Origin of the sequence: Providencia sp. PROV116, assembly GCF_028482485.1 — a bacterium.
In the GTDB taxonomy this organism is placed as follows: Bacteria; Pseudomonadota; Gammaproteobacteria; order Enterobacterales; family Enterobacteriaceae; genus Providencia; species Providencia rettgeri.
On record NZ_JAMPQO010000019.1, the window covers coordinates 173015 to 227941 of the forward strand.

The following is a 54927-nucleotide window of genomic DNA, read 5'->3' on the forward strand; positions in this document are numbered from 1 at the left end:
TGAGTGACAAACCGTTAGAGCGCGAACAATTACAGGAGCTACCGAGTGAAGGGACTTGCATTGGGGCTATTCAAGTGCCAGCAAATGGCCAGCCCGTTTTGTTTCTCAACGACCACCCTTTAACTGGCGGTTATCCCGTTATTGGCGCGGTATGTGAATACCATTTGGATTTAGCAGGACAAATCCCGGTGAATGCCAAAATACGTTTTAATCCACTCGGTGAATTTAAAGCATTGTAAGGGAGCCATTGTGCTTATGAACATGAATAATAACAAAAACCATAAAGTATTGATTGCTAATCGAGGCGAAATCGCAGTTCGTATTATCCGTGCATGTCGTGATTACGGTTTTCAGTCTGTTGCTGTTTATGCGGATAGCGATATTGATGCACTCCACGTCAAAATAGCCGATGAAGCCTACGGGCTTGGAGGAAATTCCCCTACAGAGAGTTATTTGAATATTGAAAAGCTGATTAGTCTCGCTCAGCAATCGGGTTCGACGATGGTACATCCAGGATATGGTTTTTTATCTGAACGGGCTGAGTTTGCGCGTGCAGTTGAAGCCGCAGGGTTAATCTGGATTGGGCCTAGCGCAAACAGTATTGATATATTAGGAGATAAGGTTCAGGCTCGTCATATTGCAATGCAGGTCGGCGCGCCGCTAGTGGTTGGCACAAAAGACCCGGTGAATAACGCACAAGAAGTCCTCGAATTTGCCCATCAACATGGTTTGCCTATTGCCATTAAGGCTGCGTTTGGTGGTGGAGGTAGAGGGCTCAAAGTCGCTTGGCAACTCCATGAAGTTGAAGAACTTTATCATTCGGCTGTACGTGAAGCGACCGCGGCATTTGGTCGTGGTGAATGCTTTATTGAACAGTTTTTGCATAACCCTCGGCACATTGAAGCACAAGTTATTGCGGATACGCATGGCAACGTGCTGGTGGTGGGAACCCGTGACTGTTCACTGCAGCGTCGTAATCAGAAACTGGTTGAAGAGTCGCCAGCACCTTTTTTATCCGAAAGTCAACAACAACAAATTATTCAAGCCTCTACCGATATTTGCCGTAAAGCAGGTTATGTTGGAGCAGGAACCGTTGAATTTTTGTTAAGCCAAGATGGAACGCTGTCATTTCTAGAAGTGAATACGCGCTTACAAGTTGAGCACCCAGTCACAGAGGAAACCGCAGGTATTGACTTAGTGATTGAGCAGTTACGAATTGCAGAAGGCTTACCTTTAAGTATTAAGAAGATGCCGATCCCACGAGGGCATGCTTTTGAATTTCGTATTAATGCTGAAGATGCTGGAAACGGGTTTTTACCGACCCCTGGCACCATTACCGTTTTTGATGCACCATCGGGGCCTGGAGTGCGTGTTGACAGTGGCGTAATGGCTGGAACAACAATACCGGGCACCTTCGATTCGTTAATGGCGAAATTAATTGTGGTGGGTCGTACTCGAGAGCAAGCCATTTCGCGTGCACGCCGTGCATTGGCTGAATTTACTATTGAAGGTGTTGCATCAGTTTTACCATTCCACCGTGCAGTAATAGAACAAGCTGATTTTTGTGATAATTTTAGTGTACATACGCGTTGGATAGAGACTGAATTTAATGTGGAAATTCCACCGGCAAAACGGCAAATTCCATTATCGGATCCTGAGATAACACGGACTTTCATTGAAATCGATGGAAAGCGTTGCGAGTTAGGTTTACCCACTCAATTGTTTTCTAGTTTTTCAGGTAATAACTCCGTAGCAGCCCATTCTGCGTCTCAGAAGGTCCACAATCCTGATGCGGTCAATGCCCCCATCTCTGGGATATTGTTTAATTGGCTGATCCCTCAGGGAAATAATGTTTCAAAAGGGGATGTAATCGGTGTAATGGAAGCAATGAAAATGGAAGTGCAGATTGTTGCACACCGAGCCGGAACATTGAAACACTGGGCTATTAAAGGGGATTTTGTTGAAGCGGAGAGCCCAATAGCTGAAATTATTTAATTTGGTGCCTGTTTAGTTTGAGCTAAAGGAGTTAGCTCAAACTAACGGGAAAGCCGTTCTGGCAATGTTCTGAGAGGGAGATGCGGTGCGGGTATGGTATGTTTCTCTTCAGCGGTCATTTCATTGCTATCACGATAGACCTCGCCACAGAGAAAATAGAGGTTCGGTCGCTTAGATTCTAGGTAATTTTTTCGGCTAATACATTGTTCTTGTGTAAAAATAGTTTCAGTCACCGGTAACGCATCACATGAATCTGTGCCACAAGGGCTAACCCATAACGCCCAACCAATGAGTACCATATGTCCTGCCATTTACATTGCCTTCCTTAATAAGAACCAATATGAACCGCTGAAAGTAATGACTGTAAGTAACTATCTAATTCACATACGCATTATAGGTTAAATTCTAACATTGAGTTAACCAAATGTATGTATTTAGGCATGATGAATTCTCTCATGCACACTAAAAAGCAAATCTTTATAAATTAAAAAGTTGCGAATTATTATAAATAGAAAATAAATGATTTAATAATAAATAACGCGGAATATTGTTAAAATTACCTTGTTGATAATGAGTGTTTTTTTGTGTTAGATCGCAAAAAACAAAATAATTATCTGCAATTAACCGATATTAGAGCTCAAGCCTGTCAATTAAGGCTCTTTTTAACTAGGATTATGACAACCACTAATAAGAAAATAGATAGGAATAAATCATGAATGCCATGGAAGAAGTGCTTTCATTTTGGTTTGAGGAATCGACACCAAAACAATGGTTTGAAAAAAGCGCTAAATTTGATTTGACGATAGCACAACGGTTTGCGCATATTTGCGAACGTGCAGCTAAGGGAGAATTAGCTTATTGGCGGGCATCTATTCGTGGGCGCTTAGCAGAAATTATTGTTCTAGACCAGTTTTCACGTAATTTATGGCGTGATACGCCAAGGTCTTTTGCTCAAGACGCAATGGCTTTAGCATTAGCGCAAGAGGCGATTAAGCAACATGATTATAATCTCCTGACACTATCACAGCGCAAGTTTGTTCTAATGCCATTTATGCACTCTGAATCGAGTTTTATTCATTTACAGGCAGTTGAGCTATTTCGCATGCTGGGTGACGACGGCACATTAGATTTTGAAATGCGACATAAAGCGATTATTGATAAATTTGGCCGCTATCCGCACCGTAATGAAATTTTAGGCCGTGCATCAACACAAGAAGAAATTACATTTTTACAAGAGCCAAACTCTTCTTTTTAGGTTGAAACCAAATGAGCCCATGTTTTGTTTAATAAGCTCATTTGGTTTAGTATTTTATTTAGCGGAATAATTCAGTATTGACTGGAGATAACGCTAATTCCAATTGTAGTGATTTAAGATAAATCTCAGTGAATTGTGCAAGGGTAGGGTAAAAAGCAGTCTCTGTTTTGCTTTGCTGCACTAACTCTAAATAGCGATATGCCCAAGGTAATAAATATTGCTCAAATAAAGTAATAATGGCGCTGTCGTCCTGTTGTTCCGCTAAAGCAGAAACGGCCATCATCATTAAGCCAAATTGGTCTTCTGGTTCTCGTAGCCCTGTATCAGTGACTAGACCTTTCGTTTGCAAGAAGTCGCGATAAGCCGTTGTTGACTCTCCCATAACCGTATTATCATGTTCTAAATACACTGAGCCCCAAGGCGGAGCAGGCATACTGCCTTGTCCTTCGAATAAAATTGAATAATCATACGCAATATCATCAGGTTGTATTTGTGACAACAAAGTACAAATAGCCTGAATTTGCTCAGGGTTTTCCCAAGAATGTAATTGTGGTATTTCACCTAAGACAGGGTAGACGTTGCGTAAAGTATCCGATTGCGGAGGGTAGTAGAAAAACGCACCAAGGATGCGGATCATTGTCGTGTCAATCATATTATTTTATCCGTCTTATTTTGTGCTAAGCATGACATCATTATCTAATTTCCTGCAGTTATATTGATGCAGGATGGTGTTGGATTTCTAAACAAAGAACCCCAAAAGGAGTTCTTTGATAGGTCATCTTAACACAGCAACAACAAAGGGTTACATGGTGATTTGCCACAGATTATAGAATGCGATACGGCCAGCAAGTTCAGCTAATAATACTGCAGCAGCACAAGTCGCTAATGTCGCTTTTGGCGCGCGGTGCTTTAACGCCATACCAACGAATGCAGCTAAAGCAATGGCTAAGACAACGACTTGGAAGCCCCAGAAGCCAGTTTGCTCGTTGCTAAGAGCTGGACCAGTTTCGGTTAAAAAAGCTTGGTAACCAGCACGGCTAGCAAAAATAGCGAAAGTACCGATTAAGAACGAAGCAATACCTAAGCCACGAGCACCGATTGCAATGGCGAGAGCGCCACCTCCGACTAACATCGTCATCCACATTTGCAGTGTCGTGTAACCGGTATTCCAGTTAGCAATAGTGGCGATGTTGTATACCTGAGGTATTGACCAAACAAATGCAAGTCCTGACACTACCGCGGCAATATTAGCTAGCTCGCGTAATAACGTATGTTTGAAAAACAAAGTAAAAAATAACGTTGCAGCAGCGCATCCAACAAATACGCCACTTAAGAACGCTTCATTACTCATTGGCGAACGGCCTACACCCAATAGCATATTAAAGAAGCGTAGTGGTTGGCCAACGTGTAACCCACCGACACCTAAACCTATTATCATAATAATAAAGGCCACGATATTGGCAGTTTTTAACTGTTTATCGTCAATAGAACCCATTCTACGGCTGATATAAGCGAGTAAGAAAAGTCCAGCAGCTGACTGTCCTAAGACGGTGAAAAAAACGAGTGGTAATTCATGCATCTTATACCTCCGCAGGGTTCTTTAATTCGCCACTTTTATCGCCAAATGGCTTCGCATCTTTATGTGGTTTGATAACAATATTCGGGTTCGTCAGGCTTGGGTCTGGCATTGGCGCAATACCACACTCCGTGCCGTGTAATTCACGAAGAACATTAATATCATCAAAATCTAAAGCACGCTGCGGGCAAGATTCAACACAAACAGGTTTCATCCCTTTTGCGACACGCTCATAACAGCCGTCGCATTTACTCATCAGTTTTTTCTTCTCATCAAATTGTGGTGCGCCATACGGGCAGCGCAACTCACAATAACGACAACCAACACAAATAGATTGGTCAACCACGACTAAACCATCTTCTTCACGTTTATGCATTGCACCGGTAGGGCAACCCGCGACACAAGTCGGGTTTGAGCAATGGTTACATGAAATAGAAAGATAGTAATTAAAGACGTTTTGTTGCCAGATACCATCTTGCTTTTGCCAACTACCGCCTCCAAATTCGTAGACACGACGGAATTTTGGACCTAAATCTAAATCTTTTTCATCCTTACAACTGACTTGACACGTTTTACAGCCAGTGCATTTTGTGGAGTCAAAGTAAAAGCCATATTGTTTCATCATTCAACTCCTTAAGCGCGTTTAACTTCAACAAGGTTAGTATGTTGTGGGGTACCTTTAGCCAATGGCGAAGGGACATGTGAGGTTAGTGTATTGATACAACCACCGACATCTAGCCCATCATTATTGAGAGTACGCCATGCACCTTGTGGAACGGCGATAACACCGGGTAATACACGCTCTGTTACTTTCACTTTAATTTGAATACGACCACGATCATTAAATATTTCAGCCATATCACCATTGTTCAAGCCGCGTTGTTGAGCATCGATTGGGTTGAGCCAAAACTGATGTGGAATGGCTTCACGGAGCATCGCAACATTATAATATGATGAATGCACATGGCCTTTATCATGAAAGCCCGTCATTAATAGCGGATGCTTTTGCTGGCTTGCTTGGGCTTCAACGCCTTCTTTATTGACGCAATACTCAGGAATTGCAGGAATACGCTGGCCTTCGGGTAACTCCCAATTTTTGACACGCTCAGCCAGTTGTTCTGAATAGATTTCCACTTTACCTGACGGCGTCTTTAATGGGTTATTGATTGGGTCATCACGGAATTTCTTCAATGCAATATTTTCTGAGCTGTTCAGGAACTTACGATCGATAATACCCGCTCCGTCGGTTTCGCTGAACTCAGGTAAATGAGGCATTTTTTCACGTGTTTTGTTATAACAGAACTCAATCCATTCAGCGTAGGTACGGCCTTCGGTAAATTGCTCTTTTACACCCATTTTTTCAGCAATTTCGGCTAAAACATCATAGTTAGGGCGGTTTTCCCACAGTGGCTCAATCGCATTTTGTAGGCGAACTAAATAGTGATACGCACCACTTGCATAGGAGTTATTGATTAAATCGTTGGTTTCAACCGTTGTGACATCCGGTAACAATAAATCTGCATATTTTGCGGATGGGGTATCATGGTTATCCCACACTAAAATAAATTCACATTTTGATTCATCCGCAAGTATTTCATGCGTTTTATTTAAATCGCCATGTTGATTACCAATGACATTACTGGAGTAACACCACATAAACTTGATGTCGTTGTTTAGTTTATCAACACCTTTAATGCCACCATTTTCTGCGGTTAATTCTTTTCCGCGAACAATCGCTTCTGACCACATATAAGTCGGAATTAATGCTTTGACTGGGTTAGGTAAAGCAAAACCTGCAACAGGGTAAGCATAGCTATTCCCCCACAGCCCAGTATTTGTTCCAGCACGACCAATGTTGCCGGACATCAGAGGTAACATCATAATGGAGCGACAGGCTTGCTCGCCATTTTCTGTGCGTTGTAAACCCCAGCCTTGTGAGATCCATGCTCTATTTGCATTGCCGATTTCACGTGCAAGTTGTTTAATACGTGCAACTGAGATACCCGTTAATTTGCTTGCCCACTCCGGTGTTTTAGCGATACCATCAGGGCCATTTCCTAAAATATAATCTTTATATGATGCATTGCGCGGTGCAGAAGCAGGTAAGGTCGATTCATCCCAGCCGACACAATAATTTTTCAGAAATTCTTCATCAGTCAGCTGTTCTTCGATCATGACATAGCCGAGAGCCGCAACTAATGCCGCATCAGTGCCTGGATAAATTGGGATCCATTCTGCACCAAGGGTTGTGACGCTATCGGTGCGGCGCGGGTCAATGATAATAACTTTTGCTTTGCTTTTATCTAACGCATTGAGAGTTTCGTAAAATTGACCGCCACCAGACATACGTGTTTCAGCAAGGTTGTGGCCAAACATGACAACTAAGTCAGAATTTTGGATTTCAGATAAATAGGATTCTTCTACGCTACCATATACGTAAGGCGTGATTTCCATTAATTGAGCATATGAATATGTGCCATAATCACCCAAGAAACCACCGGTTAAGCTTAATAAACGTTTACAAGCGGCACGGCCGTGTAAGTTTGCGCCTGTTGAACCCGAGCCATATTGGTAATAAATGGCATCATTTCCATATTTATCAATAGTATACTTCAGTTTTTCGGCGATAATGGTTGTCGCCTCATCCCATGAAATCTTTTTAAATTTACCTTCACCACGTTTACCAACGCGAACCATTGGGTATTTTAAACGATCTGGGTTGTAGGTTTTCCAACGCACTGAACGACCACGTAAACATGGACGGATTTGGTGTTCACCTAATGTTGAGTCGTCATACATCGTTTCATTGGAAATACGGCTGATAACACCATCTTTCACATGAACTTTTAACGGACAACGGCTACCACAGTTTACTAAGCATGCGCTATAGCTAATTTTTTCACTGACTTCGTCAGGCATGATTGCTGGTGTTTTTGCTTGAACAGCAAAAGGAAGAGTGATTGAGCCAGCAACAGCAGCGACACCCGCAACGGTTGCAGAGGTTTGTATAAACTCCCTCCTGCTCAGTTCTCCAAATTGAGTATTTATTTTATTTTTATGCATTGACATTGCCTATATGTAAATAACAACATTACTTTCTTGTTTTATATGTTAAAAAAAGTTTCTGTTGAGTTACATGACTTACATCAATGTTATCTCTGATAAGGTGAATGTATTTATTTAATTTATAAGGGTTTTTTATTCATCAGAACATAAATTAGTTTTATTTTTATTAACTATCGAAATATTAATTTTTATATAGCGATGGGGCAAGAACTAAGGAAAAAGAGGGATATATCCCTCTTTTAAATACCACTTTAGATGTAGATGAATAAGAAAATTTAACTAATCACTTAGTATTAATTATTTTTCTGGGGAATTGCCTATCATTCTAACATCATTTCCGGTAGGTGATTGATGTACCATCAGATTAAATTGCGGAAGGATGGAAAAGATATGGTCAAAAATGTCTGACTGTATCCTTTCATATTCCACCCATACAGTTGTATTGGTAAATGCATATATTTCGATTGGGATACCATTTGTGTCAGATTCTAGCTGCCTGACCATGATCGTCATATTTTTGTGAATATTAGGGTGTGATTTTAAATAAGCTTCAATATAAGCTCGGAAAGTCCCTATATTCGTCAAACGGCGTTGATTTAAAGGAACCGCTTTATCATCAGGTAGACTAGAATTAAAGACTTGAATCTCCGATATTTTTTGTTCGATATAGGGTTCAAGTAAATTTGCTTTAATGCATTGCTCTATTTCTTCAGGTGTTAAAAAATGTACACTGCTGGCATCTAAGCGGACACTACGCTTAATTCTGCGGCCACCTGATTCAGTCATTCCTTTCCAATTTTTGAAGGAATCAGAAATAAGGGCATAAGTAGGAATGGTTGTAACTGTGTTATCCCAGTTACGCACTTTTACTGTGGTTAAACCAATATCTACAACAGCGCCATCAGCGCCGTATTTAGGCATTTCTAACCAATCACCAATATTAACCATGTTATTGGCTGAAAGTTGAATTCCTGCAACTAAGCCCATAATGGGATCTTTAAACACTAACATCATGACGGCGGTCATTGCGCCAAGACCGCTGAGAATAATCAGTGGGGATTTACCAATTAATAGCGCAATTATCATAATGCCAATTAAAATTGTAGCAATCAGCTTAAGGCTTTGGAATATTCCTCTAAGCGGTAAATGCGCAGTTTTGGCGGCACGCTGGAGCACACCGAGTATAATATCAAGAACAGAATAGAGGGTGAGTAAGCCAAATAATAGGCACCATGCCTGTGAACCGACCTTTAGAACGGCTTGTGCTGTCGAACCTGAATGCAACCATAGCGTTGCTTGGATATTGACAACAACACCTTGAATCACAAAAGCAAAGCGATTAAAAAGATTATGTTGAGTGATTAAATGAATCCAAGTTCCTGCACTTTTTTGCCCGCGCTTTTCGAGTTGCGGAAGTAATATTTTATGTAGAATTAAATGTAATGCGCAGGCGACGATCAGAATTAAACCGAGTACCATCAGTAAAGAGGCTAGGTTAGCATAATCTTGGTTGAACTGACGTACCCAGTCTAGCAGTTGCTGCTGCATGGTTTCTCCTTCTTTAGGGGTTAGGAACGATTACTTATAAAAATATTAGATAGTCAAACGACCTTATCATATTAGTAATGAAAATTCATGGCGAACAATATTAAACTCCGTCCTAATTCTTATTGTTAGTTCTAAGTATTGCTTAGTATATGAAAACAATACTAATGATAATAAAGGTTATTATAAAGGAGGACATTCGTTAATTTGATGGGTTAAATAACATTTACATAACATTACGTGTGATAAGTATTTTCTGATTGTGAGTCTCTATAACTAAGCATAATGTTCTTAAAAATACTCCTAATATTATATTAACTTTGCAGGAATTTATTATGAACATATTTAAAAAACCGATTTGTTCAGTTCTTTTGCAGTATATCTTATTGCCTGTTATTGCTTGTACGCCATTATTTGCAAATTCATCTTCTAATGGCAATCAAGGTCAAGAAAATGGTAAAGGGAATCAAAAAATTCATGGAAATAAAGGAAATCAGAACAAAGATAAACCAAATAAAGAGAATGGCAATCAACAGCTAAAACATGCCAAATCGAACAAGTATTACGATAAACAACGGGGTTCGAATGTGAGTTTTAATGTGAGTTTTGGTCATGTAAGGCCTTTGGCCATTGAATATGGTTTGACGGGATATCGAGGCTTGCCGCCAGGTATTGCAAAGCAAGTGAGTAGGGGAAAACCGCTTCCTCCAGGTATTGCAAAAAAAACGTTACCTTCACCATTTTTGGCACAATTACCTGTTTATGTCGGCTATGAATGGAAAGTAAGTGGTCAGGATCTTATTTTAGTTGCGATAGGGACAGCGATTGTAGCTGAAATTATTGAAAATGTTTTTGAATAAAAAAAACGACCTTGATTGCAAGGTCGTTGTGCAAAATAAATGCAATTAACGCTAATGATTAGGTAACTAAAAGGTTTGATTGACTACAAAATGATTAACTTGCTTACATAAAACGTTTAGAGAGTAATTCAACAACTTCTTGCACACTGCTGATAAATTCTTTGATGCTGTTCATCGGTAACTCCAAATTAAAATGTGATCCAGATCACGTGAGAGCATTTTAGCCATTAGCATGTTAATGTCAAGTTAATATTAAAAATAATTTTAAATATTAAACTATATTTTAATCTCTTTGCTGGAATTCGTTTTGGTTGAAAGATACTCCGATAAGACGGATGAAAATCTATAAATGACTACAAAAATGTGAAGAATTGAAAGGTAATTTTTATAATATGGTGTATGGTTAATTAGAGGTTAGGTAATGATTTGATTGATAAAGGAATACAGCGCATGATTGCTTATGTGAATGGCCAGTTTTTACCTGCAGAAGAAGCGTCAGTATCTGTTTTTGACCGTGGGTTTTTATTTGCTGATGCAGTATATGAAGTGACAGCAATAATTAACGGTAAGCTAGTTGACTTTGAACATCATATGGCCCGTTTGCAGCGTTCTTGTGCTGAATTACAGCTATCATTACCTTACGATTTAGCAGAATTAAAGCAAATTCATCTTCAACTAGTTCTACAAAATAATATAGAGGAAGGGCTTGTATATTTACAATTGACTCGTGGTAATGCAAAACAACGCAATTTTTTATATCCTGATAATAAAACGAAGCCAACATTGGTCTTATTTACACAAAAGACGAAGATTGTTGAAAATGAAAAGTCTAAATATGGAATAAAAGTCATCACTGTCGATGATATTCGTTGGCAACGTTGTGATATTAAAACAGTCGCCTTATTAGCGGCTTCTATGGCGAAAGAATACGCTAAGCAACAAGGTGCAGATGACGCTATTTTTGTTAAAAATGGCTATGTTACGGAAGGAAGTTCCAGTAATTGTTTTATTATTAACCCTCAGAACCAAATACAAACACGAGGGCTAAGTAATAAGATATTGCCAGGTATTACTCGCCAAGCAATTTTACAGCTTGCTCGGGAGCAAGAAATAGACATTGTTGAAAAGTCATTTAGCATTGATGAAATGTTAGAAGCAAAAGAAGTTTTTATTACTTCTGCAACGACATTAGTTTGGTCAGTTATTATGGTGAATAACCAATTAATTGGGGAAGGTAAGCCGGGGAAACTTGCTACCCGGCTACGGGAGATATACTTGCAAAAATTAAAATAATCTCATGAGATACCTAAGTGTTATTTTAATTGCATAAATTCTTTAACGGAAGAAACCGTTACCATTCCATCCAATGCCTGAATACTTTGCTGGTGGAGTTCTGGCGTTGGAGCGGCACATAAATCTTCAAGTACAGTGACATAATACCCTAAGTCATGAGCCTGCCGAGCCGTACTTTCAATGGCTTTTACGGTACTAACTCCGCCAATAAACAATTCTGTAATGCCATTTTCGGTAAGCCATTTATGGAAATGGTTTCCTGCAAATGCAGAAACCCCTTTTTTAATCATAACAGGGTCACGAAATGCCACTTCAAGGTCATGAGCCCAATTACACCCATTACCACTTAATTTTAAGGCACCAAGGCTTTTGGCTTGCTGAAACATTGGGGAGCCAGCAGGAACATCGTGGTAATTGTCTGAAAACCCAACTTTAACCCAAATAACTGGGATATGATGGCTTCTTGCATATTGTGCTGCTTGATTGGCTTTTTCAACGATTTTGCGAGAGCAAGTCTGTTGATAGCTTGAATTAGATAAGCCATTTTTACCAATTATCTCTTCAATGAGATCAATAATAACTAATGCCTTGGACATTATTGCCTCTTTTAAGTGTACGTATATTAACTTATAAAAGGTGTATTCTAGCTAGAAAAAATAGTGAATGCTGTTAACTCAATAACATAATTAGATTTAGGGTAAGTCAATAATAAAACCAATGCCTCGATTGTCTAATCCATCAGTAACTCTAATTACAGCACCGATTTTATGGGCTAAATTTTGGGCGATAGATAAACCTAAACCGCTTCCGGTTTCCATTGTTCCAGGTACTCGATAAAAACGAGAAAATATAAGCTGGCGACTATCTTCTGGAATTCCTCGGCCATTATCTTGAACGGAAATAGTTCCACCAAATGGAGTCAGGTCTTTTAAAATAACTTTTATTTTCCCTTTTTCTGGGCAGTATTTAATCGCGTTTTCAATCAAATTGGTAAAAATATTACTCAGTGCAAGTTTATCAGTGAGGATATAAAAAGATTTTGGGCTTTGTAGTTCGACATCAATGTCTTTGTTAATGGCGTAAGGTATATGTGAGGATATTAAGTGACTGATTAATACAGGAAGGTCAATTTGCTCTTTATTTAATAAAAAATCTTCAGTTTCTAAGCGTGCTAAGTCAATTAATTGATGTGATAGAGAAGCTGCTCGATTTAAAGTCTCTTGCATATCATTAATAATTTCTTCTTTTTCTTTGGGATTATCAATTTGCATTAATAAATGTAATTGAGCTATGACAGCTGCAATCGGTGTTCGTAATTCATGTGCGGCATCTGCCATGAAGCGCTTTTCGCGTTGGTTCGCAGCATCAACACGAGACATAAGGTTATTGATTGCCGCAATGATAGGCCTAATTTCTTTATATTGTTCTTTCGTTTCTATTGGCGTTAAATTACCCGGCTGGCGGCTAGAAATTAGTTTTGCAGATTGCCTTAAAGGCCGTAGGCTAAAGTAAGCAGTAATTAAAATCGCTAACAGCATAATAGCCAAAATAAAAGCGAGGGGGATGGCGGTGCCTTCGGCTGGGCTACCTAATAAAGATTTACGGTCACTATAAGATTCGGCAATCACAACTTCAAAGGTATTTTTGTCATTCCATGCAGACGTAAAGTGCCAGTCTTTATGTAATACAGCGAGCTCAGAGACGGATTTCAGCGATGGAACGTGTAGCTTGTCACTGTTTCGATAATAGACATTTCCTTCTTTATCTCTAACAATCATAAACGGTCGATAACTAATATCGTCGCCACTTTCCATCGCCGTAGAATAAAGTTCTTGTAGGTTATCAGCAATTTTATTGAAATATTCTGGCTTATCAGCAACCACATCAAGTGTTTTAGCAAACCCTTGAGTGATGACGTTCTGTTGTTCATTTAATTCATCATGAATTGAAGGCCAATAAAAAAATTGTAGCCAACCAACTAATAACAGCCAAAGGAAAATAACTGAACTGACTTGTAGCCCGAATGTATAAATAAAAAATGATTTAACTTTCACTTAGCGGTGCTTCTTTTTTTAATAAATAACCAATACCCCGGATAGTAATTATACGCTCTTTACCTATCTTTCGGCGTAAATTATGAATATGAACCTCTAAAGAGTTACTTTCCACATCATCTAATCCGAATAGACGCTGTTCTAAATCTGTTTTTCTGACAACATTATCCGCATTTCTTATTAATTCATAGAGTAATAAATATTCTTTCCCGGAGAGCAATAGCAATTGTTCATTAAGGGTCACTTGGTGATTAAGAGGATTTAATTGCAGGTTACCTAGTTGCCATATTTCAGATGAAAACCCAGCCATACGGCGGCTAACTGCTTTTACTCGAGAAATAAGCTCAGGCATAGCGAATGGCTTTGTTAAAAAGTCATCTGCACCTGAGTCTAAACTAGAGACTAGGTTATCCATTTGGTTTCTTGCTGTAAGAATAATTATTGGGATAGTTTCCCCCATATTACGCCAAGTAATGAGTTCTTCATGGCCATCGCCATCAGGCAAGCCTAAATCTAAGAGCATTAAGTCAAAATTACGGGATGCAAGTTGTAATTTTGCGTCTGCAAGTAGCCTTACCCAACAAGGACTAAAGCCTGCCAATTCCAGCCCTCGACATAGTGCCTTTCCCAACTGAAGATCATCTTCGACTAATAGGATATTCATATTATCACCTCTACGAACAAGTATAAGCAGGCAGTGAGTGTCAGACAATATGCATAGTTCAAGTTTGAATCAGATTTAAGCATATCTTAAGGTTGGTTTAACTCATTTTTAAGGTACAAAGAAATAGATTGTTTATTATCATTTCATCACTCAAACAATAAGAGCATTGATAATGAAACAAGTATTTTATGAGGTGCCATTATTTATAGTAGCAATCGTATTTGCTTTAATCTTTATGGGGAAAGATTTCAATAATTCACCCTCAGTTAGTTTATCAACTCTAACGCTAAATGAAGTTTCTACTTGCGTGAATGTTGATAGCTGTATTTCACAAGTTAGAATAACTCGTGAAGGAAATAAAAAATTAAATCCAGTGAAAGAAATTAAAGCATTTCTTAGGCATAAAATCTATTAATTAACAACGAGTAAAATTTAGATATGAGAAATTATTAAATAAGTAGTTTCTTTAATAATCAACGTATTGTCTTGCTTTTATTCTCCTGCAAGTAGAAGTGTCTTTGTTGATGAGGCTGGGTTTAATTACGACTTTTAGTAAAAGAAAAAGGAATGTTACACAATGGGTAAACATTCCTTTAAGTATTAGGTTAATCCACCGTTGTTTCTTCTGGGATCCAACCATCATCCATCCATATTTCTTCCAGTATCTCTTCAATACGAATTTTATCTTCCGTTATTTTAGTTCCAGAGATGTTAACGCGTTGTTGTGAGCTAAACCCAACCCGCGTTATCATATCTGGATATTGGTTTTGAAGTTTGCGTAAAATCTCAGTTTCAAGTGCTTGCAAAACAATTGAACTCGGTTTTTGTGGAGCGTTCTTATCAAATAATACTTCGATACGTAACATGATAGCCTCTAGTAAAGACTGTATTAATATACAGTATTTTTAGAACTATTAGGTAAAAAAGTCAATATAGTGCTACAAATATTTTTATCAGCGAATGGAGTGAAAAAATAATAGCAAGATAAAACAACAGGTTAATATTATGAGTGCACGATAAATAATTGTCAGAAAATTTAAAATAGGTATGCTAGAAAATATTTTTTATAAGGTGAGTTTTGATTAAATGTTACATGCTTTAAGAGTTTCAAGTGAAGATAGCGAAGCGATAGCAATGATTAACCAGTTGTATGACACAGCTTTTCCATTATATGAACAAAGAAGCTACCAAGGAAGAGAGGCAATATTAAATCATAGCGATTATTATTTGCTCAATTTCAAAGAGAATGACACTTTTATTGGTTTCATTGGTTGTTGGAAAATCGAAGATTATTATTACATTGAGCATCTTGCTATTTCCCCCATATTAAGAGGGCAAGGTTATGGGCAAAAGGTATTAAAACTGTTTTGTCATGATGTTGGTAAAGTGATTCTAGAAATAGACCCCATTATTGATGAAGTTAGCCAAAAACGTTGGTCTTTTTATCAACATTGCGGTTTTCAACAAACTGAATACGCTCACGCACATCCAAGTTATTACCCAGAAAATAAGCCGCATGAGCTTAGGGTATTAAGCTATCCAGAAGTGATAGCTCAAGAGGTGTATCAGCAATTTAATCACACCTTGCAAACGGTTGTGATGAATAAAGCGCTATTATAGTTCACCATGTAGATGGTTTTAATCAGATATATAGCAATAGATAAGTTCGGGATCATTATCATCTAAATTTTCAATGTATCCACTAGGAATAAAGCCAGCTTTTATTAAGAGTTGTTGAGTGGCTGTATTCGATTGGTTTGTAGATGTAAAAATTTTTGGGGTTTTACTCTGCATTTTTAGTTTATTAATTAAGGTGAGTCCAAGGCCTTGCCGACGATGGTTTTTATTTACCATTAATAACTCTATAAAAGCATGGGAATAGAAATAATAATGTAGAACACCATACGCCAATATTTCGTTGTTGGCTTCCAGTACATAACATATTTCTTGTTCGAGCCATTGGGTAATGTCTTCATAGCGTTCTGTCGTCGCAATGGTATCTATGGAAAATATAGCATTTATATCAATTAGTGTTGCGACTCTAAAGTTAGTTTTCATTATCAATCAGTTGCTTATCAATGCTAAATGTCTTAATTTGAAAATATTACAGCATAGGATTGGTTTTGGTTTAGGTAAAAGATTAATATGAATAAGTAGCGCTTAAATAGGCATGTATACCTATCTATCAATTGAATTGAGAGTATTTTGGACTGTATAAGCAGTTGGTTAAAGCTAGTATAACCATGTCGGGGTTTTACACCAGTTTTACCGCCATTTTACCTTTTTAAAATCACACACAAAAAAACCAACCGTAATAGGTTGGTTTTCTTAGGGAATTTTGGTCGGCATGATAGGATTTGAACCTACGACCCCCGACACCCCATGACGGTGCGCTACCAAGCTGCGCTACATGCCGAACTTTGATTAATACTACTCATTTTACTTCTAAAAGCAATAGACTGAAGATGCGACTGGTTGATATTTAAACACTAATTTTCATTAAAGCGTTTTAACTCAGTAAATATCTTCAACAACTCAGCCAAGTCAGGTTTTTCATTTCGTTCTATAGCACCTTGTTTATCATAGATATTAAACTGACCATTTTGATCCATGTAGAGGGTGGCATTATCTGTGGTAATGACAACATCGTCGTTATCACCGGTGATCACCCATGGGTAAGTACGTTTAACACTAAATAAATCCTCACCTTGGCTGTAATCATCGGGTGGATTACTGACATGTAGTAAACGCTGCATCAATGTTGTCATGACATCTTGATGACTAGTTAGCTTATCTATTTGCTGCGCTGGTGTGTTTGGCCAATAAATGAATAGTGGCACTTGCATATTATTACGATTGAAGCGTTTGCCATCTAACCACTCGTTTTCTGCTTTTCCTTGGTTATTGTAATTTGCGGTCACAACAACAATAGTGTTTTGCAAGCGATTATCACGCTGTAATACAGACATCACGCGATTGATTTGTTCATTGGTTTTCGCGCTTCCAGGTGTTCCTTTAATATTGAGGAAAGAGAACCAAGGCGAGTCATTCTTAAGGCTATCTAGCCAGTTACTCCATTGTGTCACTGTTAAGTTGTCATTATCTGCAGTTTTTGCAGGTAATGAGTAATCCGCTAAAATAGCTTGCCTGAATAATGGAGAATTAAAGCCATCTGTTGAGAATAAACCAAACTGATATCCTTGATGCTGTAAGGCTTCGATTAGCGCTGATGGATGGCGACCATTGAGAATATTATCGAAATAAGTTGATGAAATACCATAGAATAAGCCAAATAGCGCGGTATCGTTACGTAGACCGGCAGTGTAGTGATTCGTAAACTGTGTACTGATTTCTTTAAATTCGTTTAACGCACCCATAGAATCTTGTTGAGATTTGTCTCCAAGATCATCAATGACCAACAATAATAAGTTGTAATCGGCGCCTTGGTCATAATAACTTAAAGGTTTCAATGGGTAGTTTAATTTAAGTGCTGTTGGGCTACCTTGCTGGAATACGCGGTTTTGATGTTCAGTTAAGTCTAACAGACCATACCTATCAAGCAGCTTGCGGGCTGTCATGGGTTGTGACAATGGATAATTGTAGCGTTGCATGGTGATAGGGCGATAAAAATTAGCATCGGCCCATGCATACATCAGGTGTGACATAATAAAGGTCACAATAAAAATACCCGCAAGCGGTTTGCCAAATGTTTGGCGATTTAAACTACGTAATTTTTGCCAACTCCAAGTCGCAAATAACATTTCAACAAGAAAGATAATCGGAATGCTGATAAACATCAGTTGCCATTCACGAGCCATCTCACCCTTAGTTGGGTTGATGACCAAGTCCCAAACTTGTGGTGTTAAATGCAAACCAAATTGGCTAAAAACACGGATATCAAAAATTAATAGCGTTGTACCAGCCGTTGCAAGGGCAACACAAAGTACCCTCAGCAGCCGCTGAGACATAACAATAAAGGTCAGTGGAAAAACAATTAGTAAGTAAGTCGCAAAGACCACAAAACTAAAGTGACCAATCCAACTGACGAAAGCATAAATTCGGCCAGTTAGGGTATCTGGCCAATCAAAAATAAACAGATAGCTACTACTTAACACGAGGCTAAGCAGTATATTGAATAGTGCAAACCAGTGCCCCCAACCAATCATGTTAGAGACTTTGTCACGGTAGCGCAGGTGGGTGACCATACTGTTTATTTCATTAATCAATTAGTGTGATTGATCTTCTTTAACAGAAGAAAGTAATGCATTTGCGAATGATTCTGCAATCATTTTACGTTGCGCAGGCGCAACCGACGTATTCAGCAGATTCGTTACCATATTACCTAACACCATGAGGGAAAGGTCAACAGGGGTGTGGTTTTTTTCTAACACGCTCACGAGGTCAGAAAGTAAACCTTCAACTTTTTCATCACTATAGCGAGATGATTGTGGCATAAATTGAGACATCCTAAATTAATGAAAGCTACATATCATAGCGTATCACAGCTGGTTTTTCTTCTTTCTTCGCAACAAATTTTTGTTTAAGTGATAATAATGCTAATTCAGATTCGTAAAGTGCGTATTAGTTCAGCGTAATTAGGCTGAAAATAGAACAAATGATGGTTTCTGTTGCAGAGGAATAATATCAATGTTTGAATACGCGCAACATTATTTTCGCTATAACGAAGGAGCCAACAATGAGTCTGGAAATTAACCAGATAGCTTTACACCAGTTAATTAAAAGAGATGAGCAAACCCTAGAGGTGATGTTGCGGGATTCTTTATTGACAGCAGATGGTGTCGTACAAGACATGATGGCAGAGTTACACCGCGTCTATAGTGCAAAAAGTAAAGCATTTGGCGAATTTAACGAAGAAAGTGAACTTGCCGATGCGTTAAAGTTATTGCGTAAAGGCGAGGAAGAGTTTTTAGGGTTCAGCCGTGCGATGACCGTTCGCTTGAAAGATGAATTAGCCAAATATCCTTTTGCTGAAGGGGGCGTGGTTCTCTTTTGTCAATACCGTTACCTCGCGGTCGAATATTTATTAATTGCGGTGCTCAATAGTTGTGACAGCATGTTTGTCACGGAATCATTGGATTTAGGCACCACACATTATTTAGATATTCCTCATGCAGATATTGTCGCTCGTATTGATTTAACGGAATGGGAGACCAATCCTGAATCAAAACGCTATTTAACTTTCTTAAAAGGTAGAGTAGGGCGAAAAGTATCTGATTTCTTTATGGACTTTTTGGCTGCATCAGAGGGACTAAATGCAAAAGTTCAGAATAAAGGCTTGGTACAGGCACTTGACGATTTTTGTGATAATGCACAAATGGACAAAAACACACGTCAAGCTTATCGCCAGCAAGTGCATAGTTATTGTACAGAACAATTACAGTCTGGAGAGGAAATTGAGTTACAGGCGCTGGCAAAAGAGCTGCCAATGGTTGAAGAACAAAGCTTCGATGATTTCGCTCGCCAAAATGATTATCAACTCGAAGAAAGTTTCCCTGCCGATAGAGGAACGTTGAAGCAATTAACGAAGTTCTCAGGGAGTGGCGGAGGGATCACGATTAGCTTTGATGCGATGCTTATGGGAGAGCGTATCTTTTGGGACCCTGTCACTGATACGTTGACCATTCGCGGTACACCACCTAATTTGCGTGACCAGTTACAACGCCGGGGGGCTAAATAGGCTGTGGCGTTGAATCGGTAGAAATAAATAACGCCGCAATTGCGGCGTTATTTACTCGGCGTCCCGAAAATTCTAAAGCTCGGCTGTGGGCTTTAATTAAGCGCGCAGGAAGTCAATGTGCGTCACTTTTGGCTTAAATGGGTGACGTTGAACAGCCTGAACTTTTACTTTTGTTTCTTTACCATCGATAACCAGGTTCAGAACTTCGTAAAATTCTGCTTTGCTTTCTTGGTTGATGATTTCATCGTGGTTAAGAGTTACAGAGATAGCTTCTTGGTTGCCACCGTAAACGATAGCTGGAAGCTGGTTATCTCTGCGCAGGCGGCGGCTCGCACCCTTACCCTGCTCTTTACGTTCAATTGCATTGATAGTTAACATTACTATTTCTCTATAAAAAGAAAATATAAATTCCTGCTACAGGCGACCCAGCAGCAGGTTCGAGATTTGGCCTATGGATACTTCATTCAGCGAACAAGATATCGGAAGGCGGGCGGCATTTTAACGAAAAATCCGTCATCCAGCAATCATTATGATCGTTTTCGCTTTATGATAGAGAATCTGCAACGCGAAAACGCCCTTGATAATCGAAGATTTTCTCTCTAATTTCCCAAAAACGCTCTTTTTTGCGTGCAACAATAAATTGAGGATAACGTAATAAAGATTGCTGCAATAATATATCATTTGCACTATTCCATTTAAATGGAACACCCGGAGCACGCTGATGCTCTCGTAAAAAACGATATTCGAATACGCGTTTTTGTGCGGGCGTCGCTAAGCGAAAACGTTCAGAAACGCTAGTTCCGTCTTCATCAAAATAATTTATTTTAATCCATTCACCTTTGGAATCACTTCCAGTAATGAATTGCATACCACCGCAACGAATGATTAATGCATCTTTAAGTTTTAATGCGGCTTTTAGCATATCGTCAGGGTCGGTAAGCACTTCTTGGCATTTTTGGCAGCGACGAGCAGCAATATCATTTTCTGCACCGCAATGTGGACATTGCTTGAAGCGAAAACGAAATTCACATTGTTTTTTCTGCCTATTTTCATCCTCTTCCCAGCCTTGGCAGCGCCGGCCGTAATGTTCAATAATTTGCCCATCAGAGGTACATTTACCCCAAAAAATATTCGCAAATTGGCACAATGGACAAAAAACTTGCACGGGAACACTGGTTGAATTGGGTCTACTAGAACCCACTTCAGGCCGAAATAAATCATGTGGATTACCGGCATAATCTAAGATTAAACAGCGGGTTTTTCCTTCGGAGAGGCGTAATCCTCGGCCAACAATTTGTTGGTATAAGCTGACTGACTCTGTGGGTCGTAAAATCGCAATCACATCAACATGGGGCGCATCAAACCCAGTTGTTAATACTGAAACGTTAACGAGATAGTGTAATTCTTTGTTTTTAAATTGGTTAATAATTGCTTGCCTATCAGCAGCAGGGGTTTCAGCTGTCACTAATGCCGCACTATTTTGGGGTAAATAGCCCAAAATTTCTTTTGCATGCTCAACCGTTGCTGCAAAAATCATACAGCCTTGTAATGGTGCTGCATATTCAATAACTTGCTCAATAATTTTAGGGGTAATGCGTTGCTGCTTTTTTAATGACAAATTAAGCTCTTGTTCATTAAAAATACCTGATGATGTCAGTGAAACTTGGCTAAAATCATATTGGAGAACAGGCATATCTAAGCGTTCAGGTGGTACTAAGAATTTGTTTTTAATCATATAGTGTAGAGGTAGTTCATAAATACACTCACGGAAAAAACAATTTTCATCGCCACGTACCATACCATGGTAATGGTATTGGTAAATCCAACCACTGTTGAGACGGTAGGGCGTGGCGGTTAATCCTAAAATACGTAATGAAGGGTTATTGGACTGTAAAGCCTGGATGATTTGTTGGTATTGGCTTTTATCATTCAAACTTATACGGTGACACTCATCAATAATCACTAACGAAAAATGTGCATCAAAGGCTTTAAGGTTTCGAGCAACAGATTGCACGCTACCAAACACGACTTTGCTTTGAGATTCTTTTCGATTTAGACCTGCGGCAAATATATCGGCTTGTAGGCCATATGCGAGGTACTTAGCATGATTCTGCTCAACTAATTCTTTTACATGTGCTAATACCAGCACTCGGCCACGAGCAAGCCGCGCCAATTCAGCGATCACTAAGCTTTTTCCTGCGCCAGTTGGCAAGACAATTACGGCAGGGTGAGCCTGTTTACGGAAATAATCAACCGTCGCATCGACAGCTTCTTGTTGGTATGGGCGTAGAACAAAAGGCATATTATTCAGCATTATGTAATTAAATCAGGTGAATGACGTTAAATTTAATTTAAAACGATGACTCTGTCTAAAGATGTGAGTTGTTTCGGTGAAACTATCACTTCACAAGGGTTATTGTTATAATGAATTATGTGATAACAATCACAACAACCTTTCACTCTATATTCTGACAGTTGAGCGTTATTGTACGCTTCACTGGCATTCCATCAAGTTAAGAGAATCTATGCGACTGGATAAATTTTTGTCCCAGCAATTAGGGATAAGCCGAAGTTTGGTAGCGCGAGAACTGCGCGCAGGGCTTGTAACGGTTGATGATGAAATCGTTAAATCAGGGGCTTTTCAAGTTACGATTGACCATGAAGTCGCTTATGATGGCAATGTCCTCGTACAAGTTACTGGGCCGCGTTATTTTATGTTACATAAACCACAAGGCTATATTTGCTCAACAGATGACCCAACACATCCAACAATTCTTTTTTTTATTGATGAGCCTCTTGCACAAAAACTGCATTCAGCAGGGCGTTTAGATATCGATACAACCGGCCTTGTATTATTGACGGACGATGGCCAATGGTCACATCGCATTACTTCACCCAAGCATCATTGTGAAAAAACGTACCGAGTTCAATTGAGTGATGATATTGCTCAAGATGTTGCTGAGAAGTTTGCTCAGGGCGTTATGCTCAATGGGGAAAAACATCCAACTAAACCAGCGAAACTGGAAATTATTAGCCCTAGAGATGTCAGGCTGACGATTAGCGAAGGGCGTTATCATCAAGTAAAACGTATGTTTGCAGCGGTAGGAAACCACGTTTGTGGGTTACACCGTGAACGTGTTGGTGAAATTTGGCTCGATGATGCTCTTGAGCCAGGAGAATACCGCCCACTGACGGAAGAAGAGATCAACAGCATTAATGTACCACGTAAAAAAACAGCAGGAGTTTAAAGAGTGCAACAGCAGCGTTCATCCTATTTGGGGCTGATATTAATTCTAGGTTTATTATCGATGCTAATGCCATTGGCTATCGACATGTACCTACCAAGCTTTCCGACGATGATGCATTATTTTAATGTAGATGAAGGGCGCATTCAAATGACGCTCAATAGCTACATTTTTGGTTTTGCTATAGGGCAATTATTTTATGGTCCTATGGCTGATAGCATTGGGCGTAAACCTGTTATTTTGGGTGGAGTCGTCGTTTTTGCCATCGCTTCAGCGGCTTGCGCTATCACTGAATCGATTGATTCACTGATTTGGTTACGTTTTTTACATGGTTTTGCCGCTGCAGCTGCAAGTGTTGTGATTAACGCACTTATGCGAGATATGTTTACTCGTGATGAATTCTCAAGAAGTATGTCTTTTGTTGTATTAGTGATGACGGTGGCACCGTTATTAGCCCCTATTTTAGGGGGAGAACTAATGCATTGGTTTTCATGGCATGCCATTTTCTGGAGTATCGCCATTGCTGCGGTTGTTGCCGTTATTTTAGTGAGCTGTTTTGTGCGGGAAACATTGCCCGTTGCTAAAAGGCAAAAGTTTCATATTGGTACAACATTAAGGCAATTTGCGACTTTATTTAGAGCAAGACAGGTTCTGTTCTACATATTAGCGAGTTCATTCTCTTTTGCCGGGATGTTTTCGTTCTTAAATGCAGGTGCTTTTGTCTATATCGATTTGAATGGGGTGTCTCCACAGAATTTTGGCTACTATTTTGGTATCAACATTATCTTCCTGTTTATTATGACGACAATAAATAGCCGCTATGTAAGGCATTTTGGCGCAGAAAAAATGCTTTACTTTGGCATCATTATCCAATTTGTGATGGGCGTGTGGTTGCTTGTTACAACGGCATTTGCATTAGATTTTTGGACATTGGTTATCGGTGTTGCAATCTATGTTAGTGGCATAGCGATGATTACTTCTAATGCAATGGCAGTGATCTTGGATAATTATCCACATATTGCCGGAACCGTCTCTTCATTGGCAGGAACAATAAGGTTTTCAATTGGCGCACTCGTTGGGACTTTATTATCACTCATACCCGCTCAGAGCGCATGGCCAATGGTTGGTTCTATGGTTGCTTGTGTAGCATTATCAATGTTATTTGTTCTATTAGCGAAAAAAGCAAAGTAAACCATATGTTTTCAAGTTTCATGGATGAAACTGAGAACACACAATTCCCCTTTCTTTAAATAGAATATTTTCTAGTTACTTCCCTAGATCATTCATTTTATCTATTAGAGATAAAGTAACATTGCTCGATAAAAGCGAGTAGTAATGTAGAGGTATTAAAATCCTTAATGAAAAATGATCTAAATCAATTATCATTCGAGCTAAATTTGTTAAATTTATGTTTTATGAATTAATGCTTATTGCAACATTATTCATTAATAAAAATTTGGTTTAACTTCAAAAACAAACTGTTTTTTACTATTTTCATTTCATAAATGTAAAAAAAAGTTAAGTGTTTTGAGTGAGATGTTGAGCTTAGAGATCAAAATTAGTTTAAATTTTAATATATTTACTACTAAAATGAATGTGCAATGATTTGTGTCACAAAAATTTAACGACATTTTGTTTTTTTAATGTTATATTTAAAGTTCGACATTTAACATTCATGTTACTTTTTTGGATGACTAAAAGTTCGGTTTGAACGATGAATGATTGGCTTAAGCCCGTGTTAGGTCAAGTAAGAATGTAAGTATCAGTACTTGGCAAAATACTAAAATGTTTCAATAGGATATCTTTGTGGAAAAATTAGGTCTTTCGGTGGTGCACAGGCTACCGCAAAGCTACCGCTGGTTATCAGGCAAAATAGGTACGGATGTTGAAGTCGTGCCTATGAATGATGCCGATAGCGATAAGCTTGTGGGGCTGAAGCTACTTAGCCATGACTGTGCGACAGATTGTATTGCAATGCAGCAATTGTCTGAATCATTGTCAGATATGCAGATCGCTAACGCAATCTTAGAGTGGCAAAAAGAAATTTGCCTATTCATTCATGCTAATGATGAGCTAGCTGCTATGTGTCGCTTAAAAGCTTCTGGCGTCGCGATTGCAGAACTGTCTTCTGGCTTTTATAGTGCTTAGTTTTGAGTATATTTGCTTGGTTATATTGGCTCGATGATTCATTATTATTTTAGTTACAAGTTTAGTTCAGCTATGTTTTATAACTTGTTTTTGAATGAGCGTTATCGTGAGGTGGGTTTGGTATTTAAGCTATTTTTATCAAAAATAATCAAATAACTATACTAAATTTAGTTAATAAAGATTTCCAATAAAAAAGCTTCCATTGTATGGAAGCTTTTTTATTGGAAGGGGGATATAGAATGTTAAAAAAACTTATGAGCCATTAATAATACGTCTACCGGCATAATATCTTTTGCTCCAGTAGGAGTTAGTCATTTCAGAAACGATAACACCACTACTGGTTGACGCATGAACAAATTTTTGGTCGCCAATATAGATACCAACATGCTTCATAGTTCGGCCTGTTTTAAATAAAACAATATCACCGACTTTTAGGTTATTACGTTTTACGCTTTTGCCTGAGGATTCTTGTTCAGAAGTGGTACGAGGGAGTTCAACACCAAATTGTTCAAAGAATGTGCGCTGTACGAAACTTGAACAATCAACACCTTTCTTTGTTGTACCGCCAAGACGATAAGCCACGCCTTTCCAGCTTGCGTATTGATCCATTATTTTAGATTTAGTATCAACACTTTGTACTAATTCTTCGAATTCATCTTGAGATGCCATCGTCAGCGAGTCACCAGCAGAACCATTTAGCATACGTGCATCTGATTTGGCAGTATATTGCGTATTTTTAGCTGACTTTGGGTTGGTACATGCTGTGAGAGTTACGGCGATTGCAATTGCCGGAACAATGCGCCAAGCATAGCGCTTAAGTTTTTCAGGAGTTAGCATTCTTATATATATCCCTTACCATTTTTTAGTACTTTATTGTGTAAAAAGACACAAAAAACTAAACTTATCCCTGTGAAAAACGCATTATAGATGCCAAAACTGTGTTTTTCGCAGAAAGTGTTTATCGCAGCACTACTAAATTTCGAATGTACTAGTCATATTTAATGACTTATTGAGTATAGGATATATATCAATATCGACTAAATTTACTAAGACATTCTTTACATTTTTTACATAAAAGATTTGGTATCGCAATAATCCCAAATCAAACCTTTAAGAGCATACATAAACAAAAGCAAAATGGCGAGTTAATAGAGGTGAAATTTACAAAACATTAGATAAAAGTGCCTATTTGCCATTGGTTTATGTGATAACTGTCTACAATGAAGGATCTTTACTTATAACACAGGTAATTGCAGTCAATGAAATATGATATAAATCACATTTTATTGGTTGTTATTTCAGTATATTTACATAAATATGTGCTTTTTAAGTTTGAAATGTAAAGAAGCTTAAGTTTATATCTAATGACGGCTTATTTGTGAGCAAAACGAATAGTTTAGTAGACTTCAAAAAAGATGATTAGAATAAAAAACACACAGAGAATAGTGAAGAAAGTAAATTTACTGTATGTTTATCAGGGGGGTGTTGTTCGGATTTTCTACATGAAATAGATACTGGCGAGTGAGAGGTAATTTATGTCGACCACCAAACGGTAATAATGTAGGTGAACCATCAGTGTATGTGCTATATCTTGATATTGTAGTCACGATAAAGCCGTTGCTCGAAATCACTAAACCGGCGATTGAGGGTAGCACGAGCAATTCTAGTTGAAAAATAATCCATGGGAATGAAGTTAGATGACCCAAGGTTATCAATAATCAGAAATTTACCGTGAGGTTTATAACCTAATTGGTAAACAATGTTATAAGTCTTAAGTGCCATCGTGACGATAGCCTCTTTATAAATGTCCTTTTTAAATTGCTCATAGGCAATTTTCATATTTTTTTTATGCTTTAAAAAAAGTTGTTTGTTTTTTAAGTAATAATCTAAAGTATGTGAAACATTTCCAGTTTTATCTTTGATTAATTGGAATACATATCCTAATCCGCGATCAGTTTGTTGGAAACCATAGTAATGAGAAATGGTTTTTGTGGTGAATTTTTTTTTGTATAAGCGCTTATAATAACGAACCTCCCTTAATGTTTCTTTATCATCTCTTCCACTTAAATGAATTTTTACGCATAGGTCATCATATTCAGGATGCTGATAACAAGCACGCTGTCGGCCTGATGCGATCAAATTGATAGAGGGTAATGCGATTTTTTTATTTAAATTCTTATGCATGATGATTAACACTATTTTTAACGATTCTAAAGTTTTTGATGTATAGATGAGCCTTAAGTGGCGTTGCGACGATTTTCATAAATTATAGGGCTAATACTATTAGATATTATTTATAAAGTGTTGCATTTTGTGTGGTTAATTAAGTGTGATGTAAGTCATTTATTTTGTTTTGATAAATAATTAAAACAAAAAATAAAAAACTACGACCATAAATGAAATTATTAATATCCCTTTGGAATTAGTATGTCGTCCTCAGGCAATTCAGCCAAATTAAATACTTTAACTGTAAATAAATTACAGAAAGTGACGATAACATAATTTTAAAAGGGGATTTCATTATGAATAGCTCAGTAAAAAAAATGGTCATGACTTTTCTGGCAGTAACAGCATTAAGCACAAGTTTTTCAATCGTTGCGTCAGAAAATAGTGAGACGAAACGCAGTAGTACAGGCGTTATTCGATTTACTGGTGCCATAGTTGCATCACCTTGTGTTGTCGAAGCGAATGCTAATAAAGTTGAAACTAAATGCTGGAATGATAATGGTAAATTGGAAACTGCATCTGCAGATATTCGTAAATTAAAAAATAAAGAAATGTTGCTTCCGAATCAAAAAGGTACTCAACAATTTAATTGGATTAATAAAGATAAAACCTTAGGTATTTATACAATAAAATACGATTAATCTTGAGTTGAATAAGAATTGAATGTAGCAAACTAATATGAGAAGGGTATGCAATGTTTAATTTTAATGACATATGCCTATGAACAGTAACTTCATAGGCATATAAAAAATTGTTTCTATCAAATTAAAAACAAAAATTAGTCACAACGGCCCATATAACGACGCTCAGCGATATGAATACGAATTTTTTCTCCGCTGGTTAAATATTCAGGGACTTGGACTGTTAGTCCTGTAGCCATGGTTGCGGGTTTAGTCCGTGCGCTTGCTGATGCGCCTTTAATTGCAGGTGTTGTTTCAACAATCACCATATCAACCGTTTGTGGTAGCTCTAATGCAAGAACTTGTCCATCCATTGTTAATACTTGCATTCCTGGTAACCCTTCTTCAGGAATAAAAAGTAATTCTTCTTCAATATCCGCTTTTTTGAAAATGTAAGGAGTGTAATCTTCATTGTCCATGAAGATATATTCATCACCATCAATATAAGAAAAACTCACTCCACGGCGTGTTAGCGAAATGGTTTCTAAAATATCATCGCCTTTGAAACGCTCTTCAACTTTCTGGCCAGTTTTGATATCAGTAAAGCGCATTTTATATAGCGTACTTGCACCACGAGCGCTAGGTGCTTGAATATCAATGTCTTTTACAAGTAATAGTTTGCCATTGTAGTTAATTGCTAAACCACGTTTAATTTCGTTGGCCTTGGCCATAAATAACCTTCTTTAGGGTTGTCAAAAAGAGTGCGACAAAATTACTCGCAGATAAGGAATTAGGCAAGATGCTGAAGTCAATTTTCAGTGAAAAATTTTTAGATAAATATCAGTATGAATATAACCTGTAGGTTATATTCATACTCGAATGGTTAATAGATAGGAAGTAAACCAGATAGCGACAATAAATGAGCAACCGCATTAATTAACCCAAAGAGGATCACGAAGCCAATGATAAAGGTCCCTCCTGGTGCTTTATAACTGTTGTTAGGGTAGCGTTTACGGCTTGCTTTCGCCATCAGGGCAGGGACAATGACAGCCCAAATAGTCGCTGCTAACCCTGCAAAACCAATCGCATAAATAAACCCATTAGGAAAAATTAAAGCGAGTATCGTTGGTGGTAAAAAGGTGACTAAAATGGATTTAAGGCGGCCAAATTTGTTATCTTCAAATTTGAAAAAATCAGCGATAAAATCAAATAACCCTAAAGACACACCTAAGAAAGAACTCGCTAAAGCCATATAGGAGAACAGGTTCAAAAACTGAGAAATAAAACTGCTTTGGGTGGAAATATTCATTTGGGTCAGTAATGCATCAATATTATTACCATTTTCTCTGATTTCAATAAATGAAGTTCTTGGAATATTTCCTTGAATCGCATACTGCCACAAAATATAGATAACCACGGTAATGGTTGCGCCATAGACGAGGCTCTTAACAACACTGCGGCTATCTTTATTATAATATTTTACTAATCCTGGCACATTACCGTGATAACCAAATGAAGTTAATAAATAAGGTAATGCGGCTAAGGCATATGGAAGATACTGGCTTTCACCTTGTTCAGTTTGGTTAAATAAGATAGCTGGAGATGCAGTTGAAACCATTCCACCGATTGACATAATAAAGGTGATTACCATTCCACCAATTAAAATAGTGCTTAACCTATCGACAGCACGCGTAGAAAGCCACACAAAAAAAGCCACTATGAAGGCAAAAATAAAGCCAGCACCTGCTTGAGGTATCTGTATTTTTTCTGACAAATTCGCTGCGATGATAGAGCTACCCGCAGAAATATAGGCATAAGTAAGTATGTAAAGTACAAAGGTGACGGATAAACTATTAATTGAATTCCATGTCGAACCCAACAAATCTTTAACCATCGTATGGAAACTAGCGCCCGCAGGGTAATTCATATTGGCTTCTAAAATCATTAACCCAGAAAGTAACATGCAAATAAAGGTATAAATCAACAGTATGACGGAGCCTGTGAACCATACGCCAGAAGTCACCATAGGAATAGAAAACATACCAGCACCCACTGCGGTACCGGCAATGATCATAGCACCTCCTAATATAGAAGGATTTTTTTGTTGTGTTGTTCCATCAATAGCCATGGTGGCTCCTAAATATATTGTTTCACTGTACTAGCTAAATGATACGGCAAGCATGAAGTATTGTAAATATAGTAAATAGAATAAAACAGGGAAAAATGAGTAATTAGAAAGGGATGGATAATAAACGTACAACGCGAGAATGTTTGTACGCTTACGATTAATTAGGCGTTTTGGCGATAGAAACGTTGTGTTAGCCAGAGGTCAACCGCGTTGCGACTAGCCTCAAAATGCGGTTCTGGGAGTTTGTCTGGTGAAACCCACATTAAGCTTTCACATTTATCTGGTTCCATAATTTGAGGCTCAACATCACCGTCATATTCAACATGCATGCAAACAGAAACGGTGTGTTTACCTTCTTGTTGGTGAGTTTGTAAATTATTGCTGATGCCAAAAACAGTGGGGGCTTGGATATCAATACCTATCTCTTCTTTTATTTCGCGAATTGCACAGGTTTCAAAAGATTCACCGGGGTCGACATGTCCGCCGAAAATGGACCAATAGGGCGCATGTTTACTACTGCGTTTACCTATCAAAATTTGCCCATACTTGTTAGTGATTAGCACACCGACACCAACGACGACGTAAGCAGGCTCAGACATATATTCTCCTTATTATTTTATTTTTCAGCGCGCTGATCCTGACATAATCTTGTAGAAAAACAAGCAGGAAAAAGTACAAATATCACTGAAAACAATATGCTTTAATGTTATAACTATACTTAAATTTAAAGACACGATAATCATGATAAGGGAGATTAGTGGTTATGACTCGCCGGGTTGCTACAATTACATTAAATCCTGCTTACGACCTTGTGGGCTTATGCTCTACTATCGAAGTGGGGGAAGTCAATTTAGTCAAAACCGCTAGCCTCAATGCGGGTGGTAAAGGGGTCAATGTCGCAAAAGTACTCCGTGACTTAGGTATTGATATCACTGTTAGTGGTTTTATGGGAAAGGATAACCAAGAGGAATTTCAACATTTTTTCAGTGAAAATGGCATGGCTAACCGCTTTAGTATGGTGCCAGGACGAACACGAATTAACGTAAAACTCACTGAAAACAATGGGGAGTCGACTGATTTCAACTTTTCAGGTTTTGAGGTCAGCAAAGAAGACTGGAACCGTTTCTCGACAGAATCACTCAATTGGCTTGGCCATTTTGATATGGTTGTGGTTAGCGGAAGTTTGCCAAGTGGTATTGATCCAGAAGAATTTACTCGGTGGATGACTCGCCTTCGCCAATTATGCCCATGTATTATTTTTGATAGCAGTCGAGAAGCCTTAAAGGCGGGTTTAAAAGCGTCACCATGGCTAGTAAAACCTAATCGTCATGAGCTAGAAAGTTGGGTTGGTCGAAAACTACCAGACTTACAAGATGTCGTAGCTGCAGCCCATGAATTAAGAGATAAAGGCATTTCCCATGTTGTCATATCGCTAGGGGAAGAAGGGGCTCTGTGGGTTAATGCTTCGGGTTCTTGGCTAGCTAAACCACCACATTGTGAAGTGATAAGCACGGTTGGGGCTGGTGACTCGATGGTGGCAGGGCTAGCTTACGGGCTACTCAATGGTGAGTCCAGTGAGCATACCTTACGTATGGCGACTGCAATTTCTGCACTCTCAGTTTCCCAGCCAGATGTCGGCTTAAAAAATAGAAATAAATTAGCGGATATGATGGCAAAAATTGAAATGAAATCGTTATAGGTCATTCAGTTCAAATAAAACCCCCATATGATAAATGCGGGGGTTTTTGTTATTAGAAAGTAGGCTAAATCGCTAATTATTTTGTTGTGCTTTTAACCACGCAATTTCTTGTGGCCAAATATCGGGGTTTACGGTTTCTAAAATCAAAGGGATACCATCGAAGCGGTTATCTTGCATAATGTAAGTAAATGGTGCAAAACCAATATTCCCTTCACCTAAACTATGGTGGCGGTCGACACGGCTGGCAAATTCACTTTTCGCATCATTAAGGTGCATTCCTTTTAGAAATTCAAACCCGACAATTTCTGCAAACTGGTCAAATGTTTTATCACAATCTTCGGCAGTGCGTAGGTCATAACCTGCGGCAAAAGCATGACAAGTATCGATACACACACCTACACGGCTTTTATCTTTTACCCCATCAATAATTTTTGCGAGATGTGTAAAGTCAAAACCTAAGTTAGTACCTTGCCCTGCCGTATTTTCAATGACAGCAGTCACTCCCTCGGTTTCAGCAAGCGCGATATTAATAGATTCAGCAATCCGCGCTAAACAGTCGTCAATTTCAATTTTGTTTAAATGACTACCTGGGTGGAAATTAAGTAAATCAATACCTAATTGCTCACAGCGCTGCATTTCATCGATAAAAGCGACCCGAGATTTTTCTAGAGCTTCAAATTCAGGATGACCTAAATTGATTAAATAGCTGTCATGGGGCAGGATCTGGTGTTTACCGTATCCATATTTTTTGCAGTTATCTTTAAATTTTTTAATCACTTCTTCGTTAAGTGGTGCAGCTTTCCACTGACGCTGATTTTTTGTGAACAATGCAAAAGCGGTTGCGTTGATTTCATGTGCGCGAATAACGGCTTGGTCAACACCACCAGAGGCGCTGACATGTGCTCCAATATATTTCATTTTTGACTCCTTTTTATTGGAGTATGCCATTAATAAGCGAATAAATGAAATCAACAAAAAAGCCACCGGTTAAGGTGGCTAAAAACGAGGAGAATGTAGATTAAAAAATGTTTTGAATCAGTAGGTTAATTAATAGTCCGCCAACTATCAACCAAACAAACAGTATCAACGCCATTAGCAATGGTTTAATGCCCGCTTGGCGAATAGCGCTAACATGGGTAGTCAACCCTAAAGCAACCATTGCCATAGCAAGTAAAATGGTATCCAAAGCAATAACTTGCTGTACTAATGCCTGAGGCAGTAAATTGAGTGAGTTAAAACCTGCGACAACAATAAAAAATACAGCAAACCAAGGAATAGTAATTTTACTTTTTTGGGTCTTTGTTGTTTGGTTTGCAGCCGTTTTACGGCTTAAAAACGCAGATAAAATAATTAAAAATGGCGCAAGCATCATGACACGGATCATTTTGGCAATAACAGAGGCATTTTCTGCGTCTGTACCAATTGTATGGCCTGCTGCAACAACCTGTGCAACTTCATGTACTGTTGAACCAATGTAAATTCCAAAGGTTTCTTCTGTTGCCGGAAACCAACCAAAGTGCGCGTTTAATTGGTAAATCCAAGGGTAAACAAAGATACAAATTGTACCAAAGATAACAACAGTTGAAACGGCAACAGCGACTTTACTCGCAGAAGCTTTAACGACAGGCTCAGTTGCCATGACCGCGGCTGCGCCACAGATACTACTGCCAGCACCAATTAATAATGTTGTTTCTTCATCAAGACCGAACACTTTTTTGCCTAGCCAATACGCTAATAAAAATGTCGATGTTAATGTTAAAGCATCAATAATTACACCAGTAGCGCCTACGTCAGTGATCTGTTGAAAAGTAAGGCGAAAGCCATACAAAATAATCCCGGCACGTAAAAAATAGTGTTTGGCAAATTTAATGCCAGCATCACAAGATTGACTGGCTACGGGGTAAAAAGTATTCCCGACAATAATTCCTAATAATATTGCGAGAGTTAATGCACCTAAACCAATATCCATAAACCAGGGTTGGTCACCGAGGTAAATTGCAATAGCAGTTAGAATACCCGCTAGAATAATACCTGGTATGAGTTTAAATATAGGGTTTAGGCTATTATGCTCAAGGGTGTTGGTGTCACTTTTATTCATGATAATACTCTTTATTACCGCTTATAAGATTTAGTAATAAGGATATAACAAAAGTAATAATAATTTAAATTGATTATCATTATATAATCTACCACCAAAATAGATTATAAGTTTCTTCTGGAATATTGCGAATAAATCGTTAATATTAACATTATTATTACAAATACTAAAAATCACGTTGGGGCTTACCTTTATGCGAATTACACTTAGGCAACTTGAGGTTTTTACGGAAGTATTAAAAAGTGGCTCCACGACGCAGGCATCTCAGTTATTAGCACTTTCACAATCGGCTGTCAGCGCGTCGCTAACGGATTTAGAAGGTCAATTAGGCGTTCAATTATTTGACCGTGTGGGTAAACGACTTGTTACGAATGAGCACGGAAGGCTGCTATATCCCAAAGCTTTAGCGTTATTAGAGCAAGGGTTAGAAGTCGAGCAATTATTTAAAAAAGAGATGGGCGCAGTGCGTCTTGCAGCAAGTACAACGATTGGTAATTATATTTTACCAGAAGTCTTAGCGGGTTACCGTCATGACCACCCGGATATTCCTTTAGAGCTTTTTATCAGTAACACAGAAGAAATTATTAAAGCAGTCATGGAATTTAGAGCCGATGTTGGGTTAATCGAAGGCGTTTGTCATAGCCCTGAGTTAATTTCAAAAGCATGGTTAAAAGATGAACTCGTTATTTTTGTTTCACCCCAAAATCCATTGGCGAATAAAAAAGTTTCTTTAAAAGATTTGCGTGATGCGCCTTGGATTTTGCGTGAAAGAGGTTCAGGTACGCGGGATGTACTCGACCAATTATTATTTGCACATCTTCCTGGCTTTCATATTTTAATGGAGCTAGGGAATTCAGAAGCTATCAAGCATGCAGTTCGTTATGGAATAGGTATAAGTTGTTTATCTCGTCGGGTGATCGAAGAGCAATTAGAAAATGGCTCTCTAGTTGAACTAAAAATAGATGAACTTCATTTAGAAAGAACGCTATATTTGATTTATCACCGCCAAAAGCATCTTTCGAATGCGATTACTAACCTTCTGTCTTACTGTAATTAAAAATCCTCGTCATCTTTTAACCTGTCGCGTTGTTGGCTGCAATCGACGACCCAAGTCACATACTAATGTATGCTCCTTGGATAGTCTCAATTGCCGCCTAGCGACACGCTAAAAGCTATAGAGGATTGCAGTGAATGTGTTGCACTTGTGATAGGCTATCGCGTTGTTGGCTGCACTTTTTATGTGCCTTGAACAGCCACATTTGCCGCTACTGACACGATAAAGAAAATAAGACGTCGTCCTCTTATTAAGAGGGTATACTGAATTTTTTGAGATAACGCATTTTACTTATAATTTTGTGTGAATTATGAAGGTATCTTATAACAGTGAAGAGTTGCTTAGTTCTCACAGTCTATTTTGCTAGAATCCCTGCGATATTAGCTGAATAATAAAATGCAGGGAACAAATGTCAGAACAACATACCAATACTATCTCGCAGGGCGGCCCACAAAGACTACGCCGTGAGCTAAAGGCACGCCATCTTGCGATGATTGCTATCGGTGGGTCCATCGGTACAGGTTTATTTGTTGCCTCTGGGGCAACGGTTGCACAAGCAGGCCCCGGTGGAGCACTCCTTTCTTATGCTATCATTGGTTTAATGGTCTACTTTTTGATGACCAGTCTAGGTGAGTTAGCCGCATATATGCCCGTTTCAGGCTCATTTGCAACCTATGGTGCAAAATATGTCGATGAAGGTTTTGGCTTTGCACTTGGGTGGAACTATTGGTACAACTGGGCTGTGACCATTGCAGTTGACTTAGTTGCCGCTCAATTAGTGATGACTTACTGGTTCCCAGATACCCCCGGTTGGATTTGGAGCGCCATTTTCCTTGCCATTATTTTCTTACTGAATTTCATCTCAGTTAAAGGGTTTGGTGAGGCTGAATACTGGTTCTCATTAATAAAAGTCACCACGGTCGTCATTTTTATTGTTGTCGGCGTATTAATGATTTTTGGCATCATGAGCGGTGCGGAAAATGCCGGGTGGCATAATTGGGAAATTGGTGATGCGCCTTTTGCTGGTGGTTTTTCAGCCATGATTGGTGTGGCAATGATAGTTGGGTTCTCATTCCAAGGAACTGAATTAATCGGTATTGCTGCGGGTGAATCGAAAGACCCCGCTAAAAATATTCCAAAAGCCGTGCGCAAAGTATTTTGGCGTATCTTGTTATTCTATATCTTTGCAATCTTAATTATTAGTTTGATCATTCCTTACACTGATCCAAACTTACTGCGTAATGATGTCAAAGATATTAGTGTAAGCCCATTCACTTTAGTATTTGAAAATGCAGGCTTATTATCTGCGGCAGCAGTAATGAATGCGGTTATTTTAACAGCGGTATTATCGGCAGGTAACTCCGGTATGTACGCATCAACGCGTATGTTGTATACCTTAGCCCGTGAAGGTAAGGCTCCGCGTATTTTCGCCCGTTTATCTAAAGGTGGCGTACCTCGTTATGCATTGTTAGCAACGACGGTTGTTGCAGGGTTATGTTTCCTAAGTTCCATGTTTGGCAACCAAACGGTGTACTTGTGGTTGTTAAATACATCGGGGATGACAGGGTTTATTGCTTGGTTAGGTATTGCCATTAGCCATTATCGTTTCCGTAGGGGCTATATTGCACAAGGGAGAGATCTTAATGACTTACCTTATCGTTCAGGTTTTTTCCCAATCGGCCCTATTTTTGCCTTTATTTTGTGCTTAACAATCACGTTGGGTCAAAACTACCAAGCTTTTTTAGAAGATAAAATTGATTGGGTAGGGGTTACCGCAACTTATATTGGAATTCCGTTATTTTTAGCAATTTGGTTTGGTTATAAAATAGCGAAGAAAACGACGTTTATCCGTTATAAAGACATGAGCTTTCCAAGTTACCGCGAAAATTTAGATAAATAATTTTTTAAAATATCTATCATCAATAACAGCACTCTTCATAGGGTGCTGTTTTTTTATATATAGCGCAATAAACCTACATTTTGGCGGTAAAATAGGCTGAATGTTTGGGTTTACGATAATGGTCACAGAATTCCATTGATGAAACCCATGATTAAACTAATAATCGTATTGATAAGTATTCTTATTTGCTTTATTGTTACCTCATAAAAAAGTAAGTCAATGAGGTTAAGAGTGGAGCTCAATACTATGTCGTCGGTAGCCAAGAAGTCTGTAGCTAGGTCGGTAGTAAAAGGAATAAGTTTAGCGTTATTAGCAAGTGCCAGTATGAGCGCTTGGGCTGCAACGGTGACTGATATTGCAGGTCGTACCGTTGAGGTTCCTGATAATGTTAATCGCATTTTATTAGGCGAAGGACGCCTATTTAGTGCAATAGCTCTGCTAGAAGGTGATAAACCCATTGAGCGAATTGTAGGTTGGCAAGGTGACCTTCGAAAACTAGACCCGCAAACCTATGCTGTTTATAAAGCGAAATTTCCTGAAATTGATAACATTCCATTAATTGGTAATACCAGTGCAGATAGCGTCAGTTCAGAAAAAGTATTAACCCTAAATCCGGATATTGCCATTTTTGGTTTATCAGGTCATGGACCGGGTAAAAATAGTGAGTTAGTCAACCAACTGGAAAAAGCGGGTGTCCCTGTCGTATTTGTGGATTTCCGTGATAAACCACTGGAAAACACTTTACCAAGCATGCGTTTACTTGGTAAAGCATTGAACCGCGAACAGGCGGCAAATAAGTATGTCGATTTTTATGAAAGAAACCAAAAATTAGTCACTGATATTACTTCGAAAATACCAGAAGATAAAAAACCAAGTGTTTTTATTGAGTTACGCGCTGGTGCTTTTGAAGATTGCTGCGGTACCGCTGGCGATGGAAATATGGGGAATTTTATTGATTTAGCTGGTGGTAAAAATATTGCTAAAGGTGTTTTGCCGGGCGCACTTGGTACGATGAACTTAGAGAAAATCATTGCTGCAGACCCAAATGTTTACATTGCATCTGGTGCAAAAGCACCGGGTAGTAAAGATGCCGGCGTTCAATTAGGCGCACAAAGCACATTAACAGATGCACAAAAAAGCCTGAAAAAAATTACTGAACGTAAAGGGATTAGCTCGTTATCAGCCGTAAAAGATAAGCAAGATTATGCTATCTGGCACAATTACTATAACTCTCCATACAATGTGATTGCGACGCAAGTTTTCGCCAAATGGTTTTATCCAGAACAGTTTGCTGACCTTGAACCGCAAAAAACACTCGAAGAATTGCACAGAGAGTTTCTCGCCATTGAGCCTACAGGTGTATATTGGGTCAGCGAAAAGTAATGAAAACGGGTAAGAGTTGATGAGTATTACGAGCGAGCCAATGATTACGGCTGAAAAAGCGGCTATTCAGGCTGACGATAATGTAAAACAGCATTATCAGACTATGTTACGCCGTCGATTGACATGGATAGTTGTTATCATCGCGGCAATTTTATTATCACTGGTTATAGATTTTACCTTGGGGCCTTCAGGGTTATCTCTCGAGCGCTTATGGCAAACGTTGATAACCCCAGAGTCGGTTGATGCAGGAACGCGTGTCATTGTCTGGGACATTCGCTTGCCTTACGCATTGATGGCCGTGGTGATTGGCATGTCATTAGGGCTTGCGGGTGCTGAGATGCAGACAATCCTCAATAACCCGTTAGCGAGCCCATTTACATTAGGGGTATCTAATGCCGCGGCATTCGGCGCCGCATTAGCAATTGTTTCTGGCATTGCAATTCCAGGCGTGCCCGACCAGTGGGTGATATCAGCCAATGCCTTTATTTTTGCATTATTAGCAGCGTTGATGTTAGACGCAGTAACCCGCTGGACACGCGTAGCAACTTCAGGTGTCGTACTGTTTGGTATTGCGCTTGTGTTCACCTTTAATGCATTGGTTTCCATGATGCAATTCATCGCAACAGAAGATACCTTGCAGGGTTTAGTCTTTTGGACGATGGGCAGTTTATCAAAAGCGACTTGGGTGAAACTTGGGGTGATGGCATTAGTTTTCGCACTTATTTTCCCAATTGCCATGATGAGTTCATGGAAGCTAACGGCTTTAAGATTGGGTGAGGATAGGGCGATCAGTTTCGGTATTGATGTGCGCCGTTTAAGGTTAACAACGTTATTACGCATTAGTATTTTATCGGCGCTAGCCGTGGCATTTGTCGGTCCTATTGCCTTTATTGGTTTAGTTGCGCCACATATAGCAAGGTTGATTTTTGGTGAAGATCACCGTTTTTATCTGCCTGCAAGTGCATTAATTGGGGCGTTAATTTTATCCATGGCCTCAATAGCGTCGAAGAATATTATTCCGGGTGTGATTATCCCTGTTGGGATCGTGACCTCGTTGGTTGGTGTACCGTTCTTCCTAAGTATTATTTTGCGTCATAGAGGGAACGTATCATGAGTGGCCTGATTATTAACCAATTTAATGCAGGTTACCCTAAACGTCCCGTAATTGAGAACCTATCGACGGATATCTTGCCTCGCGGCAAGATCACGGTATTACTTGGGCCAAATGGTAGTGGTAAATCCACATTATTACGGTCGTTGGCGGGGTTAAATAAGGCAACAGGGCAGCTGTTACTGGATGGTCAGGACTTAACCCAACAGAGTTTTGCCCAGCGAGCACAAAATGTGGTGTATTTACCGCAAACGTTACCTGCTGGTGTGCACCTGTATGTTTTAGAGTCAGTGATTGTTGCTCAACGTGCTTCAGGCGGTTTGAGGAATGAGAATAGTAAAGACGAAGTGATGGGGTTATTACGTCAATTGGGTATTGAGCATTTGGCGTTAAGTTATTTAGACCAACTCTCAGGTGGTCAAAAACAATTAGTGGGTTTGGCACAATCTTTAATTCGTCAACCCAACTTATTGTTATTAGATGAGCCTTTAAGTGCGTTAGATTTAAATTACCAATATCATGTGATGGATTTAGTCGCAAAAGAGACGAAACGTCGAAATATAATCACGGTTGTGGTGGTTCATGATATTAATATTGCGCTCAAACATGCGGAGCATGTATTAATGTTGAAACAAGGTAATTTAATTGCTCAAGGCGAACCCGCTGAGGTTATTACCCCCGAAAGCCTTGCTGAGGTTTATGGCGTGCGGGGTCGTATTGAACGTTGTTCGCAAGGTGTGCCACAAGTCCTAATAGATGGGCTGGTTGATAAATTAGCAAGTTAATATAGTAATAGAATAGTGTGCTTGCAGCATTTGGCAAGCACATTAAATAAAATATAGAGGGCGCAATATTAAAAAATCAAATCTTAATTAATAGTAATTACCCATAGGAAATTTAATTGAATTATATAATGGTTTTTACCATGAATTTCCTATGGGTATTTAAATACCCCAATAATAAAAAATATTTTTTGATTCAATGAAATCAATGTGAGCAAATCAATTCATATATAAAACAAAATATCTCTTGGAGAGTTGGGAATGGTTGTTTTTAATAAAAGAAAAGTGGCAATTAGCATTATTGCGGCTATTGCTGCGGCGCCTGCATTTGCTGATGATAGTAATGATAAAATCTATGTAACAACAGCATCAGGCTACCAACAGAAAATTGAAGATGCACCTGCGTCTATTTCTGTTGTGACGCGCGAACAACTCGAAACTAAAGCTTACCGTGATGTGACTGACGCATTAAAAGATGTACCGGGTGTTTTAGTGACCGGTGGCGGCAGTAGCTCAGACATCAGCATCCGTGGTATGGATGCTAAATACACCATGATTTTAATCGATGGTAAACGTGTTGACACACGTACAACTCGCCCAAATAGTGATGGCTCTGGTATTGAACAAGGTTGGTTACCACCATTACCAGCTATTGAACGTATTGAAGTGGTACGTGGCCCAATGTCATCGCTGTATGGTTCAGATGCGATGGGAGGGGTAATTAATATTATCACTCGTCGCGTACAACAAGAGTGGACGACCAGTTTACGTGCTGATACAACATTAACAGAACGTAAAAATTCAGGGAATACAGGGCAAGGCAGCTTTTACACCTCAGGCCCATTAATTGATGGGTTATTAGGTGTAAAACTGCAAGGCCAATATTCACATCGTGGTGAAGATAAAATCATTAATGGTTTTAACCGCCAAATCATGGCGAGTGGTGGAGCAACAGTATCGTTGACCCCTGATGACAAAAATACCTTCGACGCAGAATTTAAACGAGATAACCAACACCGTGATGACCGTGAAGGTTATACAAGCAAAAGAGGCGACGGTAGCGGTTTTAGCAAATATGAGTTGACTCATATGGCATTAACCCATACGGGTATTTATGATATTGCATCAACAGATACCTATGTTCAATACGATGAGACAAAAAACCCAGGCCGTAAAATGACGGCAGAAGACCTTGTTTTCCGTAATCAAAGTGTCTTTTTACTGGGTGACCATAGTTTAAGTATTGGCGGTCAATATCGTAAAGAGAAATTGAAAGACGAAGGTAATAAATTTAAACAGTATAATCAGCTTGAACGATATAGCTGGGCGTTATTCGCAGAAGATGAATGGTTAATGACCAATGACTTTGCGTTAACGGGTGGTATTCGTATGGATAAAGATGAAAACTACGGTTCACACTGGACTCCACGTTTGTATGGTGTATGGCATGCTGATGAACAATGGACAATTAAAGGTGGGGTAACTACAGGTTACAAAGCACCAAGCTTGCGTGAATCGTCTGCAAACTGGGGACAAGCAACAGGTGGTAATGCAGGTAATGCCGTTATTTATGGTAATCCTGACTTAAAACCAGAGAAAAGTGTGACCGAAGAAATTGGTGTTATCTGGAACAATCAAGATAATATTACTGCGGGGATAACTATCTATAACACTGACTTTAAAGATAAAATTACTGAAGTTAGGCGTTGTGAAGAAAATAGTAGCACAGTAAGAGCATGTACAGTAGCTCAAGATGGTGAAGGTGACAAACCTAACCAACCGTATCGTTTCATTAGCGATAAAGCGAATGTTGATAAAGCAAGGATGCGCGGTGTTGAACTAACTTTCAACTGGCGTATTGTGGATGACTTAAGTTTTGCAGCTAACTACACCTATACTGATACTGAACAAAAAAGTGGTGTAAATAAAGGTAAGCCATTAAATAAGCAGCCTAAACATATGGCTAACTCCACACTGACATGGCAAACAACTGAAGATTTAGAAACATGGACACGTATGAATTTTCGTGGAAAAACCTCTGAATACCAAGGTCGTGGACAAAAAATGTCAAGTGGTACAGCATCTTATGCTTTGTTTGATTTAGGTGCGAGTTATCAGCTTAACAAGAATGCGAACATTGTTGGTGGTGTCTATAACGTCTTAGATCGCCGAATCGATAATGCGACTTACGGTGCTGAATTAGAAGGCCGTCGCTACAATATCGGTATCAACTACAACTTCTAATCGAAAAAACAATTTCGATTAATCCAAACCCTTTGGCTTCTACCAAAGGGTTTTTTGTTGATTAAAACCTGATAAAAATCATAAGAAAAGAGGTTATAAGCAGATATGGCAAAAAGTCAGAAATAATCAAAATTTCTTATGGAAAATAGGGTGATTTGTTAACAATTTAACTTGCTATTTGTGGTTATGGCGTGCAAAATGCGCGAACTAAAAAATAACTGATGCTTAATTAAATGAAGCATCGGTTTTTTTGTTTTTAGGAACGTTCATTCTAGCGGGGCCGGACATAGAGCCGGAGAGATAATTTTAATATTTACGTGTAGCAAACATTTTTCGCTACCGATTTGAGGAATGCTTTTATGGCTTACTTTTTCGCATTCGCAGCAGGGCCAGGCGCTGGTGGCTGCCGTATCGATGACTATGGGGCTCTCGGTGGCTTCGCTCACACGCCTTTCTCCCTTTCTTCGTTTTTCTCTGCCTATAGGCAGATGCAAAGTCTTCCCAGTAACTGTCGATTAAGCCGAAGTAGTATGCAATCGAAAGTTATGGGAGGGCTTAGACGTGCAAAATAATACTCCAATTCCATTAGACATCGGTCACAATCAAACGGGTGCGAATAACCGCGTACAACTTGCAAAAACCTTAACATTGGTGCAAGTAGTGATGATCGGTATTGCGTATATCCAGCCAATGACGATATTTGATACCTTCGGAATGGTGTCAGATAAAACCGGTGGACATGTTCCAACTTCATACATTATTGCACTTGCTGCGATACTGTTTACTGCTCTGAGCTACGGTAAATTGGTGAAACGTTTCCCATCAGCCGGTTCAGCGTACACTTACGCCCAAAAATCGATGAGCCCTCATATTGGCTTCTTGGTGGGTTGGACATCCTTGCTGTCCTATATTTTTATGCCAATGATCAACATCTTATTGGCTAAAATTTATTTACAAGATATTTTCCCTAATGTTGAACCAGCGATTTTTGTTGTGGGTTTAGTCATTTTGATGACGGCAGCAAACTTACGCGGTATCAACGTGATAGCGAACTTAAGTACCGTGATTGCGATTATCCAAGTTGGTGTCATGGCGGTCTTTACGGGCTTAGTCATTCACGGTGTTTCGAATGGTGAAGGTTCAGGTGAGATTTGGACATTTAATCCATTTGCTAATGAAAAAACCGAAGTGATCCCACTGATAGCTGGGGCGACAATTCTTTGTTTCTCATTCTTAGGTTTCGACGGATTAAGCTCATTGTCAGAAGAAACGCCAAATGCAGGTAAAGTCATCCCGCGGGCTATTTTCTTAACTGCGTTAATTGGTGGGGTTATCTTTATTACCGTTTCTTTCTTCTTACAGCAATACTTCCCAGATGTATCACGCTTTAAGAATATTAACGAGACACAGCCAGATATTATGCGTTTTGTTGCTGGAGCATTCTTCCAGTCAATCATTCTGGTGTTCTCATGCGTTACGGTATTAGCGTCAGGTATGGCCGCTCATGCGGGTAGTGCGCGTTTAATGTATGTCATGGGGCGTGATGGAGTATTCCCAGAAAAAGTATTTGGCTATGTTAGCCCAACGTGGCGCACCCCTGCATATAACGTATTAATGGTTGGTTTCTTAGCACTAGGCGCTATCTGGTTTGAAATGGATTTTGCAACCGCATTAATTAACTTTGGTGCACTAATCGCGTTTACCTTCGTGAATATTTCGGTTATCAGCCAATTCTTTATTCGTGAACGCCGTATGACTGGGGCTAAAAATATCATTAACTATTTGATTTTACCTGTCATAGGGACATTAACAGTCTGTGTGTTATGGCTAAATATTGAAGAAGATTCAATGGTATATGGTTTAGTCTGGACTGCGGTTGGTTTAGTTTATATGGCTATTTTAACGCGTATGTTTAAGCGTCCTATGCCGCAAATGAGCGACATCTAACTATATTCTTCATATTTCGCGCTGTAGCTGCGTTGCGTTCTCAAAACGACATGGGTCACATACTTATGTATGCTCCCCATGCTCGTTTTGCTCGGCGCCTTGCTACAACACGAACTATTTTGAATATACTCAGAATTAGAATTGATCAAATAGCGTCCTTGAGGCGCTATTTTTTTACCCGTTAAGAATTATTTAAGATAAAGCGTGTAGCCTATTAACATCATAATATTATGTGATATTGTTGTTACAACACATAATGCATAACTATGATAATTACGAATTCGATTAATAAGGCACACAAATGAATGATGCAAAGAAACCTGAGAATCAACGGTTATTACTGACGCTTAGGAATATTGTTGGCAAAAAAAATATTTTAACAGAGCCGCATAAAACAGAACGTTATCGCAAAGGCTTTCGCTCTGGTATGGGGGATGCAATCGCGGTTGTATTTCCAACAACATTGCTCGAACAATGGTATGTTTTCAAGGCGTGTGTTGAAGCGGACAAAATTGTCCTGATGCAAGCAGCGAATACAGGGTTAACCGAAGGGTCAACACCGAGCGGTTATGATTATGATCGCGATATCGTCATCATTAGTACATTGAAATTAAACCAAATTCAAGTTTTACCAGAATTTAACCAAGTGGTTGCGATGCCGGGAAGCACTTTGTACGATCTGGAAAAAATCTTAAAACCATTAGGGCGCGAACCGCACTCTTTGATTGGGTCTTCGTGTATTGGTGCTTCTGTAGTTGGGGGGATTTGTAATAGTTCTGGTGGGTCGCTAGTACGCCGAGGTCCTGCTTATACGGAGCTGGCTCTCTATGGTCGAGTCAATGATGATGGCAAAGTAGAATTGGTAAATCATCTTGGTATCGATTTAGGAGACACCCCAGAAGAAATTCTGACAAATCTGCAAAATCGCGGTTATAGCAGTGAAGACGTGCAAGTTAGCGATAAATTAGCCTCTGATCACGAATATGCAGAACGTGTTCGTGATGTCGATGCCGATACACCATCACGCTTTAATGCTGATGAACGCCGTCTATTTGAAGCATCAGGATGCGCAGGAAAATTAGCCGTATTTGCTGTTCGTTTAGATACTTTCCCTGCAGATAAAAAAACACAGGTATTTTATATCGGTTCTAATAATCCAGATGTTTTGGAAGATATCCGTCGTTATATTTTGAGTGAATTTAAAAACCTGCCAGTAGCAGGTGAATATATGCACCGTGGTTGCTTCGATATTGCAGAAGTTTATGGCAAAGATACCTTTTTAATGATTGATAAATTCGGCACTGACAAAATGCCAATGTTTTTCACCATTAAAGGGCGAATTGATGCGGTATTAAATAAAGTCCCATTCCTGCCATCAAATCTGATTGACCGTACTATGCAGGTTCTCAGTAAATTATGGCCCTCCCATTTGCCGCCTCGTATGAAAGAGTTCCGTGATCGTTACGAACACCACTTAATGTTAAAAATGGCTGGAGACGGCATTGATGAAGCTAAAGTTTGGCTAAAATCTTATTTTTCAAGCGCAGATGGCGGCTATTTTGAATGTACACCCGAGGAGGGAGCAAAAGCATTTTTACATCGTTTTGCTGCTGCGGGTTCTGCGGTTCGTTATCATGCTGTCCACAACAAAGATGTGGAAGATGTTTTACCTCTTGATATCGCATTACGCCGCAATGATAGAAATTGGTTTGAAACGTTACCACCAGAAATTGAAAAGTTATTGGTGCATAAATTATACTGTGGCCACTTTATGTGCCATGTTATGCATCAGGATTATGTATTGAAAAAAGGCGTAGACCCGAAAGAGCTAAAAGAAAAAATGTTAGCTTTGTTAGATGAACGAGGCGCTCAATATCCTGCAGAGCATAACGTAGGTCATTTATATAAAGCCCCTGAACAGTTGAAATCGTTCTATAAGCAATCTGACCCAACAAATACAATGAACCCCGGTTTAGGTAAAACAACTAAACGCAAAAATTGGGAAGGGGATTGTAGTTGCGGTCATTCTCATGACCATTAAGGCACGTGTCATATAAATGAAAAAAAGCAGGTATTGGTAAGCATTTCAATATCTGCTTTTTTATGACTAAATTAGCTGGCGAGGTCTCTCGCATAATTAATCAATGCTTTTAATTGCTGGCAACGCTTTTCATCATGTTGATGCTCTACAAGTAATAGCTGTATTTGTTGCATATATTCTGTTAAACGCTCTTCATTAAAGTAGTCTCTACGGTGCTGTAACCAGCGCTGCTGCTCATCATAAGATAAGGTTGCAGGGTAATTACGTGCTTTATAGCGAAAGAAAAGTTCTTTCATGCGCTTATCTTCAAAACTTAATTCCAATGCAGGTAAGTTCTGTGGGGAAGTTTCACGAATAATATCCATCGTTGAGCGGTCAGAAGGACTGAAAAAACCATTATAAATTTGTGTATCGACATCATCTGACTCTGCAAATATTTGAGGCTCGCTAAATAACTCAATTAGTTTATTACGAATTTCAGGGTGCTTGCGTAAGGTTTCCAGATTGCGCATACATAAGTCACGGTCAACACCTGTTCGCTGTGCATCTTCTGGGCGCAGTGTCTTTTCTGGCGCTAAAATTGGGCATTTATTAATATGAACTAATTTTACAGGAATGGGAGAAGCGCCCGCCAATTCAGCTTTAGGCGTATATAATCGGGTACGTAATTGTTGAACGTCTAAGTCAATTAATGGTGAGATATCGGCAGATAAATCGCACATAATAACGGCATTTTTGTTATCAGGATGCCAAGCAAGCGGAGCGACTAAACTGGCATAAGAGCGCAATGCGCCAAACATACCAGAGACATGAACTAATGGTGTTATTTCTACAATATCAATAAGTTGACTTATTTTATTTTTATTTCTTAACTGATAAAAGTAATCGAACATTCGCGGTTGAGCGGCTTTCAACAGTTTTGCCATATTTATAGTCGCTAAAACGTCAGACATTGCATCATGTGCATTTTCATGAGCAACCCCATTTGCTTTGGTCAAATGTTCTAAACGCATACTCGGTAAACCATCTTCATTTTCTGGCCATTGAATACCTTCAGGGCGAAGCGCAAAACAGGCACGCAAAGTGTCGAGTAAATCCCAACGCGAATTTCCTTGTTGCCAACTATATGCATATGGGTCGTAAAAATTTCGGTAAAAAATATTACGCGTAACTTCATCATCGAAACGAATATTGTTGTAGCCCATAATACAGGTATTAGGGACACTAAAAGCCGCATGAATTCGTTTAGCAAACTCGGCTTCATTAATGCCTTGAGATAATGCGACTTGCGGGGTGATCCCAGTGATCATGACGGCTTCAGGTTGCGGTAAATAGTCATCAGCCGGAGCACAATAAAAAACTTCGGGTTCTTCAATGATATTAAAATCAAGGTCAGTGCGAACGCCTGCAAACTGCGCAGGCCTATCGAGAGCAGGGCGCTTACCAAAGGTTTCATAGTCATGAATAAAAAAGGTCGGTTGTTTTTTATTATCTTGCAACGTTTTCACCATTTTGATGATTATATAGTAGATTGATAGTGGTTAATTTATTGCTATTCACTATACCTTGTTGATTAATGATACCTTATCTACCGTAAAAGCTAAACCAAGGCTATCTGTTATTGAGTGGGTAAGATTGAGAGCCGCATAACTTGGATGATTTGATGAAATCTTTTACCCAGCAGATATTCGTCATTAATTTGCGAGAGTATATCGTGATTGATATCACATATATCAATTGTTAACGTTAACATTAGTGATTAACATCACAATTAACAGGCTATTTTGTGGTTTGAAATTAATGTTAACCTTAACATTTCATCAAGATAATTTTTGATAGGTGATGAAATATGAATCGTGGCTCAAGAAAGTATTATGCCTCTTTGAGTGCATTATTGTTTTTTTTCTTTTTCACGTGGTCATCAACGTTTTCTGTCGTCGCAATCTGGCTGCGTAAATATGTTGGCTTGGATGGGGCGGATACAGGATTTATTTTCTCTTGTATTTCGATTGTGGCACTTTGCGCACAGCCACTCTATGGGTTTATGCAAGATAAATTAGGATTACGAAAAAATTTACTGTTATTTATTGCAGTTCTACTGATTTCATCTGGGCCATTTTTTATGGTTTTCGGTACGTTGCTAAGATGGAATGTGTTTTTGGGTAGTGTTATTGGTGGTTTGTTTATTGGCATGACTTTTCATGCGGGCATTGGTGTACTTGAATCTTATACAGAGCGAGTTAGCCGATTACGTAATTTTGAATATGGAAAAGCGAGGATGTGGGGCTCATTGGGTTGGGCGACTGCAACGTTTTTTGCTGGGCGTAATATTAACCTGAACCCTGATTACAATTTTATCATGGCAACCGTTTCAGGCTTATTATTTTTAGTTATTTTATTGAATTTAAAAACGGCAAACGCAGATGCCTATAATAGCCTTGAACATGGTAAACCTTCAGCCATCACTGTGAAAGATGCTTTGCAATTGTTTGTACAGCCCCATTTTTGGGCTTTGATATTGTTTGTATTAGGTACCTGTATATACAGTGTGTATGACCAGCAATTTATGGTGTATTTTGCCCATCAGTTTCAAAGTGAGCAATTAGGTAATGAGATGTACGGTTATCTAAATTCATTGCAGGTTTTCTTGGAGGCAGGAGGAATGTTTTTAGCGCCATTTATCGTCAACCGAATTGGTGCTAAAAATGGATTGCTGTTTGCGAGTTCTGTCATGGCTCTACGCATTATTGGTTCAGGCCTAGTTGATGGCGCGATTATGATATCGATAATGAAATTACTGCATGCCGTTGAGCTCCCGATTCTGTTAGTCGCGATTTTTAAGTATAACAGCCTTCATTTCGATAAACGTTTGTCATCGACACTTTATTTGGTTGGCTTTAGTTGCATGAGCTCTGTCGTTGCAAGTATTTTATCGCCATTAGCGGGTTGGGGGTATGATAAAATTGGTTTTGCTGATACCTATCTGGTCATGGGGATATTTGTTATTATTACGACGATATTATCTGCATTTTGTCTCAGAGGTGATGGGGCAGGTCATCAAGAAATCAGAGAAAAAGATCAAACAAATAAATGTAATCAAGATCACTCCGAAAATTTGGTCGTTAAAGTATAAAGTGAAATCAATTTTCAGCGGAATAATTTGATAAATATGCGAAACGGGCTTGTAACTCAATAGGATTAGATTGTATTGTGTTAATAGATAATGCGTTTTGAATATTGACTAGAGGGTTTTAAACATGGACAACGCTAACAAGCCGTCTTTCCAAAATGTTCTGGAATTTGTGCGTATGTTTCGTCGCAAAAATAAAATTCGTCGTGAAATCACCGACAATGAGAAAAAAATTCGTGATAACCAGAAGCGTGTTTTGCTGCTGGATAACTTGAGTGAATATATAAAACCAGGTATGTCGATTGAAGATATTCAGGCAATTATTGCGAATATGCGTAGTGATTATGATGATCGTGTTGATGATTATATTATCAAGAACGCTGAACTCTCCAAAGAACGTCGTGAAATATCGAAAAAGCTCAAAGAGATGGGTGAATTACCGCGTATTGATGTGAAATAATTACCACGTAAAGCCGAGGTCATCTCGGCTTTATTGTTTTTGACTTGAGTTGATAGATAGCATTGACCGCACGTAGTGATTATAAATTTAACCTATTAACTTGTTTGATTAATGCGGTTGCTAACCTTTCCATTTCATTTTCTGCAATAAATCCCATCGTCACTGCTGCTGCGACAAGCTGGCCTTCACCATTAAATACAGGACAAGCAATAGATTGCGCTCCGGGAATTCCTTCAGTTGGTTGGTAACGGATGGCATAGCCTTGTTGGATAACTTTATTAATTTCGTCCTGCGAATAGGAATTCGAACCAAATTGGTTATCAAATGCAGAATAAATCAGCCCAGCTGCACTTTTTACGACAGGCAATGGCGTGTTAGGTAAAAAGTCAATTTCAATATTTTTGAAGCTACGATTATATTTCACTAAAGACAGTGCCTTTCCTAGACGCGTGGCTATGCCTGTTGAAACGTTTTGTTCATCGCGAAATTGAATCAAATTATTGTTAATGGCGTCGATGTATGAGTCTTCAGGTTTAACAAAATTAGCTAAGAAGGTTAAATTGCGGCCTAAACCATAACGGCTAGTTTGAGTATCTTGGTACAGCATTTGTGTACGGCACAGTGAAACCAAATATTTATGTAGACGGCTTTTTGATATCTCACAACCTTTTGAAATATCCGCTGCACGAGCAATGCCCCCATTTTGAGCAATATAATTTAAAATGCTTACGGCTATATCAACAGAATTAACACCTTGCAGAGTAGACATACATAAACCTCAGTTTAACAAGTCCTGAAATTTTACCATGAGTTGCCTTGCGCTGCTAACGAACCAATAACGCAGAAGAATAATCCGAAAGCGGTAGCACCTTATTACCTATAAATAGATAGAATTATTGATGCTACTCAAGTTCATCTTTAGTGAATGGCGTATATATATAGTGTACTTATAAAGGCAATGTCGAGGTTTACTATAATGAAAACGATAAATTCACTACGTTTGAAACGCCGAACTCTACTCAAAGGGCTTGGCGTTGTAGGGTTGGCGAGTATCGCCCCCAGTTCTTATGCACAAGGAAACAGCAATCAACCCTTACCGAAGGTGCGACTCAAACTGTCGGACTACAAAACATTTCGGTCAACTTGTGCAATGGAGTGTTTGCATTGCAACCTAACCGCATATACCTACCAAGGTAAGCTGATGAAAATTCAGGCGACGGAAGGGTTTAATGTCAAATGTTGCTTGCGAGGTATGAGCCGAACTAAATGGGTCTATCATGACCAACGCATCAAAACACCGTTACTACGAGTAGGCGAAAAAGGTAAAGCTGAATTCAAACCGATAAGTTGGGATGAGGCGCTGGATCTTATTGAAAAAAATATTAGAGAGACCATTGATAAATATGGTAATGAAGGGTTGTTTATTTCCACTCATGCCGGAAATATGGACTCGATTAAAAATGATATGGGGAAGGCTTTCTTTGATTATTTAGGCGGTTCAACGAAACAAGCGGGTTCACTTTGTTGCTCTGCTGTAACAGCTGCGATGATCCCGATGCTCGGCCTGAGGTATGCAGACACCCGCGATACGATAGCGGATAGCCGTTATATCCTGTGTTGGGGCAATAACCCAGCTGTTACGATGCAAGCCTATTTTAAAAATTATAACCAAGCGAGAAGAAATGGCGCTCGATTAGTGGTGATTGATCCGCGTTTTAGTGAAACAGCTGCAAAAGCGGACGAGTGGATACCTATTATTCCAGGGACAGATACCGCGCTTGCTTTAGGTATGATTAAAATTATTATTGAAGAAAACCGGATAGATGAAAATTTCTTGAGGGCTCATACTGGCGCGGTTTATTTGGTCGATGCGAATCAAAAACAAGTCAGGCAAAACAAAGATGATAAGGACAGCTATTTAGTTTTCGACACATTAAGCAGACAATTAGTTCGTCATGATTCATCGGGCATTAAACCGGCACTTTTTCAACATGAACTTCCAGAGGATTTGAATTACACCACTGTTTTTGAACAAATTTACCAGCAAGCAAAAGGTTGGGATATTGCCCGGGTCAGTGAAGAAACGGATGTTCCAACGGAAACTATTGTACGTCTTGCTCGGGATTACTCATCAATAACTCCTTCAATGATTGTGCAAAACATGTCAGGAGCACAACGAACCGAACATGGCGCTTATGTCGCAGGAAGCCAGTTCTATCTCGCCTTATTGACTGGAAATATAGGTAAACGAGGGGCGGGTGTTTGTGATGCTGGCGGAGCTCGGCAAATGGCGAATTTTAGTCCAATAGTGCCACCGGCGCCGAATGTGAAAAACATTCCTCCCATTCCTGTAGCGAAAGTTGGCGATTTTATCGTCAATGAAAAGCCACATCCGATTAATTTCTGGTGGATTATGACGATGGGGGTTATGACCCAATTGCCGAATACCAACAAGGTTCGCGAAGCACTAAAGAAAGTTCCATTTGTTGTGGTAGCCGATAACCTCATGAGCTCAACAGCCTTATATGCTGATTTAGTTTTACCGGTGACCACTATTTTTGAAGATACCAGTTTGATGGCGGGCGTTCGTAGCCAATATGTCCAATTAATGGAAAAGGCGGTTGAGCCAGCAGGTGAAGCAAAACCCGACTATTGGATTTTCGCCCGATTAGCAGAACGTTTCGGGTTTGGCGACGTATTTAATAAGCCAATAGAGCACTATATTGATGCCTGTTTAGTCGGCTCTGGTATCACTCGCCAAATGTTAGAAAAAGGGCCAGTACGCCCAGTCGAAGGGGATTGGATACCGTTCAAAGATGGTGTGTTTAGGACATCAACCAAAAAAGCACACTTATTTGTTGAAGATTGGCAAAAGAAAAATTTTTCACCTGTCGTCGCTTACTACCAAGTGACCGAGTCTGTTAAAGGTTCACCTGAATTAGCCAAAAAGTATCCTTTGATGGCGGTTCAGCGCAAGTTAGCGCGTAGTGTGCATTCAAGTCATGGAATGAATGAATGGATCCTTGAAGTACAACGAAACCAGCCGAATGTCTTGATTCACCCAGAAGATGCTAAATCACGAGGCATTAAAGATGGAGAATGGGCGATCACCTTTAATGACCGAGGAGAACACCGAGCAATTGCTGTCGTGACAACGCATATTAAAAAAGGCGTAATTTCACTGGATAACGGCTGGTGGGAACAACAGGGGGGGAGCAGCAGTCATGTCACGAATGACCAAGTTGAACATTTGGGAACGGGGCACTGCTGTAATAGTACGTTAGTTGATGTAAGAAGGGAGGCTTAATCATGGTCAAGCAATATGGTTTTTTAATAAATACAAAAGATTGCTATGGTTGCCGCACTTGTTCAATGGCTTGTAAATCTGAGAATGTGACCCCGCCGGGCGTCTTGTGGCGTCGAGTTCGTGAATTCAATGATGATTCACCGAATACTCAAGCATTTATTACGATGTCTTGTAACCATTGTGATGACCCACAGTGTTTAAAAGTTTGCCCAGCAGACACCTATACCAAACGGGCGGACGGTATTGTCGTTCAAGATCATGAGAAATGTATTGGTTGCCAGATGTGTATTATGGCTTGTCCATATCATGCTCCTGTCTTTGACCCAGCAGAAGGGAAAACCAGCAAGTGTAATATGTGTGCGGAACGGTTAGATGAAGGCCTACTGCCAAGGTGTGTGGAGTCTTGCCCTACGGGTGCCATTGAGTTTGGTGATATCACTGAACTACGTAAAAAGCACACGACGAACTGGGCGGTACTGGAACATCGTTACAATATGCCAGACCACACGATCAGCAATCCAAACATTGTCATTATTGGGATGGAGGATTAATCATGGATATTAAACATATGGAACTCCCTCTGGTATTTTTTACAGTGATGAGCCAATGGGGGATTGGTGCGGTTCTCGCATTAACCATTTACCAAATGAAAGCCTGTCAAGGCTCCTTATTATCAGGCTCTGTATTACGTCGCGCAGTGCTATTGATATGGCTGATTGAAGTTATTGGTTCATCGATGTCAATGGGGCATTTAGGTGTGCCTCTCGAAGCATACCGTTCCGTTCTGGGGCTAAGTCATTCATGGCTAAGTCGCGAGGCAGTGACATTTGTATTATTAAATGGTGTTATCACTTTGTGGGCTCTATCTTGCTGGTTACAACCCACAGTAAACACGCGCAATACGATATTAGGCTGGATCAGCGGGATTGGTGGATTAGCCGCTATACTTGTCACAGCACAAGTCTATTATCAAATGGTTGCTCATCCATTATGGCATACACCGGCAACCCAAATCGCGTTTATAGGCAGTGCAATTGTCCTTGGTTTTAGTCTAGTAGCCTTATTTGTTATTGAGCAAGGCAAGTCATTACCCTCGACCATTAAAGTTGGCGTGCTGATAGGCGTTGCATTGGTATTAATTGCACAGATTATTCGCTTACAATTACCTGCAAGCCAAGGCGGGAGCTACTTGCTATGGTGGCAAGTAGTGATGAGTATGATATTGCCTTGCATTATGGCGGTAAAAGTATACAAGGAACGACCATCCGCCGTCTTACTTGTATTGATAATGTTGGCGATGTTTAGCGGAGAGTTGGCCGGTCGTGCATTGTTTTATGGGGCGGTTATGATCCAAGCTCCTTGGTTCTAAAAATCCTCGTCATATTTCGGCCTGTCGCG

General features: G+C 39.3%; 51 protein-coding genes and 1 tRNA gene (1 of these 52 running past the window's edge). 27 read left to right on the plus strand and 25 right to left on the minus strand.

Annotated features, from left to right (window positions below):
• A protein-coding gene (locus PSE72_RS14010) for a 5-oxoprolinase/urea amidolyase family protein (RefSeq protein WP_198641568.1) crosses the window boundary here: on the plus strand, positions 1–239 show its end. 1336 nt of this gene lie to the left of the window's left edge; only the last 239 of its 1575 coding nucleotides appear in the window; its start codon lies off the left edge, out of view; the stop codon is at positions 237–239.
• A gap of 16 nt (positions 240–255) precedes the next feature.
• Positions 256–1995 (plus strand): acetyl/propionyl/methylcrotonyl-CoA carboxylase subunit alpha, encoded by a 1740-nt coding sequence (locus PSE72_RS14015; RefSeq protein WP_198641569.1) that lies wholly within the window; start codon positions 256–258, stop codon positions 1993–1995.
• A gap of 41 nt (positions 1996–2036) precedes the next feature.
• Here the strand turns inward: PSE72_RS14015 and PSE72_RS14020 are convergent, their stop codons facing one another.
• Positions 2037–2306, minus strand: coding sequence for a hypothetical protein (locus PSE72_RS14020; protein WP_004912150.1), 270 nt, complete (start codon positions 2304–2306; stop codon positions 2037–2039).
• A gap of 401 nt (positions 2307–2707) precedes the next feature.
• Here PSE72_RS14020 and PSE72_RS14025 point away from each other — a divergent pair, with 401 nt between their 5' ends.
• Positions 2708–3250 carry a DUF924 family protein gene (locus PSE72_RS14025; protein WP_198641570.1) on the plus strand — a complete coding sequence of 181 codons (543 nt, stop codon included), beginning with the start codon at positions 2708–2710 and terminating at the stop codon, positions 3248–3250.
• 58 nt (positions 3251–3308) lie between these two features.
• On the opposite strand, the gene PSE72_RS14030 is transcribed toward PSE72_RS14025, so the two are convergent.
• The 5 genes from PSE72_RS14030 to PSE72_RS14050 all read right to left on the minus strand — a co-directional run bounded on the left by PSE72_RS14030 (position 3309) and on the right by PSE72_RS14050 (position 9440).
• Positions 3309–3902: a TorD/DmsD family molecular chaperone gene (locus PSE72_RS14030; RefSeq protein WP_115167043.1), complete on the minus strand. Its 594-nt coding sequence runs from the start codon at positions 3900–3902 to the stop codon at positions 3309–3311.
• 150 nt (positions 3903–4052) lie between these two features.
• The gene (locus PSE72_RS14035; protein ID WP_115167044.1) at positions 4053–4829 is read right to left on the minus strand and encodes a dimethyl sulfoxide reductase anchor subunit family protein; all 777 of its coding nucleotides are present in this window, start codon (positions 4827–4829) and stop codon (positions 4053–4055) included.
• Position 4830: 1 nt separating this feature from the next.
• The gene (locus PSE72_RS14040; protein WP_110731999.1) at positions 4831–5448 is read right to left on the minus strand and encodes a DMSO/selenate family reductase complex B subunit; all 618 of its coding nucleotides are present in this window, start codon (positions 5446–5448) and stop codon (positions 4831–4833) included.
• 11 nt (positions 5449–5459) lie between these two features.
• Positions 5460–7889 carry a DMSO/selenate family reductase complex A subunit gene (locus tag PSE72_RS14045; RefSeq protein ID WP_198641571.1) on the minus strand — a complete coding sequence of 810 codons (2430 nt, stop codon included), beginning with the start codon at positions 7887–7889 and terminating at the stop codon, positions 5460–5462.
• A gap of 300 nt (positions 7890–8189) precedes the next feature.
• The gene (locus PSE72_RS14050; protein ID WP_115167045.1) at positions 8190–9440 is read right to left on the minus strand and encodes a mechanosensitive ion channel family protein; all 1251 of its coding nucleotides are present in this window, start codon (positions 9438–9440) and stop codon (positions 8190–8192) included.
• 332 nt (positions 9441–9772) lie between these two features.
• On the opposite strand from PSE72_RS14050, the gene PSE72_RS14055 reads away from it, so the two are divergent.
• Both PSE72_RS14055 and PSE72_RS14060 read left to right on the plus strand, forming a co-directional pair.
• Positions 9773–10297 (plus strand): anti-virulence regulator CigR family protein, encoded by a 525-nt coding sequence (locus PSE72_RS14055; protein ID WP_115167046.1) that lies wholly within the window; start codon positions 9773–9775, stop codon positions 10295–10297.
• 450 nt (positions 10298–10747) lie between these two features.
• A complete protein-coding gene (locus PSE72_RS14060) occupies positions 10748–11590 on the plus strand; it encodes a D-amino-acid transaminase (RefSeq protein ID WP_115167047.1) in 843 nt (280 codons plus the stop codon).
• Between the two features lie 20 nt (positions 11591–11610).
• On the opposite strand, the gene PSE72_RS14065 is transcribed toward PSE72_RS14060, so the two are convergent.
• The 3 genes from PSE72_RS14065 to PSE72_RS14075 all read right to left on the minus strand — a co-directional run bounded on the left by PSE72_RS14065 (position 11611) and on the right by PSE72_RS14075 (position 14308).
• Positions 11611–12186 carry a cysteine hydrolase family protein gene (locus PSE72_RS14065; protein ID WP_004912122.1) on the minus strand — a complete coding sequence of 192 codons (576 nt, stop codon included), beginning with the start codon at positions 12184–12186 and terminating at the stop codon, positions 11611–11613.
• 96 nt (positions 12187–12282) lie between these two features.
• On the minus strand, positions 12283–13644 hold the full coding sequence (locus tag PSE72_RS14070) for a sensor histidine kinase (RefSeq protein ID WP_115167048.1): 1362 nt from the start codon (positions 13642–13644) through the stop codon (positions 12283–12285).
• Complete coding sequence (locus PSE72_RS14075) at positions 13634–14308, minus strand: response regulator (protein ID WP_004912118.1); 675 nt, start codon at positions 14306–14308, stop codon at positions 13634–13636. Before PSE72_RS14075 ends, PSE72_RS14070 begins: the two co-directional genes overlap by 11 nt.
• Positions 14309–14480: 172 nt before the next feature.
• Between PSE72_RS14075 and PSE72_RS14080 the strand changes: the two genes are divergently transcribed.
• Complete coding sequence (locus tag PSE72_RS14080; RefSeq protein WP_004912116.1) at positions 14481–14723, plus strand: hypothetical protein; 243 nt, start codon at positions 14481–14483, stop codon at positions 14721–14723.
• 190 nt (positions 14724–14913) lie between these two features.
• Here the strand turns inward: PSE72_RS14080 and PSE72_RS14085 are convergent, their stop codons facing one another.
• Positions 14914–15174, minus strand: coding sequence for a DinI-like family protein (locus tag PSE72_RS14085; protein ID WP_004912115.1), 261 nt, complete (start codon positions 15172–15174; stop codon positions 14914–14916).
• A gap of 220 nt (positions 15175–15394) precedes the next feature.
• On the opposite strand from PSE72_RS14085, the gene PSE72_RS14090 reads away from it, so the two are divergent.
• Positions 15395–15928, plus strand: a complete 534-nt coding sequence (locus PSE72_RS14090) for a GNAT family N-acetyltransferase (protein WP_109911576.1) — start codon at positions 15395–15397, stop codon at positions 15926–15928.
• An 18-nt stretch (positions 15929–15946) separates the two neighbouring features.
• Here PSE72_RS14090 and PSE72_RS14095 read toward each other — a convergent pair whose 3' ends face one another.
• The 4 genes from PSE72_RS14095 to PSE72_RS14110 all read right to left on the minus strand — a co-directional run bounded on the left by PSE72_RS14095 (position 15947) and on the right by PSE72_RS14110 (position 18762).
• Positions 15947–16366, minus strand: coding sequence for a GNAT family N-acetyltransferase (locus PSE72_RS14095; protein ID WP_004912109.1), 420 nt, complete (start codon positions 16364–16366; stop codon positions 15947–15949).
• 281 nt (positions 16367–16647) lie between these two features.
• A tRNA-Pro gene (locus PSE72_RS14100) sits at positions 16648–16724 on the minus strand.
• Between the two features lie 73 nt (positions 16725–16797).
• On the minus strand, positions 16798–18513 hold the full coding sequence (yejM, locus tag PSE72_RS14105) for an LPS biosynthesis-modulating metalloenzyme YejM (RefSeq protein WP_109911578.1): 1716 nt from the start codon (positions 18511–18513) through the stop codon (positions 16798–16800).
• A 21-nt stretch (positions 18514–18534) separates the two neighbouring features.
• Positions 18535–18762 carry a YejL family protein gene (locus PSE72_RS14110; RefSeq protein WP_004911940.1) on the minus strand — a complete coding sequence of 76 codons (228 nt, stop codon included), beginning with the start codon at positions 18760–18762 and terminating at the stop codon, positions 18535–18537.
• A 242-nt stretch (positions 18763–19004) separates the two neighbouring features.
• Here PSE72_RS14110 and yejK point away from each other — a divergent pair, with 242 nt between their 5' ends.
• Entirely contained in the window at positions 19005–20006 is a 1002-nt protein-coding gene (yejK, locus tag PSE72_RS14115; protein ID WP_004911936.1) for a nucleoid-associated protein YejK, read from the plus strand.
• Positions 20007–20102: 96 nt separating this feature from the next.
• Here yejK and rplY read toward each other — a convergent pair whose 3' ends face one another.
• Both rplY and PSE72_RS14125 read right to left on the minus strand, forming a co-directional pair.
• A complete protein-coding gene (rplY, locus tag PSE72_RS14120; RefSeq protein ID WP_004260060.1) occupies positions 20103–20384 on the minus strand; it encodes a 50S ribosomal protein L25 in 282 nt (93 codons plus the stop codon).
• 166 nt (positions 20385–20550) lie between these two features.
• Positions 20551–22308: a DEAD/DEAH box helicase gene (locus tag PSE72_RS14125; RefSeq protein ID WP_115167050.1), complete on the minus strand. Its 1758-nt coding sequence runs from the start codon at positions 22306–22308 to the stop codon at positions 20551–20553.
• Positions 22309–22531: 223 nt separating this feature from the next.
• On the opposite strand from PSE72_RS14125, the gene rsuA reads away from it, so the two are divergent.
• From rsuA to PSE72_RS14140, 3 genes are all read left to right on the plus strand, one after another.
• Positions 22532–23254, plus strand: a complete 723-nt coding sequence (gene rsuA / locus PSE72_RS14130) for a 16S rRNA pseudouridine(516) synthase RsuA (RefSeq protein ID WP_109911580.1) — start codon at positions 22532–22534, stop codon at positions 23252–23254.
• Between the two features lie 3 nt (positions 23255–23257).
• Positions 23258–24442 (plus strand): Bcr/CflA family multidrug efflux MFS transporter, encoded by a 1185-nt coding sequence (locus PSE72_RS14135; RefSeq protein ID WP_115167051.1) that lies wholly within the window; start codon positions 23258–23260, stop codon positions 24440–24442.
• Positions 24443–25057: 615 nt separating this feature from the next.
• Positions 25058–25399 (plus strand): hypothetical protein, encoded by a 342-nt coding sequence (locus tag PSE72_RS14140; protein ID WP_004260080.1) that lies wholly within the window; start codon positions 25058–25060, stop codon positions 25397–25399.
• 252 nt (positions 25400–25651) lie between these two features.
• Here the strand turns inward: PSE72_RS14140 and mepS are convergent, their stop codons facing one another.
• Together mepS and PSE72_RS14150 are read right to left on the minus strand one after the other, a co-directional pair.
• Entirely contained in the window at positions 25652–26236 is a 585-nt protein-coding gene (gene mepS / locus PSE72_RS14145; RefSeq protein WP_004911920.1) for a bifunctional murein DD-endopeptidase/murein LD-carboxypeptidase, read from the minus strand.
• A 747-nt stretch (positions 26237–26983) separates the two neighbouring features.
• Positions 26984–27583 carry a YrbL family protein gene (locus PSE72_RS14150; protein WP_115167052.1) on the minus strand — a complete coding sequence of 200 codons (600 nt, stop codon included), beginning with the start codon at positions 27581–27583 and terminating at the stop codon, positions 26984–26986.
• A gap of 338 nt (positions 27584–27921) precedes the next feature.
• Between PSE72_RS14150 and PSE72_RS14155 the strand changes: the two genes are divergently transcribed.
• Positions 27922–28266: a hypothetical protein gene (locus PSE72_RS14155; protein ID WP_004911913.1), complete on the plus strand. Its 345-nt coding sequence runs from the start codon at positions 27922–27924 to the stop codon at positions 28264–28266.
• 137 nt (positions 28267–28403) lie between these two features.
• Here the strand turns inward: PSE72_RS14155 and yeiP are convergent, their stop codons facing one another.
• The 3 genes from yeiP to PSE72_RS14170 all read right to left on the minus strand — a co-directional run bounded on the left by yeiP (position 28404) and on the right by PSE72_RS14170 (position 30972).
• On the minus strand, positions 28404–28976 hold the full coding sequence (gene yeiP, locus PSE72_RS14160) for an elongation factor P-like protein YeiP (protein ID WP_272690987.1): 573 nt from the start codon (positions 28974–28976) through the stop codon (positions 28404–28406).
• A 152-nt stretch (positions 28977–29128) separates the two neighbouring features.
• On the minus strand, positions 29129–30373 hold the full coding sequence (mtr, locus tag PSE72_RS14165) for a tryptophan permease (protein ID WP_004911904.1): 1245 nt from the start codon (positions 30371–30373) through the stop codon (positions 29129–29131).
• Between the two features lie 161 nt (positions 30374–30534).
• Positions 30535–30972 (minus strand): nucleotide triphosphate diphosphatase NUDT15, encoded by a 438-nt coding sequence (locus PSE72_RS14170; protein ID WP_004911901.1) that lies wholly within the window; start codon positions 30970–30972, stop codon positions 30535–30537.
• Positions 30973–31136: 164 nt separating this feature from the next.
• Between PSE72_RS14170 and fruK the strand changes: the two genes are divergently transcribed.
• On the plus strand, positions 31137–32072 hold the full coding sequence (fruK, locus tag PSE72_RS14175; protein WP_004253135.1) for a 1-phosphofructokinase: 936 nt from the start codon (positions 31137–31139) through the stop codon (positions 32070–32072).
• Between the two features lie 72 nt (positions 32073–32144).
• Here the strand turns inward: fruK and nfo are convergent, their stop codons facing one another.
• Both nfo and PSE72_RS14185 read right to left on the minus strand, forming a co-directional pair.
• Entirely contained in the window at positions 32145–32990 is an 846-nt protein-coding gene (nfo, locus tag PSE72_RS14180; protein WP_115167053.1) for a deoxyribonuclease IV, read from the minus strand.
• Between the two features lie 100 nt (positions 32991–33090).
• Positions 33091–34170, minus strand: a complete 1080-nt coding sequence (locus PSE72_RS14185) for a YeiH family protein (protein WP_115167054.1) — start codon at positions 34168–34170, stop codon at positions 33091–33093.
• Positions 34171–34363: 193 nt separating this feature from the next.
• Between PSE72_RS14185 and yieE the strand changes: the two genes are divergently transcribed.
• The 9 genes from yieE (at position 34364) to dld (ending at position 46632) form a co-directional block, all read left to right on the plus strand.
• Complete coding sequence (yieE, locus tag PSE72_RS14190) at positions 34364–35227, plus strand: DNA-binding transcriptional regulator YeiE (protein ID WP_004911888.1); 864 nt, start codon at positions 34364–34366, stop codon at positions 35225–35227.
• Positions 35228–35633: 406 nt separating this feature from the next.
• Positions 35634–37124, plus strand: a complete 1491-nt coding sequence (locus PSE72_RS14195; RefSeq protein WP_004911886.1) for an amino acid permease — start codon at positions 35634–35636, stop codon at positions 37122–37124.
• Positions 37125–37370: 246 nt separating this feature from the next.
• The gene (locus PSE72_RS14200) at positions 37371–38507 is read left to right on the plus strand and encodes an ABC transporter substrate-binding protein (protein WP_217007700.1); all 1137 of its coding nucleotides are present in this window, start codon (positions 37371–37373) and stop codon (positions 38505–38507) included.
• A 19-nt stretch (positions 38508–38526) separates the two neighbouring features.
• The gene (locus tag PSE72_RS14205) at positions 38527–39621 is read left to right on the plus strand and encodes a FecCD family ABC transporter permease (RefSeq protein ID WP_115167056.1); all 1095 of its coding nucleotides are present in this window, start codon (positions 38527–38529) and stop codon (positions 39619–39621) included.
• Positions 39615–40403 carry an ABC transporter ATP-binding protein gene (locus PSE72_RS14210; RefSeq protein WP_109911588.1) on the plus strand — a complete coding sequence of 263 codons (789 nt, stop codon included), beginning with the start codon at positions 39615–39617 and terminating at the stop codon, positions 40401–40403. Before PSE72_RS14205 ends, PSE72_RS14210 begins: the two co-directional genes overlap by 7 nt.
• 258 nt (positions 40404–40661) lie before the next feature.
• Positions 40662–42644: a ligand-gated channel protein gene (locus tag PSE72_RS14215; RefSeq protein ID WP_109911589.1), complete on the plus strand. Its 1983-nt coding sequence runs from the start codon at positions 40662–40664 to the stop codon at positions 42642–42644.
• 359 nt (positions 42645–43003) lie between these two features.
• A complete protein-coding gene (locus PSE72_RS14220) occupies positions 43004–43216 on the plus strand; it encodes a hypothetical protein (protein WP_004253162.1) in 213 nt (70 codons plus the stop codon).
• Positions 43206–44591, plus strand: coding sequence for an APC family permease (locus PSE72_RS14225; RefSeq protein WP_115167057.1), 1386 nt, complete (start codon positions 43206–43208; stop codon positions 44589–44591). Before PSE72_RS14220 ends, PSE72_RS14225 begins: the two co-directional genes overlap by 11 nt.
• Before the next feature lie 301 nt (positions 44592–44892).
• On the plus strand, positions 44893–46632 hold the full coding sequence (gene dld, locus PSE72_RS14230; RefSeq protein ID WP_198641576.1) for a D-lactate dehydrogenase: 1740 nt from the start codon (positions 44893–44895) through the stop codon (positions 46630–46632).
• A gap of 71 nt (positions 46633–46703) precedes the next feature.
• Here dld and sbcB read toward each other — a convergent pair whose 3' ends face one another.
• Entirely contained in the window at positions 46704–48131 is a 1428-nt protein-coding gene (sbcB, locus tag PSE72_RS14235; RefSeq protein WP_272690988.1) for an exodeoxyribonuclease I, read from the minus strand.
• 350 nt (positions 48132–48481) lie between these two features.
• On the opposite strand from sbcB, the gene PSE72_RS14240 reads away from it, so the two are divergent.
• Positions 48482–49765, plus strand: a complete 1284-nt coding sequence (locus PSE72_RS14240) for an MFS transporter (protein ID WP_004911868.1) — start codon at positions 48482–48484, stop codon at positions 49763–49765.
• A 124-nt stretch (positions 49766–49889) separates the two neighbouring features.
• Positions 49890–50222, plus strand: a complete 333-nt coding sequence (gene tmaR, locus PSE72_RS14245) for a PTS system regulator TmaR (protein ID WP_004253179.1) — start codon at positions 49890–49892, stop codon at positions 50220–50222.
• A gap of 79 nt (positions 50223–50301) precedes the next feature.
• Here the strand turns inward: tmaR and PSE72_RS14250 are convergent, their stop codons facing one another.
• A complete protein-coding gene (locus tag PSE72_RS14250; RefSeq protein ID WP_004911864.1) occupies positions 50302–50991 on the minus strand; it encodes a helix-turn-helix domain-containing protein in 690 nt (229 codons plus the stop codon).
• 207 nt (positions 50992–51198) lie between these two features.
• On the opposite strand from PSE72_RS14250, the gene PSE72_RS14255 reads away from it, so the two are divergent.
• The 3 genes from PSE72_RS14255 to PSE72_RS14265 are packed head-to-tail and all read left to right on the plus strand — an operon-like array spanning position 51199 to position 54898.
• Entirely contained in the window at positions 51199–53529 is a 2331-nt protein-coding gene (locus tag PSE72_RS14255) for a molybdopterin-containing oxidoreductase family protein (RefSeq protein WP_115167059.1), read from the plus strand.
• A gap of 2 nt (positions 53530–53531) precedes the next feature.
• A complete protein-coding gene (locus PSE72_RS14260; RefSeq protein ID WP_198641579.1) occupies positions 53532–54080 on the plus strand; it encodes a 4Fe-4S dicluster domain-containing protein in 549 nt (182 codons plus the stop codon).
• 2 nt (positions 54081–54082) lie between these two features.
• Positions 54083–54898, plus strand: coding sequence for a dimethyl sulfoxide reductase anchor subunit family protein (locus tag PSE72_RS14265; protein ID WP_115167060.1), 816 nt, complete (start codon positions 54083–54085; stop codon positions 54896–54898).
• Positions 54899–54927 lie beyond the last annotated feature (29 nt).

What these genes read in the sequence shown, in the direction of transcription:
- PSE72_RS14090 (WP_109911576.1), top strand. Translation starts at nt 15,395, where the DNA reads ATGTTACATGCTTTAAGAGTTTCAAGTGAAGATAGCGAAGCGATAGCA.
- PSE72_RS14255 (WP_115167059.1), top strand. Translation starts at nt 51,199, where the DNA reads ATGAAAACGATAAATTCACTACGTTTGAAACGCCGAACTCTACTCAAA.
- rplY (WP_004260060.1), bottom strand. Translation starts at nt 20,384, where the DNA reads ATGTTAACTATCAATGCAATTGAACGTAAAGAGCAGGGTAAGGGTGCG.
- mtr (WP_004911904.1), bottom strand. Translation starts at nt 30,373, where the DNA reads ATGGCTATTGATGGAACAACACAACAAAAAAATCCTTCTATATTAGGA.
- PSE72_RS14095 (WP_004912109.1), bottom strand. Translation starts at nt 16,366, where the DNA reads ATGAAAACTAACTTTAGAGTCGCAACACTAATTGATATAAATGCTATA.
- PSE72_RS14045 (WP_198641571.1), bottom strand. Translation starts at nt 7,889, where the DNA reads ATGCATAAAAATAAAATAAATACTCAATTTGGAGAACTGAGCAGGAGG.
- PSE72_RS14050 (WP_115167045.1), bottom strand. Translation starts at nt 9,440, where the DNA reads ATGCAGCAGCAACTGCTAGACTGGGTACGTCAGTTCAACCAAGATTAT.
- PSE72_RS14195 (WP_004911886.1), top strand. Translation starts at nt 35,634, where the DNA reads ATGTCAGAACAACATACCAATACTATCTCGCAGGGCGGCCCACAAAGA.
- yeiP (WP_272690987.1), bottom strand. Translation starts at nt 28,976, where the DNA reads ATGGCCAAGGCCAACGAAATTAAACGTGGTTTAGCAATTAACTACAAT.
- PSE72_RS14065 (WP_004912122.1), bottom strand. Translation starts at nt 12,186, where the DNA reads ATGTCCAAGGCATTAGTTATTATTGATCTCATTGAAGAGATAATTGGT.
- PSE72_RS14085 (WP_004912115.1), bottom strand. Translation starts at nt 15,174, where the DNA reads ATGTTACGTATCGAAGTATTATTTGATAAGAACGCTCCACAAAAACCG.
- PSE72_RS14040 (WP_110731999.1), bottom strand. Translation starts at nt 5,448, where the DNA reads ATGAAACAATATGGCTTTTACTTTGACTCCACAAAATGCACTGGCTGT.
- yejK (WP_004911936.1), top strand. Translation starts at nt 19,005, where the DNA reads ATGAGTCTGGAAATTAACCAGATAGCTTTACACCAGTTAATTAAAAGA.
- PSE72_RS14080 (WP_004912116.1), top strand. Translation starts at nt 14,481, where the DNA reads ATGAAACAAGTATTTTATGAGGTGCCATTATTTATAGTAGCAATCGTA.
- PSE72_RS14185 (WP_115167054.1), bottom strand. Translation starts at nt 34,170, where the DNA reads ATGAATAAAAGTGACACCAACACCCTTGAGCATAATAGCCTAAACCCT.
- PSE72_RS14170 (WP_004911901.1), bottom strand. Translation starts at nt 30,972, where the DNA reads ATGTCTGAGCCTGCTTACGTCGTCGTTGGTGTCGGTGTGCTAATCACT.
- PSE72_RS14110 (WP_004911940.1), bottom strand. Translation starts at nt 18,762, where the DNA reads ATGCCACAATCATCTCGCTATAGTGATGAAAAAGTTGAAGGTTTACTT.
- PSE72_RS14265 (WP_115167060.1), top strand. Translation starts at nt 54,083, where the DNA reads ATGGATATTAAACATATGGAACTCCCTCTGGTATTTTTTACAGTGATG.
- PSE72_RS14220 (WP_004253162.1), top strand. Translation starts at nt 43,004, where the DNA reads ATGGCTTACTTTTTCGCATTCGCAGCAGGGCCAGGCGCTGGTGGCTGC.
- mepS (WP_004911920.1), bottom strand. Translation starts at nt 26,236, where the DNA reads ATGCTAACTCCTGAAAAACTTAAGCGCTATGCTTGGCGCATTGTTCCG.
- yieE (WP_004911888.1), top strand. Translation starts at nt 34,364, where the DNA reads ATGCGAATTACACTTAGGCAACTTGAGGTTTTTACGGAAGTATTAAAA.
- PSE72_RS14200 (WP_217007700.1), top strand. Translation starts at nt 37,371, where the DNA reads ATGTCGTCGGTAGCCAAGAAGTCTGTAGCTAGGTCGGTAGTAAAAGGA.
- yejM (WP_109911578.1), bottom strand. Translation starts at nt 18,513, where the DNA reads ATGGTCACCCACCTGCGCTACCGTGACAAAGTCTCTAACATGATTGGT.
- nfo (WP_115167053.1), bottom strand. Translation starts at nt 32,990, where the DNA reads ATGAAATATATTGGAGCACATGTCAGCGCCTCTGGTGGTGTTGACCAA.
- PSE72_RS14035 (WP_115167044.1), bottom strand. Translation starts at nt 4,829, where the DNA reads ATGCATGAATTACCACTCGTTTTTTTCACCGTCTTAGGACAGTCAGCT.
- PSE72_RS14025 (WP_198641570.1), top strand. Translation starts at nt 2,708, where the DNA reads ATGAATGCCATGGAAGAAGTGCTTTCATTTTGGTTTGAGGAATCGACA.
- PSE72_RS14015 (WP_198641569.1), top strand. Translation starts at nt 256, where the DNA reads ATGAACATGAATAATAACAAAAACCATAAAGTATTGATTGCTAATCGA.
- PSE72_RS14205 (WP_115167056.1), top strand. Translation starts at nt 38,527, where the DNA reads ATGAGTATTACGAGCGAGCCAATGATTACGGCTGAAAAAGCGGCTATT.
- PSE72_RS14150 (WP_115167052.1), bottom strand. Translation starts at nt 27,583, where the DNA reads ATGCATAAGAATTTAAATAAAAAAATCGCATTACCCTCTATCAATTTG.
- tmaR (WP_004253179.1), top strand. Translation starts at nt 49,890, where the DNA reads ATGGACAACGCTAACAAGCCGTCTTTCCAAAATGTTCTGGAATTTGTG.
- PSE72_RS14240 (WP_004911868.1), top strand. Translation starts at nt 48,482, where the DNA reads ATGAATCGTGGCTCAAGAAAGTATTATGCCTCTTTGAGTGCATTATTG.
- PSE72_RS14155 (WP_004911913.1), top strand. Translation starts at nt 27,922, where the DNA reads ATGAATAGCTCAGTAAAAAAAATGGTCATGACTTTTCTGGCAGTAACA.
- PSE72_RS14075 (WP_004912118.1), bottom strand. Translation starts at nt 14,308, where the DNA reads ATGAATATCCTATTAGTCGAAGATGATCTTCAGTTGGGAAAGGCACTA.
- PSE72_RS14055 (WP_115167046.1), top strand. Translation starts at nt 9,773, where the DNA reads ATGAACATATTTAAAAAACCGATTTGTTCAGTTCTTTTGCAGTATATC.
- PSE72_RS14260 (WP_198641579.1), top strand. Translation starts at nt 53,532, where the DNA reads ATGGTCAAGCAATATGGTTTTTTAATAAATACAAAAGATTGCTATGGT.
- rsuA (WP_109911580.1), top strand. Translation starts at nt 22,532, where the DNA reads ATGCGACTGGATAAATTTTTGTCCCAGCAATTAGGGATAAGCCGAAGT.
- PSE72_RS14030 (WP_115167043.1), bottom strand. Translation starts at nt 3,902, where the DNA reads ATGATTGACACGACAATGATCCGCATCCTTGGTGCGTTTTTCTACTAC.
- PSE72_RS14125 (WP_115167050.1), bottom strand. Translation starts at nt 22,308, where the DNA reads ATGCCTTTTGTTCTACGCCCATACCAACAAGAAGCTGTCGATGCGACG.
- dld (WP_198641576.1), top strand. Translation starts at nt 44,893, where the DNA reads ATGAATGATGCAAAGAAACCTGAGAATCAACGGTTATTACTGACGCTT.
- fruK (WP_004253135.1), top strand. Translation starts at nt 31,137, where the DNA reads ATGACTCGCCGGGTTGCTACAATTACATTAAATCCTGCTTACGACCTT.
- PSE72_RS14250 (WP_004911864.1), bottom strand. Translation starts at nt 50,991, where the DNA reads ATGTCTACTCTGCAAGGTGTTAATTCTGTTGATATAGCCGTAAGCATT.
- PSE72_RS14060 (WP_115167047.1), top strand. Translation starts at nt 10,748, where the DNA reads ATGATTGCTTATGTGAATGGCCAGTTTTTACCTGCAGAAGAAGCGTCA.
- PSE72_RS14215 (WP_109911589.1), top strand. Translation starts at nt 40,662, where the DNA reads ATGGTTGTTTTTAATAAAAGAAAAGTGGCAATTAGCATTATTGCGGCT.
- PSE72_RS14020 (WP_004912150.1), bottom strand. Translation starts at nt 2,306, where the DNA reads ATGGCAGGACATATGGTACTCATTGGTTGGGCGTTATGGGTTAGCCCT.